The 56303-nt window shown below is 53.1% G+C and carries 59 protein-coding genes (1 of these 59 running past the window's edge); 28 read left to right on the top strand and 31 right to left on the bottom strand.

From position 1 onward, the window contains the following. Positions 1-189: the start of a hypothetical protein gene (locus WKJ04_RS08315; protein WP_337880000.1), read on the bottom strand. 309 nt of this gene lie to the left of the window's left edge; 189 of the gene's 498 nt are visible here — the first part of the coding sequence; it begins with the start codon at positions 187-189; its stop codon lies beyond the left edge, outside the window. After that, positions 190-906, bottom strand: a complete 717-nt coding sequence (locus tag WKJ04_RS08310) for an SURF1 family protein (RefSeq protein WP_337879999.1) — start codon at positions 904-906, stop codon at positions 190-192. It abuts the gene before it with no gap. 24 nt (positions 907-930) lie between these two features. On the opposite strand from WKJ04_RS08310, the gene WKJ04_RS08305 reads away from it, so the two are divergent. Next, positions 931-1140, top strand: a complete 210-nt coding sequence (locus WKJ04_RS08305; RefSeq protein ID WP_337879998.1) for a DUF2909 domain-containing protein — start codon at positions 931-933, stop codon at positions 1138-1140. Here the strand turns inward: WKJ04_RS08305 and WKJ04_RS08300 are convergent, their stop codons facing one another. The 5 genes from WKJ04_RS08300 to lexA all read right to left on the bottom strand — a co-directional run bounded on the left by WKJ04_RS08300 (position 1141) and on the right by lexA (position 6208). Further along, positions 1141-2022 carry a cytochrome c oxidase subunit 3 gene (locus tag WKJ04_RS08300; protein ID WP_337879997.1) on the bottom strand — a complete coding sequence of 294 codons (882 nt, stop codon included), beginning with the start codon at positions 2020-2022 and terminating at the stop codon, positions 1141-1143. It abuts the gene before it with no gap. Then, positions 2015-2581 (bottom strand): cytochrome c oxidase assembly protein, encoded by a 567-nt coding sequence (locus tag WKJ04_RS08295; RefSeq protein WP_337879996.1) that lies wholly within the window; start codon positions 2579-2581, stop codon positions 2015-2017. The genes WKJ04_RS08300 and WKJ04_RS08295 overlap by 8 nt, the downstream gene beginning before the upstream one ends. 10 nt (positions 2582-2591) lie before the next feature. Further along, a complete protein-coding gene (gene ctaD, locus WKJ04_RS08290) occupies positions 2592-4184 on the bottom strand; it encodes a cytochrome c oxidase subunit I (protein ID WP_337841725.1) in 1593 nt (530 codons plus the stop codon). A gap of 9 nt (positions 4185-4193) precedes the next feature. After that, positions 4194-5324: a cytochrome c oxidase subunit II gene (gene coxB / locus WKJ04_RS08285; protein WP_337879995.1), complete on the bottom strand. Its 1131-nt coding sequence runs from the start codon at positions 5322-5324 to the stop codon at positions 4194-4196. Positions 5325-5581: 257 nt separating this feature from the next. Continuing rightward, a complete protein-coding gene (gene lexA / locus WKJ04_RS08280) occupies positions 5582-6208 on the bottom strand; it encodes a transcriptional repressor LexA (protein WP_337879994.1) in 627 nt (208 codons plus the stop codon). 396 nt (positions 6209-6604) lie between these two features. Between lexA and plsB the strand changes: the two genes are divergently transcribed. Continuing rightward, the gene (gene plsB, locus WKJ04_RS08275) at positions 6605-9034 is read left to right on the top strand and encodes a glycerol-3-phosphate 1-O-acyltransferase PlsB (RefSeq protein ID WP_337879993.1); all 2430 of its coding nucleotides are present in this window, start codon (positions 6605-6607) and stop codon (positions 9032-9034) included. 19 nt (positions 9035-9053) lie between these two features. Here plsB and tesB read toward each other — a convergent pair whose 3' ends face one another. Then, positions 9054-9932: an acyl-CoA thioesterase II gene (tesB, locus tag WKJ04_RS08270; RefSeq protein WP_337879992.1), complete on the bottom strand. Its 879-nt coding sequence runs from the start codon at positions 9930-9932 to the stop codon at positions 9054-9056. An 88-nt stretch (positions 9933-10020) separates the two neighbouring features. Between tesB and WKJ04_RS08265 the strand changes: the two genes are divergently transcribed. Both WKJ04_RS08265 and WKJ04_RS08260 read left to right on the top strand, forming a co-directional pair. Further along, on the top strand, positions 10021-10482 hold the full coding sequence (locus WKJ04_RS08265) for an EVE domain-containing protein (protein ID WP_337879991.1): 462 nt from the start codon (positions 10021-10023) through the stop codon (positions 10480-10482). A 5-nt stretch (positions 10483-10487) separates the two neighbouring features. Further along, positions 10488-10718, top strand: coding sequence for a hypothetical protein (locus tag WKJ04_RS08260; protein WP_337841731.1), 231 nt, complete (start codon positions 10488-10490; stop codon positions 10716-10718). Here WKJ04_RS08260 and WKJ04_RS08255 read toward each other — a convergent pair. Both WKJ04_RS08255 and WKJ04_RS08250 read right to left on the bottom strand, forming a co-directional pair. Then, positions 10715-11218 (bottom strand): hypothetical protein, encoded by a 504-nt coding sequence (locus WKJ04_RS08255; protein WP_337879990.1) that lies wholly within the window; start codon positions 11216-11218, stop codon positions 10715-10717. The genes WKJ04_RS08260 and WKJ04_RS08255 overlap by 4 nt on opposite strands. Positions 11219-11348: 130 nt before the next feature. Further along, positions 11349-13076: a DUF885 domain-containing protein gene (locus WKJ04_RS08250; RefSeq protein WP_337879989.1), complete on the bottom strand. Its 1728-nt coding sequence runs from the start codon at positions 13074-13076 to the stop codon at positions 11349-11351. 322 nt (positions 13077-13398) lie between these two features. Between WKJ04_RS08250 and WKJ04_RS08245 the strand changes: the two genes are divergently transcribed. The 12 genes from WKJ04_RS08245 to hemB all read left to right on the top strand — a co-directional run bounded on the left by WKJ04_RS08245 (position 13399) and on the right by hemB (position 23043). Continuing rightward, complete coding sequence (locus WKJ04_RS08245; RefSeq protein ID WP_337879988.1) at positions 13399-14421, top strand: diguanylate cyclase; 1023 nt, start codon at positions 13399-13401, stop codon at positions 14419-14421. Next, positions 14422-15492 carry a DNA alkylation repair protein gene (locus WKJ04_RS08240; RefSeq protein WP_337879987.1) on the top strand — a complete coding sequence of 357 codons (1071 nt, stop codon included), beginning with the start codon at positions 14422-14424 and terminating at the stop codon, positions 15490-15492. Between the two features lie 102 nt (positions 15493-15594). Continuing rightward, positions 15595-16347 (top strand): bifunctional demethylmenaquinone methyltransferase/2-methoxy-6-polyprenyl-1,4-benzoquinol methylase UbiE, encoded by a 753-nt coding sequence (ubiE, locus tag WKJ04_RS08235; protein WP_337841736.1) that lies wholly within the window; start codon positions 15595-15597, stop codon positions 16345-16347. After that, complete coding sequence (locus WKJ04_RS08230; RefSeq protein ID WP_337879986.1) at positions 16347-16955, top strand: SCP2 sterol-binding domain-containing protein; 609 nt, start codon at positions 16347-16349, stop codon at positions 16953-16955. The genes ubiE and WKJ04_RS08230 overlap by 1 nt, the downstream gene beginning before the upstream one ends. After that, positions 16955-18577, top strand: a complete 1623-nt coding sequence (gene ubiB / locus WKJ04_RS08225; protein WP_337879985.1) for a ubiquinone biosynthesis regulatory protein kinase UbiB — start codon at positions 16955-16957, stop codon at positions 18575-18577. The genes WKJ04_RS08230 and ubiB overlap by 1 nt, the downstream gene beginning before the upstream one ends. Before the next feature lie 42 nt (positions 18578-18619). After that, the gene (tatA, locus tag WKJ04_RS08220) at positions 18620-18877 is read left to right on the top strand and encodes a twin-arginine translocase TatA/TatE family subunit (protein ID WP_337879984.1); all 258 of its coding nucleotides are present in this window, start codon (positions 18620-18622) and stop codon (positions 18875-18877) included. Then, on the top strand, positions 18878-19258 hold the full coding sequence (tatB, locus tag WKJ04_RS08215) for a Sec-independent protein translocase protein TatB (protein ID WP_337841740.1): 381 nt from the start codon (positions 18878-18880) through the stop codon (positions 19256-19258). Further along, positions 19236-19985, top strand: coding sequence for a twin-arginine translocase subunit TatC (gene tatC, locus WKJ04_RS08210; RefSeq protein WP_337841741.1), 750 nt, complete (start codon positions 19236-19238; stop codon positions 19983-19985). The genes tatB and tatC overlap by 23 nt, the downstream gene beginning before the upstream one ends. Continuing rightward, a complete protein-coding gene (locus tag WKJ04_RS08205; RefSeq protein WP_337879983.1) occupies positions 19982-20491 on the top strand; it encodes a hypothetical protein in 510 nt (169 codons plus the stop codon). Before tatC ends, WKJ04_RS08205 begins: the two co-directional genes overlap by 4 nt. After that, entirely contained in the window at positions 20492-21292 is an 801-nt protein-coding gene (locus WKJ04_RS08200; protein ID WP_337879982.1) for a TatD family hydrolase, read from the top strand. Further along, a complete protein-coding gene (locus tag WKJ04_RS08195; RefSeq protein ID WP_337879981.1) occupies positions 21282-22058 on the top strand; it encodes a GGDEF domain-containing protein in 777 nt (258 codons plus the stop codon). Before WKJ04_RS08200 ends, WKJ04_RS08195 begins: the two co-directional genes overlap by 11 nt. After that, positions 22042-23043: a porphobilinogen synthase gene (gene hemB, locus WKJ04_RS08190; protein ID WP_337879980.1), complete on the top strand. Its 1002-nt coding sequence runs from the start codon at positions 22042-22044 to the stop codon at positions 23041-23043. Before WKJ04_RS08195 ends, hemB begins: the two co-directional genes overlap by 17 nt. 38 nt (positions 23044-23081) lie before the next feature. On the opposite strand, the gene gppA is transcribed toward hemB, so the two are convergent. Continuing rightward, on the bottom strand, positions 23082-24626 hold the full coding sequence (gene gppA / locus WKJ04_RS08185; protein WP_337879979.1) for a guanosine-5'-triphosphate,3'-diphosphate diphosphatase: 1545 nt from the start codon (positions 24624-24626) through the stop codon (positions 23082-23084). Further along, positions 24592-25863: an ATP-dependent RNA helicase RhlB gene (gene rhlB / locus WKJ04_RS08180; RefSeq protein WP_337879978.1), complete on the bottom strand. Its 1272-nt coding sequence runs from the start codon at positions 25861-25863 to the stop codon at positions 24592-24594. Before rhlB ends, gppA begins: the two co-directional genes overlap by 35 nt. Positions 25864-25966: 103 nt before the next feature. On the opposite strand from rhlB, the gene trxA reads away from it, so the two are divergent. The 3 genes from trxA (at position 25967) to WKJ04_RS08165 (ending at position 29318) form a co-directional block, all read left to right on the top strand. After that, a complete protein-coding gene (gene trxA, locus WKJ04_RS08175; protein ID WP_337841748.1) occupies positions 25967-26293 on the top strand; it encodes a thioredoxin TrxA in 327 nt (108 codons plus the stop codon). Positions 26294-26554: 261 nt separating this feature from the next. Continuing rightward, a complete protein-coding gene (gene rho, locus WKJ04_RS08170; RefSeq protein WP_337841749.1) occupies positions 26555-27823 on the top strand; it encodes a transcription termination factor Rho in 1269 nt (422 codons plus the stop codon). A 199-nt stretch (positions 27824-28022) separates the two neighbouring features. Continuing rightward, on the top strand, positions 28023-29318 hold the full coding sequence (locus WKJ04_RS08165; RefSeq protein WP_337879977.1) for an NAD(P)/FAD-dependent oxidoreductase: 1296 nt from the start codon (positions 28023-28025) through the stop codon (positions 29316-29318). Here WKJ04_RS08165 and WKJ04_RS08160 read toward each other — a convergent pair whose 3' ends face one another. The 6 genes from WKJ04_RS08160 to WKJ04_RS08135 all read right to left on the bottom strand — a co-directional run bounded on the left by WKJ04_RS08160 (position 29319) and on the right by WKJ04_RS08135 (position 35401). Continuing rightward, on the bottom strand, positions 29319-30194 hold the full coding sequence (locus WKJ04_RS08160) for a hypothetical protein (protein WP_337879976.1): 876 nt from the start codon (positions 30192-30194) through the stop codon (positions 29319-29321). A gap of 253 nt (positions 30195-30447) precedes the next feature. Further along, positions 30448-31761 carry a thymidine phosphorylase gene (gene deoA, locus WKJ04_RS08155; RefSeq protein WP_337879975.1) on the bottom strand — a complete coding sequence of 438 codons (1314 nt, stop codon included), beginning with the start codon at positions 31759-31761 and terminating at the stop codon, positions 30448-30450. An 11-nt stretch (positions 31762-31772) separates the two neighbouring features. Beyond that, entirely contained in the window at positions 31773-32195 is a 423-nt protein-coding gene (locus WKJ04_RS08150; RefSeq protein WP_337879974.1) for a cytidine deaminase, read from the bottom strand. A 101-nt stretch (positions 32196-32296) separates the two neighbouring features. Beyond that, entirely contained in the window at positions 32297-33487 is a 1191-nt protein-coding gene (locus tag WKJ04_RS08145) for an MFS transporter (RefSeq protein WP_337879973.1), read from the bottom strand. Continuing rightward, positions 33480-34268: an amidohydrolase gene (locus WKJ04_RS08140; protein WP_337879972.1), complete on the bottom strand. Its 789-nt coding sequence runs from the start codon at positions 34266-34268 to the stop codon at positions 33480-33482. The genes WKJ04_RS08145 and WKJ04_RS08140 overlap by 8 nt, the downstream gene beginning before the upstream one ends. Further along, positions 34250-35401: a methionine aminotransferase gene (locus tag WKJ04_RS08135; protein WP_337879971.1), complete on the bottom strand. Its 1152-nt coding sequence runs from the start codon at positions 35399-35401 to the stop codon at positions 34250-34252. The genes WKJ04_RS08140 and WKJ04_RS08135 overlap by 19 nt, the downstream gene beginning before the upstream one ends. A gap of 154 nt (positions 35402-35555) precedes the next feature. Here WKJ04_RS08135 and WKJ04_RS08130 point away from each other — a divergent pair, with 154 nt between their 5' ends. The 7 genes from WKJ04_RS08130 to WKJ04_RS08100 all read left to right on the top strand — a co-directional run bounded on the left by WKJ04_RS08130 (position 35556) and on the right by WKJ04_RS08100 (position 39814). After that, positions 35556-36194, top strand: coding sequence for a methylthioribulose 1-phosphate dehydratase (locus WKJ04_RS08130; protein WP_337879970.1), 639 nt, complete (start codon positions 35556-35558; stop codon positions 36192-36194). A 10-nt stretch (positions 36195-36204) separates the two neighbouring features. After that, a complete protein-coding gene (gene mtnC / locus WKJ04_RS08125; RefSeq protein WP_337879969.1) occupies positions 36205-36894 on the top strand; it encodes an acireductone synthase in 690 nt (229 codons plus the stop codon). Beyond that, positions 36891-37430, top strand: a complete 540-nt coding sequence (locus WKJ04_RS08120; RefSeq protein ID WP_337879968.1) for an acireductone dioxygenase — start codon at positions 36891-36893, stop codon at positions 37428-37430. Before mtnC ends, WKJ04_RS08120 begins: the two co-directional genes overlap by 4 nt. A gap of 143 nt (positions 37431-37573) precedes the next feature. Beyond that, a complete protein-coding gene (locus WKJ04_RS08115) occupies positions 37574-38458 on the top strand; it encodes a LysR substrate-binding domain-containing protein (RefSeq protein WP_337841760.1) in 885 nt (294 codons plus the stop codon). A gap of 106 nt (positions 38459-38564) precedes the next feature. Beyond that, the gene (locus WKJ04_RS08110) at positions 38565-39074 is read left to right on the top strand and encodes a hypothetical protein (RefSeq protein ID WP_337879967.1); all 510 of its coding nucleotides are present in this window, start codon (positions 38565-38567) and stop codon (positions 39072-39074) included. A 74-nt stretch (positions 39075-39148) separates the two neighbouring features. Further along, entirely contained in the window at positions 39149-39274 is a 126-nt protein-coding gene (locus tag WKJ04_RS08105; RefSeq protein WP_337879966.1) for a hypothetical protein, read from the top strand. Between the two features lie 117 nt (positions 39275-39391). Next, complete coding sequence (locus WKJ04_RS08100; RefSeq protein WP_337841763.1) at positions 39392-39814, top strand: DUF3010 family protein; 423 nt, start codon at positions 39392-39394, stop codon at positions 39812-39814. Between the two features lie 51 nt (positions 39815-39865). On the opposite strand, the gene WKJ04_RS08095 is transcribed toward WKJ04_RS08100, so the two are convergent. Beyond that, positions 39866-41257 (bottom strand): alanine/glycine:cation symporter family protein, encoded by a 1392-nt coding sequence (locus WKJ04_RS08095; protein WP_337879965.1) that lies wholly within the window; start codon positions 41255-41257, stop codon positions 39866-39868. A 208-nt stretch (positions 41258-41465) separates the two neighbouring features. On the opposite strand from WKJ04_RS08095, the gene WKJ04_RS08090 reads away from it, so the two are divergent. Continuing rightward, on the top strand, positions 41466-42584 hold the full coding sequence (locus WKJ04_RS08090) for an alkaline phosphatase family protein (protein WP_337879964.1): 1119 nt from the start codon (positions 41466-41468) through the stop codon (positions 42582-42584). Here the strand turns inward: WKJ04_RS08090 and WKJ04_RS08085 are convergent. Genes WKJ04_RS08085 through rlmD form a run of 4 tightly spaced genes read right to left on the bottom strand, consistent with a single transcriptional unit; the run spans position 42523 to position 47253 of the window. Further along, positions 42523-42924: a VOC family protein gene (locus WKJ04_RS08085; RefSeq protein ID WP_337879963.1), complete on the bottom strand. Its 402-nt coding sequence runs from the start codon at positions 42922-42924 to the stop codon at positions 42523-42525. The genes WKJ04_RS08090 and WKJ04_RS08085 overlap by 62 nt on opposite strands. Further along, positions 42924-43712 (bottom strand): nucleoside triphosphate pyrophosphohydrolase, encoded by a 789-nt coding sequence (gene mazG, locus WKJ04_RS08080; protein WP_337879962.1) that lies wholly within the window; start codon positions 43710-43712, stop codon positions 42924-42926. Before mazG ends, WKJ04_RS08085 begins: the two co-directional genes overlap by 1 nt. A gap of 16 nt (positions 43713-43728) precedes the next feature. Beyond that, positions 43729-45915, bottom strand: coding sequence for a GTP diphosphokinase (relA, locus tag WKJ04_RS08075; RefSeq protein ID WP_337879961.1), 2187 nt, complete (start codon positions 45913-45915; stop codon positions 43729-43731). Positions 45916-45918: 3 nt separating this feature from the next. Then, on the bottom strand, positions 45919-47253 hold the full coding sequence (gene rlmD / locus WKJ04_RS08070) for a 23S rRNA (uracil(1939)-C(5))-methyltransferase RlmD (protein WP_337879960.1): 1335 nt from the start codon (positions 47251-47253) through the stop codon (positions 45919-45921). A 74-nt stretch (positions 47254-47327) separates the two neighbouring features. On the opposite strand from rlmD, the gene barA reads away from it, so the two are divergent. Beyond that, the gene (gene barA / locus WKJ04_RS08065; protein WP_337841770.1) at positions 47328-50063 is read left to right on the top strand and encodes a two-component sensor histidine kinase BarA; all 2736 of its coding nucleotides are present in this window, start codon (positions 47328-47330) and stop codon (positions 50061-50063) included. On the opposite strand, the gene WKJ04_RS08060 is transcribed toward barA, so the two are convergent. The 8 genes from WKJ04_RS08060 to WKJ04_RS08025 all read right to left on the bottom strand — a co-directional run. After that, entirely contained in the window at positions 50042-51781 is a 1740-nt protein-coding gene (locus tag WKJ04_RS08060) for a diguanylate cyclase (RefSeq protein ID WP_337879959.1), read from the bottom strand. The genes barA and WKJ04_RS08060 overlap by 22 nt on opposite strands. A gap of 91 nt (positions 51782-51872) precedes the next feature. Then, positions 51873-52250, bottom strand: a complete 378-nt coding sequence (gene acpS / locus WKJ04_RS08055; RefSeq protein WP_337879958.1) for a holo-ACP synthase — start codon at positions 52248-52250, stop codon at positions 51873-51875. Beyond that, the gene (gene pdxJ / locus WKJ04_RS08050) at positions 52250-52981 is read right to left on the bottom strand and encodes a pyridoxine 5'-phosphate synthase (protein WP_337879957.1); all 732 of its coding nucleotides are present in this window, start codon (positions 52979-52981) and stop codon (positions 52250-52252) included. The genes acpS and pdxJ overlap by 1 nt, the downstream gene beginning before the upstream one ends. Beyond that, positions 52978-53661, bottom strand: a complete 684-nt coding sequence (gene recO / locus WKJ04_RS08045) for a DNA repair protein RecO (protein WP_337879956.1) — start codon at positions 53659-53661, stop codon at positions 52978-52980. The genes pdxJ and recO overlap by 4 nt, the downstream gene beginning before the upstream one ends. Then, positions 53662-54558: a GTPase Era gene (era, locus tag WKJ04_RS08040; protein WP_337841775.1), complete on the bottom strand. Its 897-nt coding sequence runs from the start codon at positions 54556-54558 to the stop codon at positions 53662-53664. Continuing rightward, positions 54548-55222 carry a ribonuclease III gene (gene rnc / locus WKJ04_RS08035; protein ID WP_337880066.1) on the bottom strand — a complete coding sequence of 225 codons (675 nt, stop codon included), beginning with the start codon at positions 55220-55222 and terminating at the stop codon, positions 54548-54550. The genes era and rnc overlap by 11 nt, the downstream gene beginning before the upstream one ends. Further along, a complete protein-coding gene (lepB, locus tag WKJ04_RS08030; protein WP_337879955.1) occupies positions 55222-56145 on the bottom strand; it encodes a signal peptidase I in 924 nt (307 codons plus the stop codon). The genes rnc and lepB overlap by 1 nt, the downstream gene beginning before the upstream one ends. 14 nt (positions 56146-56159) lie before the next feature. After that, the coding region (locus tag WKJ04_RS08025; protein ID WP_337880065.1) for a hypothetical protein at positions 56160-56303 on the bottom strand (144 nt) is incomplete at its 5' end.

Raw genomic sequence — 56303 nt, 5'->3', positions numbered from 1 at the left:
ACTCAAATAGACCAACCGCCAGTGCTGTTTGCCAGCAACAGCTGGCAGTAACAGCAGTTCTTGAGTCAGCCACTGACCTTTGTTACTGGTACTGCCACCAAACCAGCCAAAACTCAGTACCGCCTGCGCAGCGGCCAGTGGTAACCCCAGGCATAAAATAAAAAGAATCAGAAAACGGGATTTTTGCATTCAGAACTCCCGGCGCCATAAAGCGCCTGCAACACACAGCACCACCAGCGCCAATAAGGCCCATTGCACGGCATAGGCCCGGTGTTTCTCCGGTGGCATGACCACGCTCTGGTAGTGATAACGAAAAGGGGAGTGCTGTTGATAGACCAAGCCGCTATACAGAGGCTGGCCCAACACCTTGCTGAGCTCAGCTGGCACCACCTGTTGCATCCGCTGTGGCCACAGGCCGGTGTCCTCCAGGTTTTGTCCCAGCAGCACACCGCCCAGCTGAGTACGTAACAGCCCCTGCAACTCAAACTGTACAGGGATTTGGACCTGCGGCAGCTCATCGCGGCCGGGCGGAGCTTCGACCCAACCTAAATTCACCAGCAGCAGCGGCGGACGCTGATCCACCAGCACAGGGATCACCACGTCGTAGCCGGCTCTGCCACTCAGCACCTGATTATCCAGCAGCCACAGCGCTGGCTTTTGCCAGACCGCCTTCCCCTGAATCAGAATACCGTCCAGTTGCTGCGCATCCGCCTGCGGCAGTTGCGTCCAGGCCATGGCCCCCTGCTGCTGCCAGCTGGCTTGTTGCTGCAGCAACTGTTGTTTTTCATCCGCCCGGTGCCACTGCCACAACGCCAGCTTGCACAGCAGCAAAAAAGCAGCCAGAGTGATGAACACCAGCAGCCACTGTGCCGGCCGCCACTGAGGTGTCAGGCTCGATGCTGCCATTCCTTTGCCCTGAACTGAGGTTGTATGCTGATTAAATTACTGCTCATAGCGCTGCTGCTCTTTATTATTTTTAACTTATTCCGCGCGTTGCTTCTGATGTTAAAAAACGATCCTAATCAACCACCTATGTCGGTTTTTTTAGGCCGTCGCCTGATTTGGTCTGTCGCCGTTGTCCTGCTGATTGTGCTGGCTCTGGGGCTGGGCCTGCTGAGCCCTCACCCCAGGCCTTACTGATCAAAGCACATAGACAAACACAAAGAGGCACAACCAGACCACATCGACAAAATGCCAGTACCAGGCGGCCGCCTGAAAGGCAAAATGCTTGTGGGCGGTAAAATGGTTTTTCAGCACAATACGCAGAAAAATCACCGTCAGAAACACGGCCCCCAGGGTCACATGCAAACCATGGAACCCGGTCAATAAAAAGAAAGTGTTGCCGTAAACCCCTGAATCCAGTTTCAGGCCTAAATCCCGGTACGCATGGATGTATTCATAGACCTGAAAACACAGGAACAGAAACCCCAGAGCAATGGTCAGAAACAGCATCAGTTTCAACTGGCCACGTTTGTCTTTTTCCATCGCAATATGGGCAAATTGCAAAGTCACTGACGAGGTCAGCAGGATCAAGGTGTTGTACAGCGGAATACCCTGCCAGGGCATGGCCTGGGTCTGGGTGCCATCCGGGGTGGTCAGCAAAGGCCAGACGGCTTCAAAGGCAGGCCAGAGCACAGCGGCCGTCATGGCATTGTTGCTGGCCCCGTCCAGCCAAGGCACTGCAATCAGGCGGGCGTAAAACAAGGCACCAAAAAAAGCACCAAAAAACATCACTTCAGAAAAAATAAACCAGCTCATGCCCTGCCGGAACGATCTGTCCATCTGCGGGCTGTACAGGTTATGCATGGATTCGTCGATCACATTACGAAACCAACCCACCAGCATAAACAGCAGCACAGCCACCCCAGCCAGTATCAGATAGCCACCGTAACCCGGCTGATCTTTGGTCACTTCATTGACAAAATGGCCCGCCCCAAAGGCAATTAAAAACAGTGCCACAGCGCCTACTATGGGCCAGGGCGACTGCTCGGGCACATAGTAATGTTGATGTTGTTCACTCATAGGTATCCCCTGTTACTGTTCCCGCAGAGGCAGTCGTTGCAGCCCCTTGCACCTCATACAAGGTGTAAGACAAGGTAATAGTGCTGAACTGGCTGGGAAGAGCGGGATCGACATAAAACTGCAGCGGCATCAGCAATTCCTGCCCTGCCGCCAAAGCCTGTTGGTTAAAACAAAAACACTCGATTTTATTAAAGTACAACGCCGCCTGACCCGGTGACACCGATGGCACTGCCTGAGCCACCATAGGTAACGCGGTAATATTTCTGGCCAGATAATTCACCTTGTGAATTTCCCCCGGATGCACCCGCAACCGGGTCACCACAGGTTCAAATACCCAGGGCATGTTTTTATTGGGCCGGGCAATAAACTCCACCAGCACTTCTCGTTTGGCATCCACCACGGCGGCCTCTGCGCTGGCAGCCACGGCAGAGGTTTTGCCATTTAAGCCAGTGATGTCGCAAAACACGTCGTACAAAGGCACCAGCGCATAACCAAAACCAAACATCGCCACAGCCGCTAAGCTCAGTTTGACTGTCAGGCGTTGATGAGCCAATGCCATAGGACCTCCGTTACTTCACGTCAGGTGGAGTGGTAAAGCTGTGATAAGGAGCGGGCGATGGCAGGGTCCATTCCAGACCTTCAGCCCCCTCCCACACCTGAGCTGTGGCCTTTTGCCCGCCTTTAATGCATTTAACCACCACAGCAACAAACAACAGCTGTGACAGGCCAAACGCAAAACCACCAATGCTGATAAAGGCATTAAAGTCGGCAAACTGCAGCGCATAATCCGGAATACGCCGCGGCATACCGGCCAGACCGACAAAATGCATCGGGAAAAACAACAGATTGACTGAGATCAGCGAGCACCAGAAATGCCATTGCCCCAAGGTTTCGTCATACATATGGCCCGTCCATTTTGGTAACCAGTAGTACGCGGCCGCCATAATGGAGAAGATGGCCCCTGTCACCAGCACATAGTGAAAATGCGCAACGACAAAGTAAGTGTCATGGTACTGGAAGTCAGCTGGTGTGATCGCCAGCATCAGTCCGGAAAAACCGCCAATGGTAAAAAGCACAATAAAGGCCAGGGCGAACATCATGGGGACTTCAAAGGTCATGGCCCCGCGCCACATGGTCGCCACCCAGTTAAACACTTTCACCCCGGTTGGCACGGCAATCAGCATGGTGCAGTACATAAAAAACAGTTCGGCAAACACCGGCATGCCTGTGGTGAACATATGGTGAGCCCAGACCAGGAACGATAACAAGGCAATACTGGCCGTGGCATACACCATGGACGCATACCCGAATAACGGCTTACGGGCAAAGGTGGGCACTATGGCCGAGACAATGCCAAAAGCCGGCAGAATCATGATGTAAACTTCAGGGTGGCCGAAAAACCAGAAAATATGCTGAAACAACACCGGGTCACCGCCACCGGCAGCTTCAAAGAAGCTGGTGCCAAAGTACTTGTCAGTCAACACCATGGTGACAGCGCCAGCCAGCACTGGCATCACAGCTATCAGCAAAAATGCGGTGATAAACCAGGTCCAGACAAAAAGCGGCATTTTCATATAGGTCATGCCAGGGGCCCGCAGGTTCATAATGGTGACGATCACATTGATGGCCCCCATAATGGATGAAATCCCCATAATGTGCACAGAAAACACAAAAAGCGCAGTGCTGTCACTGCTGTAGGTGGTGGACAGAGGTGCGTAAAAGGTCCAGCCAAAGGCCGGACCACCGCCTTCCATAAATAAAGACAGCAGCAAAATGCTGAAAGCAAAAGGTAAAATCCAGAAGCTCCAGTTATTCATCCGCGGCAAGGCCATATCCGGCGCCCCAATCATCATAGGCACCAGCCAGTTCGCCAGGCCGGTAAAGGCAGGCATTACGGCACCAAACACCATAATCAGGCCGTGCACTGTGGTCATCTGGTTAAAAAAATCTGGCTCTACAATTTGCAGACCGGGCTGAAACAACTCGGCCCGGATCACCATCGCCATAGCGCCACCTATAAAAAACATCAGCAATGCGAACAGCAGGTACAAAGTGCCAATGTCTTTATGGTTGGTGGTATATAACCAGCGTTTGATGCCTTTTGCTGGCCCGTGATGATGCTCAGCATGGGCATCATGATGGTCTGTTGTTACTGTACTCATCACAGCCCCCTACTGTTGTGCTTTGGCAATGTCAGCGGCTTGCACCACATCACCGGTATTGTTGTCCCAGGCATTGCGTTCATAGGTAATGACCGCAGCAATTTCCTGCAAACTCAGCTGTTTGGCGAACGCCTGCATCGCAGTACCGGTTTTACCATGCAACACAATGTCGATATGGGCCGGTAAATCTTCCAGCGCCATTTTGCTGCCTTTTAACGCCGGAAATACACCAGGAATGCCAAGCCCTGTCGGTTGATGGCAGGCGGCACAATAGCCGTTATAGGTTTTTTCACCCAAGGCCATCAGCTCGTCTTTGCTCATCGTCATCGCCAGTAACTTCTGTTCTTCTGCTTTGGCCTGAGCCTGAGCGGCCGCAGTGTCAGCCAGCCAGCTGTCAAACTCGGCCGGCTCTTTGACGATGACCACCACAGGCATAAAACCATGGTCCTTGCCACAGAGCTCCGCGCACTGACCACGATAAATGCCCTCTTGCTCAACTTTGGTCCAGGCCTCATTGATAAATCCGGGGTTCGCGTCTTTTTTCACGGCAAAGGCCGGCACCCACCAGGAGTGGATCACGTCGTCAGAGGTCATCAAAAAACGGACTTTTTTACCAGACGGGATCACCAATGGCCTGTCCACTTCCAGCAGGTAGTTCTGACCTTTGGCCAGCTTGTTGGCAATTTGCTGACGTGGTGTCGCTAACAGGGAGAAAAACTCGACATTTTTGTCCATGTATTTGTAATGCCACTTCCACTGTGAACCGGTCACCAGAATGGTTAAATCAGCTTCAGAGGTATCTTCCATGGCAATCAGGGTTTTGGTGGCAGGTATCGCCATCAACACCAGAATAATCACCGGAATAGCCGTCCAGGCCAACTCAACTTTGGTACTTTCATGAAATTGAGCCGGCACGGCTCCTCTGGCTTTGCGGTGACGCAGAATAGACCAAAACATCACCCCAAAAACTGCTACCCCTATGGCACAGCAAATGTAGAAAATCGTCATATGCAGGTCATAGACCTTCTGACTGATCTCCGTCACCCCCTGCGTCATATTCAGGGGCATTTCTGTGGACTGCGCACGAAACGCAAGCATCAAGGTTAGCAGCGAACCACTCCAACGACGTGTTTTCGCCACGTAACTTCTCCTCTGTCTTTGCCGTTGGCATGTTGCAGAAAAGAAGACACTTCACCCAACACTTCGTCTTCGTGATGCAACCGCCATTATTCTTATAATTCCGACATCAGTTGCTGAAGCCGGTGCACAGATTCCTGCACCTGTGTAGTTTAAGAATTAGACAAGGAAGTTCGGGATGTAAACCTGAGTGGCTGATAAAACCATCTGGTCGTACCAGCCAAAGATGAAAGGCAAGCTATTGAGAAAGGGCAACTTTTTTAAAAGCCATTAGCCCGGATCACACCAACGGCAAGGCCTTCAATGGCAAAATGCTGTTGAGTTAAGTCCACTTTAATCACGTTAAAATCGTCGTTTTCCGGATGTAAAAAAACCGTTTGACCTTCACGGCGAAAACGCTTCACAGTGACTTCATCTTCCACTCTGGCCACCACCACCTGCCCCTGCCGCGCTTCAGAGGTCTTATGCACCGCCAGTAAATCGCCATCCAGAATACCAATGTCTTTCATACTCATGCCCTGCACCCGCAACAGAAAATCGGCATGAGGTCTGAACAGGTTTGCGTCCAGCTGATAACGCTGCTGAATATGTTCAGCCGCCAGAATAGGCTGACCCGCGGCCACTTTACCAACCAAAGGTAAACCCGGCTCTTCGTCCACTTCATTGGCGGCTTCATCATCCACTAAGCGGATGCCACGGGAAGTACCAGGCATCATTTCAATAAAACCTTTTTTCGCCAGCGCTTTTAAATGCTCTTCTGCTGCATTGGCCGACTTGAAACCCAACTGAGCAGCAATCTCAGCCCGGGTCGGCGGCATACCGGTTTCGGCCTGGTAGTCTTTCACTAATTGTAAAATTTCGGCTTGTCGTGGCGTTAATGGGCGCATAATGCTGAATACCTATACAGTGGATACTGTGAGTATATACAGCATTATTGCCAGTGCCAAGCCCAAGCCGGAATTTTGCTGGTTTATACCCAAGTGACCTCAAGATGCGAGTTTCAGAGCCGTCTGGCGCTTGCAATGCAAGGCAGCCTGACGAAGCAATGTCGACTACCTTGTGAGGCAGGCTAACACGGCAGTGCAATCGCCCGACGACTCCCCTTGGGCGGGGCTAAAAGCGCTTTATGCCGCGTTAACTGTTGTCGCTTTAGAACCACTAAAGCGTCCAACAGCAGCCTTGCCTAAAGCGCTTTTATCTCCCGCTGAATTCTGCTTCTTGAAGTTACTTGGGTATCATCATTCATGCTATTCTTAGCGCCCTGTGATCCGAGTGGAAACCCTATGTTAAGACCCGTTCGCTGGCTGGCCAAACTGCTGTACTGGCCGCTGAAACCTCTGGTGCGTTGCAAAATAGTCCCTGACGCCGTGCAGGAGAACCTGGAGCTGAACCCCAACAAGCCGGTGTTTTACATTACCAGAACTGAATCGGCCAGCGACCTGGCCACCTTAGTCCGGATCTGTCGCAAGCTGGGATTGCCCGACCCGATGCAACCTGTACAGTTTGGCGCCAGCCGGTTGCCACGGGTACTGTTTCTCGAACAGCCTCAGGTGTTATGGGGAGCCCGCACCGCCACCACAGCTCTGGAACAAGGCCTGACCTTATTACAAACCCAGCAGCGTCATCCGGAGTTGCAGGCACAATTGGTGCCGGTTTCAGTGTTATGGGGCCGGGCACCCGGCAAAGAAAACAGCATCAAATCAGTGTTGGGTGAATCAGAATCGCCCAGCTGGCTGGCCAAACTCTTTATCGTATTGATTTCCGGCCGTCATACCCTGGTACGGTTCAGCCTTCCGGTGTCGGTCGCCCAAATGGTTGCCCAGACCGATGTCAATACCGACACGGCCCATAAGTTACTGCGTGTCGCCAGGGTGCATTTTTTCCGACAGCGCCTGGCGGCCACCGGGCCCAAATTGCCGGATCGCAGCGCGTTGTTTAATGCATTGCTGGCGTCCGACCGGCTGAAACAGGCCATTGAAGATGAGGCGCAAAGTAAACACATTTCTGTGACTGCTGCCCGCGCCGAAGCACTGAAACTGTTGCAGGAAATCGCGGCCGATTACCGGGAATCCACCTTAAGGCTGGGCGATCGGGTGCTCGGCTGGTTATGGCAACGGCTGTACAACGGCATAGTGGTCAATAACAGCAAAGTGCTGACCGATCTGGTGCAAAAGGGCCACGAAATAGTGTACGTGCCCTGCCACCGCAGCCATATGGACTACCTGCTGCTCAGTTATGTGATTTACCACCAGGGACTGGCCCCTCCCCATATAGCGGCCGGTATCAACCTGAATTTCTGGCCGGTCGGCACCTTGTTCCGTCGCGGCGGCGCCTTTTTTATCCGCCGCAGTTTCAGCGGCAATAAGCTGTATTCTGCGGTATTCCGTGAATACCTCAGCCAGTTATTCAGCAAAGGCTATCCGGTCAAGTATTACTCCGAAGGCGGCCGCAGCCGCACCGGTCGTTTATTACAACCCAAAACCGGTATGTTAGCGATGACGGTGCAGGCCATGCTCAAAGGCATCGACAGGCCGATCAGTCTGGTGCCTGTTTATCTGGGGTATGAGCATGTGATGGAAGTCAATACCTACCTGAAGGAACTCAAAGGTTCAGGCAAAGAGAAAGAATCCATTGGGGGGGTATTCAGCGCCATCCGCAAGTTGCGGGATTACGGCTATGGCTACGTCAATTTCGGTCAACCGATCGCGTTAACCCAGTTTATCAACCAGCAGCAGCCGGAATGGCGCGACAGCCTGAGCGCGGAGCAGGGCAAACCAGGATGGCTCAATCCGCTGGTTGCCACCCTGGCCGATCAGCTGATGCGGCGGGTGAACCAAAGCGCAGCACTGAACAGCATCAATATGATTGCCACAGTCTTGTTGGCCACCCGTCAGCATTCGCTGTCCCGTCAGGAATTGGAAAAACAGCTGGCGTTTTACCAGCAGTTGCAGCAGCAAGCCCCCTATGCGGCCTCAGTCACCTGCGCTGAAGGTTCCGCAGCGCAATGGATTGATCATGCTTTGAAACTGCGAAAAATTCAGCAACAGCATGACAGCTTTGGCCCGATCATTCAGTTAACGGCTGAGCAGACGATCACCATGAGCTATTACCGCAACAATGTCAGCCATTTGTTTGTGATACCGGCCCTGCTGGCTACTGCTTTGCTGCAGCATCACGAGCTCAGCGCAGTGCAGCTGAAAAATATCATCCAGTTGATCCAGCCATTGCTGGCTGATGAATTATTCCTGCAACTGGATGATTTGGATCTGTATCTGTCGCAGTTGCTGGGCTGCCTGCAACAGGCTGGCCTCATTCAGCAGCAACAGGGTCAGTTCAGCGCGGTTCCGGTGCAGCAGGCCGGGCATCGCATGCTGGAACTGCTGGCATTCAATGCGCAGGATATTTTGCAGCGTTACGCAGTAGTGCTGAACCTGCTGTCGGGCGACCCCGTCAGCCGGGAAGAACTGGAACAGAAAAGCCAGGACATGGCCAAACGGCTGAACACCTTGCATGGGGTCAGTTCACCTGAATACCTGGACAAAAACCTGTTTGCTACTTTGGTCAACGCACTGAAAGGCGCAGGTTATTGCCAGTTGACGGACAACAATGCCCTGATCGCCGGCAGCAGTGCCCAGCCGGTGCAACAAACCGTCAATGCGTTATTGCATGCGGACGTGCTGCAGACGGTTCTCAGTATTGTGAAAGGGCATTGATCGAACAGGGCAAAGCGGACTAACCGTTTTGCCCTTTGTTTTCGTAACTGCGGATCACCCCTTCCTGCATGGTGGACGCCACCAGCTTACCATCGCGGTTAAAGAACTGACCTCGCACCAATCCACGGGCGCCTGAAGCGCTTGGACTGTCCACCGCATACAGCAGCCAGTCGTCAAAGCGGAAATCGTGATGAAACCACATCGCATGATCGATGGTGGCCACCTGCATATTAGGCGCCATAAAAGACTTGCCGTGTGGCTGCAAGGCCGTTGGCAGGAAGTTAAAATCGGACGCATAGGCCAGCAGGTACTTATGTACCCGTAGATCATCCGGCATCTGACCATTGGCTTTAAACCAGACATAACGTTTAGCCTGGCTGATTTGCGGTTTAAATGGGTTCTGAAAATCCACAGGGCGCATCTCAATCGGCTTTTCACAAATAAACTTGCTGCGCAGCGCTTCGGGGATCAGGTGGGCATGCTGCTGGTAAAACACCAAATCCGACTGTAAATCCTCAGGTGGCGGAACCTGGGGCATCGGGTCCTGGTGCTCAAACCCTAACTCTTCGGTCTGAAAAGACGCCGTCATATAAAAAATGGCTTTGCCAAACTGGATGGCACTGACCCGGCGGGTACTGAAGCTTTTGCCGTCGCGGATATTTTCCACTTCATAGACTATGGGTTTACTGGCATCCCCCGGGCGTAAAAAATAGGAGTGAAAGGAGTGTACCTTGCGGTCCGGGTCGACCGTTTCCTTGGCAGCGGATAAGGCCTGCCCCATCACCTGACCACCAAAGACGGCTTTAAAACCCAGGTCCTGGCTTTGGCCCCGGTACAACCCCTGTTCTATGGTTTCAAGTTTTAACAAGGACAATAAATCGGCTAACACCTGGCTCATGCGGCACTTCCTCTGTTGGCTAACTGTAGTATTCTGCCGACTGAGCTGCGACGATTCAACCTGTTCTGCAGACACAACGGAGGATGCTATGTACTGGTTGTACAAAACCGAACCAGAAGAATGCAGTATTGATGACTTCGCCAACAATCCCACCAGGCCCATTGTATGGGAAGGAGTACGCAATTATCAGGCACGTAACTTTTTACGCGCCGCCGCACTGGATGATTTGGTGCTGATTTATCATTCCAGCTGCAAGCTCATTGGGCTGGCCGGTATTGCCAGGGTGGTCAAAACCGCCTACCCGGACCCTTCGCAGTTTCAGCCAGACAGTATTTATTTCGATGCCAGGTCCAGTGCAACGCAACCACGCTGGTCCGCTGTTGAGCTGATCTTTGTGCAAAAATTTCCCGCTGTGGTGCCGCTAGACAAACTAAAGCGCTCATCTAAGCTAGAACAACTGGCGCTGGTGCAAAAGGGCAGCAGATTGTCAGTCATGCCGGTCCAACCGGACGAGTGGCAAGTGATGTTGGCCATGGCCACAAAGGAGTAATGCAGATGAAACAAGAGCGTCGGCGCAGTGCCAGAAGTTTTCACCAGTTCTGGCAGCAGTTAAATCCGGCTCAGCAGTTTTCCGTGTTTGAACTGCAACGTTTTGGTTATGAATTGTCTTTTGTTCGTGAGCAGGAACAGCAGCGGGTTGCCGTGTTAAAAGCAGGCGACAGGCTCGCCAGCGTTGATGCAGAAGGGCAAATCAATATAGCCCCGACCGTCGTGCTGCGGGACTAACTGGCACGTCGGTCAGCCGCATTGGAACTTTGTTCCTGCAGTATCTCCAGCCCCTTATGGCACAATTTGAAATACGCTGTCAGCGTGTTGCTTTGCCACAACTCGGTCAGCACAGGGTAGTGACGCAGAAAGTTTTCGATGTCGTTCATCGTCAGTTCTGAATGTTTTTTCAGGTAGAAGCCAAAACTCTGCTTGGGCGCCAGACCTTTATTGGACTGATCCCGGCATAAGGTAGGGATTGCCTTAAACAACTGCTCCAGGTGAGGGGCATGCAACGGCAGTTTGGCTTGCTGACGCACCCAATGTTGCAGCCTGGATTGCAATTGCTGGCTTTGTTCTTCCGCCAGCCAGAATGCCAGGTGCTCCACCTGCACGGACTGCTGCTCTGCAAAATGCAGCTGCACTTTGAGCCGGTTCAGTGCTTTGGTCTGTTGATCCAGTTTCAGAACCAACACCACTATAGGTGCCACTGCCAGTACCAGAAACACTAACCACCACATCCGGCATCTCTCCTGAGGATAATTCAGCCTGCTGGCGTGTCCTGCCAAAAGGTCACATCGCAGCAGGCTGAGGGCGCGCACTCTAACAAAGAGCATCCTGACTGGCTATGCCAGTGAGGATGAATTTTTTTCAGGCTTTGCCTGCCTGCTCAATATACTGAGTGACCTGCAATTCGAGTTGCGACAATGGCACACTGCCGTTACGTAACACAGCTTCATGGAAGTCACGCAGATTAAACTTGTCGCCCAGTTGCTGTTCGGCCTGCCGGCGCAGCTTTTTGATGGTGATTTCACCCAATTTGTAAGACAGAGCCTGAGCAGGCCAACTGATATAGCGATCAATCTCCGTCGTCACGTTATGCATTGACAGTGCGGTATGGCTACCGAGGTAATCCAAAGCCTGCTGCCGGCTCCAGCCCAAGGCATGCATACCGGTATCCACGACTAAGCGACAAGCACGCCACATTTCATAAGTCAGCCGGCCAAAGTTGCTGTAGGGGTCCTGATAGAAACCCATTTCCAGCCCCAGGTATTCAGAATACAAACCCCAGCCTTCACCAAAGGCAGAGGTATAAAAGTTACGTCTGTAATCGGGTTGGTCAGCCATCTCAGCAGCCAGCGCAATTTGCAGATGGTGACCAGGCACCGCTTCGTGCAGGGTCAGAGCTTCCAGCTCATACAAAGGTCGACGATTCAGTGCGTAGGTATTGACCCAATAAAAGCCGGCTCTGTCTGCTCTGCCACTGCCCGCATAACGGCCCGATGTGTATTTGGGGGCGATTTCCGCCGGAACCGGCGCTACGCCATAAGGCTGTCTGGGCAGGGTTTTAAACAACTTCGGTAACTCAGCATCGGCTTTTTTCGCGATAAAAGACGCTTCTTTCAGCAATTCTGTCGCTGTTTTGGCATAAAACTGCGGGTCGGTGCGCAGAAACTCAATAAAGTCGGCAAAACTGCCGTGAAAACCTACCTGCTCAATCACTTGCTGCATTTCAGTTTTAATACGGGCCACTTCCTCCAACCCCAACTGATGCACCTGCTGTGGTGTCATTTTCAGCGTGGTGTAATGCTCCAGTCGATTCTGGTAAAACTCGCGCCCCTGCGGCAAAGAACTGGCACCTATCTGCTCCCGGGCCGCTGGCAGGTAACTTTGCAGGAAAAAGTCATAAAACTGCTGATAAGCCGGGTTGATCTGCTCGCTGATCAGGGTTTTGGCTTGCAGTTGCAATGAAAGCCAATCGGCATCTGACACAAAGTGGGGCTGTTGCCGGAACGGCCGGAAGAAAATACTTTGCTCCGGGTTTTGGCTGATATAGGCCTGAATGCCCTGTTCATAGCCCGTCAACACAGCCTTTGGCTGAGTCAGGCCCTTTTCGATACCACGGCGCATCCAGTCCGTTTGCTGCTGCATATAACGCGGCACAGTACTGAGTTTTTTCAGGTAATCCTGATAAGAGCGGGCTGAGCTGAAATCAGTACCTGACACCATAAAACCCAGACTGGAATGAAAACCTGATTCCGAGGTCAGCGGCATATAGTGGGCACCAAAACGGTATTCATCCACCGCATCCTGCAAACCATACAGCAGGATCTGATGGTTAATTTTCTGCTGCTCCGTCAGGCCCTTCAGTTCCGTCTGTTGCAGTTTTTGTAGCAACTCCAGCCGTTTCTGCTGCTTTTTTTCCAATGCTTCAGGCGACATATCTGGCAGGCTGGTGCTGCTGCGATCCGACAGTTGTTGCTGCTGTTGCCAGATTTGTGCAGACAACTGTTCAAAATCAACCGCAGGTGATGAAACTTTGGCCGCACAGGCCGCCAAAGACAAAGTCAGACCCAAAGCGATTAAAGTGCGTTGCATTCTTGTTCTCCTTGTTTTCTTTCGATTCTACCCTGCCGGTTCCAGAGCTCCAGCGGAACTATCTGTGCTTTCTGGAGATTGGACGTATTCAGTGGGTAAAACGAGGTAATTCGGCAGATTTTTTTGCATTAATGACAAAAACCACAATTGAAAACACAAAAAAGTAAAAAAATTAATTGTTAAGTTCCAAGCAAATGCAGACTTTTTTAAACAGATATGTCAGCTTAGTTGAAAGCAGCGGCTTGCCTTAGTGTTAGATTCGCGTAACATGGCAAAAACAACGCTAAATGAGCAGTAGTATTTAGTTGGAGTCAGGCTTGGCATGAAATATCAGGACTCAATCGATCAAGCGGGTGAAAAGGCGGCGCTGACGGCCGCTTTTTTACAGCGGCATCGTTTGGCAGCCCACCCGGTCAATTACACAGTGATCTATGAGTACATCAGTGGTCACAACGCCGGTTTATGCCACGCTATCGAACAGAAGCTGGCCGCCCAGGCCAGTTTTGATGATTTTGTGATGGCCGAGCTGTACAGTCAGTGGCTGGTGCCGCAACAGGCAAGGCAAGAAGCCTTAGCCCATCAGGTCACCACTATGCTGGCCAAGCTGTCCGGCACCACCGACATTGCCAACGAAGCAGTGCAACACTACATTGATATGCTGGATCAGGTGTTGCTGGGGCTGGATCCAAACAACAGCAACCGCAGCAAAGACAGCATCAATAAAGCCATCAGCGCCACTTACGCCATCAAAGCCTCACAGCAAAAGCTGCAGGACCAACTCGAGTTCTCCAACGAGCAATGTCACCACCTGCGTGATGAGCTGGACCGGCTGAAACAGGAACGCCAGCTTGATCCCTTAACCGGCCTCTACAACCGACTGGCCATGCAGGAGCATCTGGACTTATGGCTCAGTGAAAACCCGCATCGCCGTATTGCGGCAATAGCGGTCGATCTGGATCATTTTGCCCAGTTTAATCAGGATTATGGCGCTGGTATCGGGGATGTGATTTTAAGTAAAGTGGCGCGCAAAATTGCCAGTTATGTGCAGGAAAGTGGTTTGCCTGTGCGTTGTGGTGGCGAAGAATTCCTTATTTTGCTGCCAGATGTCGATTTACGTACAGCCGGCGAAATTGCAGAACAAGTGCGGCGCGGCGTCGAGAAACTGCGGTTTGTTTCATCAAAAAGCAAAAAGACCTTACCGAAAATCACCATTTCTCTGGGGGTCTCCATCTACAACGCGGCGGAAAACTGGCATCAGTTTTTATCGCGCTCAGCCCGGGTGCTGCAGGAAGCCAAGCAACGCGGTCGTAACCAGGTTGCGAACGAGCTGATGCTGGCTCTGTAAATGGCAGCAGCACTGAAAGACTGCTATTCCCCCTCTTTTGTACGACAGCTGGGAGTGTTGTGCCAACAACAGCACCCGGCTTTTGATCTGAGCGCTTTCAGTACCTATGTGCAGGCAGAGGACTGGTCTGAGCTGGAACTGAAACAACGTATGCGTCGGATCAGTACGGCGCTCGCGCTGCATTTACCTGAATCCTTTGCAACTGCACTCCCCATTGTGCAACAGGTGGCCGTGCAGTTTTCCGGCTTACAGGGTCTGGTGTTTCCTGACTTTGTTGAAGTCTGTGGGCTGGAGCACCCGGAGTTGTCCATTCAGGCACTGGGTGAACTGACCCGCTATTCCAGCAGTGAATTTGCTATCCGACCCTTTTTGTTGCGGTACCCTGAACTGGTGTTACCACAGTTATTGCAATGGGCTGAATCGGACGATTTGCATCAGCGCCGGCTGGCCAGTGAAGGCGCCCGGCCCCGCTTGCCTTGGGGGCTGGCGTTGAAACCCTATCAACAGGACCCAACCCCTCTCATGCCCGTGCTGGAGCGGCTGAAAGCGGATCCGCAACCCTATGTGCAGCGCAGTGTGGCGAATCATCTGAATGACATCAGTAAAGATCATCCACAGCTGGTGTTGCAACTGGCAGAACGCTGGCTGAATCACAGCCATGCCACCAACTGGATTTTACGCCATGCACTGCGTGGTTTATTGAAGCAGGCCAATCCTCAGGCGTTACAGCTGTTTGGTATTATGCCTGTGGATTTGCAGGCGCAGTTAAGTCTGACCTCCACCACCGCATCGGCCACCCAGCCGCTGCAGTTTCAGCTGACCTTAACAGGCGAGGCGCCCGCTGGTCCCTTGCGGCTGGAGTATCGCATTGGTTATCTGAAAAAAAACGGCCAGCTCAGCTACAAAGTGTTTCAATGGGCCAGACCCCAGTGGCAAGGTCAGCCATTGCAACTAAATAAACAACAGGCTTTCGTCGACCTGACCACCCGTAAGCACTACCCGGGACAACACCAACTGGAAGTCTGGCTGAATGGCCGTTGTATTGCGAGCCAGGCCTTTGCCTTGAACTGACAGGACAGCCTGGTTCAGACGGCACAGAAAGTCTGCGCAATGATTGGCGTGGCCGCCTGAATCTTTTACACTAACGCCAATTTTTCTGCCCGAGGCTTATTTATGTCAGACCCATCCAATCAAACCCACTTTGGTTTTAAAACAGTGCGGCAGGAAGACAAAGTCTCGCTGGTGGCCAATGTATTTCACTCGGTGGCCGGCAAATATGACCTGATGAACGACCTGATGTCGATGGGTATTCACCGGCTGTGGAAACGCTTTACCATTGACAGCAGTGGGGTGCGTGCTGGTCATCAGGTCCTGGATCTGGCCGGTGGCACCGGCGATATCACGGCACTGTTTTCAAAACGGGTTGGCCCAACAGGCAAAGTGGTACTGGCCGATATCAATGAGTCCATGCTGAATGTCGGTCGCGACAAACTGCGTGACCTGGGTTTAGTGAACAACATTCAGTATGTGCAGGCCAATGCCGAAGCCTTACCTTTTGCGGATAACAGTTTTGACATCATCAGCATTGGTTTTGGCCTTCGCAACGTCACCGACAAAGATGCCGCGCTGCGCTCCATGTACCGAGTGTTGAAGCCAGGTGGTCGCCTGCTGGTGCTGGAGTTTTCCAAACCTGAATACGACTGGCTGAGCAAAGTCTACGATCTCTATTCCTTTAAACTGCTGCCAGCCATTGGTCAGCTGGTCGCCAATGACAAAGACAGCTACCAGTACCTGGCCGAGTCCATCCGGATGCATCCGGATCAGGACACCCTGAAACAGATGATGCAAAGCGCCGGTTTTGAGCATGTCAGTTACCACAACCTGACCGGTGGCATTGTCGCCCTGCACAAAGGATACAAGTTCTGATGTTGAACCTGCTGCCACAGTTGCTCTGTGCTGCCTTTGAAAAGGTGCTGCAGAAGCTGCTGGCAATGGACCCTACTTCTGTTCAGTTACTGGCCCCAGTGCAAGGCAAACAGCTGGCATTGCAGTTAAAGGAGCTGCCCTGGCGTTTTGTGTTGTCTGCCTCGGAACGGCAACTGTTGTTAAACCAGCATCTGGAGCAGGCGGACTGCGAAATCAGCACCGATCTGACCACAGCCCGTCAACTGGCCGATCCCAGCCAACTGACCCGGCTGATTAAACAAGACAAACTGAGCATTCAGGGTGATTTGCAGGTGGCACAACAATTCAGTCAGGTCCTGCAGCAGTTAGACCCCGACTGGCAACAAGAGCTGTCCGTCTGGCTGGGCGACGCACTGGCCCACAAGCTGGCGACTGCGCTACGGCAGGTGCAGCAACTGCTGCAGCATAAGCTGGCCGAGTTGCAGCAACAAAGTGTCGAATTGCTGCAGGACGAATTGCAAAGCACGCCAAGCCGTGCCGAGTTTCAGCAATTCCAGCTCAGCCTGACGTCAGTGCAAACCCGGCTTGAGCAGCTCAGCCGTCAATTAAAAACCCTGCAGGAGTCTTAGTGGGTATCAAGCGCTTTTATCAGATTTTCAGCACCTTACTGCGCTTTGGCCTGGACAATCTGGTGCCTGAAAAATGGCGCCCCTGGTACTGGCAACTGGTGCGAAGCTGCGCCTTCTGGCTCAGTAACCGCCATCCGGAAAAATCGCAGGGAGAGAGACTGCGGCTGGCCTTGCAGCAGTTAGGGCCGGTTTGGGTTAAATTTGGTCAAATGTTGTCCACCCGCCGCGATTTGTTCCCTGATGAATGGGTCGACGAACTGGCCAAACTGCAGGATAAAGTCAGCCCCTTTCCTGGTGAACAGGCCGAAGCTGTAGTGAAAAAGCAGCTGGGCCTGCACAGTCTGGACGAGTTATTCAGTTATTTTGAGCTGACACCGCTGGCGTCGGCTTCTATTGCTCAGGTGCACACCGCAGGTTTGAAACAGGCTGATGGTGCTGTGGTTGATGTGGTGGTTAAAGTGATCCGGCCTGCTATCCGGCCACAAATTCTGGCCGATCTGGAGCTGATGGACGCATTGGCCGGACTGGTGGCCCGTTACCTGCCAGACGGCAAGCGACTGCGGCCACAAGAAGTAGTGGCCGAGTACCGAAAAACCATTCTGGACGAACTGGATCTGCAGCGGGAAGCCGCCAATGCCATTCAGCTGCGGCGTAATTTCGAAGGCTCAGACTCCCTGTATGTGCCTTATGTGTATGCCGATTACAGCCGCCCTGCCGTGATGGTGATGGAGCGCATTTACGGCATCCCGGTCTCCGACATTCCGGCGTTAAAGGCACAAGGCACCAATATGGAACTGCTGGCCAAGCGGGGGGTGGAGGTGTTTTTCACCCAGGTGTTCCGCGACAGCTTTTTTCATGCCGATATGCACCCAGGCAACATTTTTGTCTCACGCGAAACTCCGGAAAACCCCAAATACATCGGCATTGATTGCGGTATAGTGGGTACCCTGAATAAAGAAGACAAACGTTATCTGGCCGAAAACTTTGTCGCCTTTTTTAACCGCGATTATCTGAAAGTTGCACAGCTGCACGTTGATTCCGGCTGGGTGCCTGCGGATACCAGCGTGGAAGAGTTTGAAAGCGCTATCCGCACTGTCTGTGAGCCAATTTTCCAGAAACCTCTGCAGGATATTTCCTTTGGCCAGGTGCTGTTTAACCTGTTCAACACAGCACGGCGTTTTAATATGCAGGTGCAGCCTCAGCTGGTGTTATTGCAAAAAACCCTGCTTTATATCGAAGGTCTGGGCCGTCAGCTGTACCCGCAACTGGATTTATGGCAGACCGCGAAACCCTTTCTGGAAAACTGGGTCCAACAGCAAATGGGGCCGGCCGCCTTGTGGCGCGAATTAAAAGCCAATTTGCCGTTTTGGGCAGAAAAACTGCCCGACATGCCGGGTTTGTTGCACAACTACCTGCAGCAAGGGCCAAAGAACCAACAGGCGCTGTTGCAACAACTGCAGCAGTTGCAGCTGCAGCAGCAGGAACAGACAAAAAAACTGGCCTGTGCGGTGTTTGGTGGTATGAGTTTTGTAGCCACTGTCTTATTATTGACATCTGGCTGGACTATAACAGCAGCCTGCGGTGGCTTAGTCACGGCGGCTATGCTCTGGAAAATACGCTGACCTGAAGCAGGTGCAGCAGGCAGTAACAAGGGGATATTCAACATGGGTTTTGGTGGCATCAGTATCTGGCAACTTCTGATTGTTCTGGTCATTATAGTTCTGCTATTTGGCACAAAACGCTTACGCAGTCTGGGTTCAGATTTAGGCTCTGCTATTAAAGGCTTCCGCAGTTCAGTGAAAGAGCAGGCAGAGGATACCGAAGTGCCAGCTCCATCTGCTCAGCCTGCAGTCGAACAGAAACCTGCAGCCCAGCAAACCACTGCTGCGCAGGAGCAGCAAAAATCAACTGATCAGCGCTAAATGAGTTTTTGGGAGCTGGTGGTTATCGCCGTTGTCGCGTTGTTGGTGTTAGGGCCAGAGCGACTTCCTGGCGCCATCCGGAGTGTCAGCGACTTTATCCGCGGAGTGAAACAGTTTGGCCAGCAAATGCAGGCCGAGCTGAATGACGAACTGCGGGTACAGGAACTGCACGAAAAGCTGAAGCAGGCCGAAGAAAAAGGTTTGCTGAATCTCAACAACGAAGAAATGCAGGCCATTGCTGAACTGCGTCAGGCGGCGGCGGATGTGACCAACCCGTATCCTGCGGCTGCCGCTCCCGCGGCCTCAGCAGCAGTGACTTCAGAGCAGCCCGCCTCTTCTTCTCCAACCACAGACAGTTATGAGCAGCACAAATCCCAATAGCCTGTTAGGTCACCTGATCGAGTTACGTCGTCGGCTGTTGCATGTGGTGGCTGCTGTGCTGCTGGTGTTTATTGGCCTTGCCTATTGGGCAGCCGACATTTACCACCTGCTGGCCTCGCCATTGATGACGGTGTTACCACAAGGTGCATCCATGATTGCCACCGACGTGGCGGCCCCTTTTTTCGCGCCTTTTAAACTGACCTTTATTGTCGCTTGTTGCCTGGCGGTGCCTTATATTTTGTGGCAGATCTGGTTGTTTGTGGCGCCCGCTTTGTATCAGAAAGAAAAACATCTGGTGGCACCACTGATCGTCTCCAGCACCCTGCTGTTTTACCTCGGCATCTGCTTTGCCTATTTTGTCGTCTTCCCTATTGTCTTTGGCTTCTTTACCAGTGTGGCTCCTGAAGGGGTGACCATTGCCACCGATATCAGCAGCTATCTCGACTTTGTACTGAAATTGTTTTTTGCCTTTGGTCTGGCTTTCGAAATTCCGGTCGCCGTGTTATTACTGGTCTGGACAGGCGCCGTAGAGCGGAAAAGTCTGGTTGAAAAGCGGCCTTATTTTGTGGTGTTCGCTTTTATTATCGGCATGTTGCTGACACCACCTGATGTGCTGTCACAGACACTGCTCGCTGTGCCTATGTGCCTGTTGTATGAACTGGGGATCTGGCTGAGCCGGTTTTATCAGCCCGGCACAGACGACACTACAAACGAGGAAATTCAATGAAAGCTGTAGTTGTGACAATGAGTTTGCTTCTGGCGTCGGTTCAGGCGGCAACAGTCGATGACGAATTACAGAAATGCCGCCAAATCAGTCAGGATCTGCCCCGGCTGCTGTGTTATGACCAGATAGGACAACCAGCCAAGACCGTTGCCGAAACTGTGACAACAAAAGCGGTCCCCCAAGTGGTCGCACAACAGCCTGTTCAGGCAGCAGCCGCAAGCCCTGCACCGGAAAAAACAGCTGAACAGGACTTTGGCATTGAACACAGAGCAGCGCCGCCGGAAGATTTACCAGAAGCAGTCACTGTCGTATTAACAAAAATTGCGACTGCTCCTCATGGTCAGAAGATCTTTACCTTCGACAATGGTCAGGTCTGGCGCCAGATCACCAAAGAATCCTTCGTCGCCAAAACAGGCGAAACCTATCAGTTAACCCGTGGTGTGCTGAACTCATTTTTCCTCGGACAACAAGATTCACCACGTAAAACCCGGGTTCGTCGGGATCAGTAAGTGGCCAGTTTTTGTGATGCCGGAGTGAATTTATTCAGCAATCAGTTTGATGCTGACCGGGCTGAGGTGATTGAGCGCGCAAAGCAGCATGCCGTGCAACAGTTGCTGCTGATCAGTTCAGATCTGCCTGAAAGTGCCCTGAATCTGGCATTCTGCCAAAACCATTCTGGCGTATTCTGTACTGCCGGAGTGCATCCACATCAGGCGGCAGGTGTACCCTCAGACTGGGTTCAGCAACTGCGTCCGCTGCTGAATGAGCCTGCGGTGGTGGCTGTCGGCGAATGCGGACTGGACTTTAACCGGGATTTCAGTCCCAGAAACACCCAGCTTCAGGTGTTTGAACAGCAGTTGCAACTGGCGTCTGAATTACAGAAACCTGTGTATTTACATGAACGTGATGCCTTTGCCGACCAACTGGCATTGCTGCGCGCTTACCCAGGCATCACCGGAGTCGCCCATTGTTTTACCGGCAACAAAGCCCAACTGACAGCTTATCTGGATCTAGGTTTACTGATTGGTATTACCGGCTGGCTCTGTGACGAACGCCGGAATCAGGAGTTGACAGAGGCCATCCAGTACCTGCCTTTGGACCGGATCCTGCTGGAAACCGATGCGCCTTATTTGTTACCAAGGACTCTCGCTGCCAAACCGAAAAACCGTCGGAATGAACCGGCTTTTATCAGTGAGATAGCCAGCTATCTTGCAGCGCTGAAGCAGCTCAGCCTGGCTCAGGTGGCCGAACAAACCAGCCTGAATTTTAGCCGTGTATTTCGTCTGATGGAGCACAGGGATGGGTTATGAATGGTTATCTCAGCAATGGCAGGGCCTGGTGGCCGGTCTCGCCATTGCCACTGTCCTGATCTCGTTGCTGGCCTGGCTCTTGTTTGTCTGGCAACAACGACGCTGGCAACAGGAAGTGGCGGATGAGCTGGAAGAAAAAATTCAGCAACGGACGCTGGAGTTGCAAATTACCCTGAATGAGCTGGCCGATAAAAACCGTCAGCTGGAACAGCAGAACACACTGGACGCGCTGACGGGTGTGCGTAACAGGGCGTTTTTTGATCAGAAACTGGTGGCCGAGCTGAAACGCTGTCGACGTGAACGCAGCTTTTTATCACTGCTGATGATTGATATCGATCATTTTAAAGCCATTAACGACCAACACGGTCATCTGGCCGGAGACGCAGTCATTCAGCAAGTGGCGCAGTGTATTCAAAGCCACCTGAAACGCAGCAGCGATCATTTATGCCGCTATGGTGGCGAAGAATTTGCGCTGATCCTGCCCAATACCAATTCAGAAGGCGCCATGCAGCTGGCCGAACAGGTGCGGCATGACCTGGCTCATTCTCAGGTCAGTTATCAGCAACTGGTGTTACTGATCAACGCCAGTATCGGCTGTTATACGGCTATTCCCGAACCCCTGCAGACCAGCAGTGACTTTATTCAGGCCGCAGATGCAGCCTTGTACCAGGCCAAACAAACCGGACGCAACAAAGTGGTGTGTTCGGAACTTTCGCAGCATGAAGTGGCTGCACAGGAGTCAGAATCCCATGAGCAAAACCAGTGAATATTTCCCCGCCAGCCGGTTGCGCCGGCTGCGCGCCCATGACTTCAGCCGCCGGCTGATGGCCGAAAACCAGTTGTCCGTCAACGACCTGATTTATCCGATATTTATTGTCGAAGGTGAAAACCAGCGTCAGGCCGTGGCCTCCATGCCAGGTGTAGAACGGCTGTCGCTGGATTTATTACTTGAGGAAGCACGGGAGCTGGCCGATTTGGGTATTCCGGCCATAGCACTGTTTCCGGTCACGCCCGCTGAAAAAAAATCACTGATGGCCGAAGAAGCCTATCACCCGGATGCATTAGCGCAACGCGCAGTACGGTTATTAAAACAACAGGTGCCAGAACTGGGCATTATTACCGATGTCGCCCTGGACCCTTTTACTACCCATGGTCAGGACGGCATTATTGATGAGAACGGCTATGTACTGAACGACATCACTACCGACATTCTGGTCAAGCAGGCCTTGTCGCACGCAGCAGCCGGTGCAGACGTAGTAGCCCCGTCCGATATGATGGATGGCCGTATTGGCGCTATCCGGGAAGCACTGGAAGACGCGGGTTTTGTGAACACCCAAATTCTGGCCTATTCAGCCAAATATGCTTCAGCCTACTACGGTCCGTTCAGGGATGCGGTAGGCTCCGCAGGCAACCTGAAAGGTGGCAATAAAAAGTCCTATCAGATGGACCCGGCCAACAGCAACGAAGCACTGCGTGAAGTGGCATTGGATCTGGAAGAAGGAGCCGACATGGTGATGGTGAAGCCTGGAATGCCCTATCTGGACATAGTCCGTCGTGTCAAAGACGAGTTCGGGGTACCGACTTTTGCTTATCAGGTCAGCGGTGAGTACGCCATGCATATGGCCGCCATTCAAAATGGCTGGCTGAATGAAGAAGCGGTAGTGATGGAGTCTTTACTGGCATTTAAGCGCGCCGGTGCCGACGCCATTCTGACGTACTTTGCCAAACGCGCTGCGCAGTGGCTGAAATAACAAAGGGGGTCAGAGTCTGGCTCTGACCCCCAAATCTTTTATTGCACTATCAGCTGCCACCCAGCCTGTTGTTGGTACAAAGCTTCCTGTTCCAGTTCAGCCCGCATCAGTGGATGATGTTCCAGCCAGCCTGTGGGTAAGGTTAAATGCAATGCCTCCGCATGGGCCTGCACCTGCACAGCAGGTAAAGCTTCATGGCGGCGGCGCATCGACAGAATGACTGCCAGCCGCAATATGCGGGTCAGCCTTACCGCCAGCAGCACAGATGTCATGGTCTGGCGTGCCAGAATATCTTTATTCAGATCGGCTCTGTGGTTGTGAACCAGGGCCATCAGCAACTGCTGCTGCGCCCGGGTGAATCCCGGCAACTCTGCATGGTTGATAATATAAGCGCCATGATGGTGATGGTTTTTGTATTCAATCAGCAACCCCAGCTCATGCAACAAAGCGCCGCAACGCAAAATACTTAAACCTTCAAAGCTTTGCAGTTTCCACTGGGAGTCCAGCTGCTGGGCCAGCATGGCCGCCATATCCGCCACCCGGTTGGCATGTTGCTGGTCAATAAAATACCGCACCATCATGCTTTGCACTGTGCTGGCACGCACATCCTGATGCTGTAACTGCGGTAACATGCCGTACAACACACCTTCACGCAGTGCACCACCGGACAAAGTCATACCTTTAATCTGCAACACCCGGAATAACGCGATGAGAATAGCCAGACCGGACGGGAAGACCTGTTTGCGTTCTTGCGCCAGACCAGGAATCATCAATTGGTCCATATGACCACAAGCCAGCGCTTGTTGCAGCACAGTCTCCAGACGGGACAAGGTAATGACTTCGTCCTTGCCTTGTGCAACCAGAATTTCCTGCAATGCCTGCACAGTGCCGGAGGCGCCTACGGCGTTCTGCCAGCCTTGGGCCAGATACTGCTCCGCTACGCTCTGAATTTCCCGCTCCGCCGCCGCAATAGCGGCATTAAAGTTCTGTTCACTGAGTTCGTTGTTCTGGAAATACCGTTCCAGGTAAGTGACACAGCCCATATTCAGGCTGGACAGTAGCAATGGCTGAAACCCCTGTCCGACCACCACTTCAGTGGAGGCGCCACCAATATCAATCACCAGCCGGTTTGCTTCACAATTGGACGTATGGGCCACACCAAGGTAAATAATACGGGCTTCTTCTTCGCCGGAAATGACTTCAATTTTATGGCCAAGGATCTGTTCGGCTTCCGTCAGAAAGGTTTTGACGTTGCGGGCCAATCGCAAGGTGGCCGTGCCGACAATACGGATATTGCTGGCCGGAATATCCTGCAGCCGTTCAGCAAATAACGCCAGACATTCCCAGCCACGGGTCATGGCTTCTTTACTGAGCACCAGGCTGTCATTTAAACCAGCCGCCAGACGCACTTTACGTTTCACCCGGCCTATCACCTGCACACTGCCAGCCACCACTTTAACCATCAGCATGTGGAAGCTGTTCGAGCCGAGGTCAATCACAGCATAAATATCATTATGCTGTGATTGGGTCTGACCAAATTGCATCGCCTTAACGCGGACGGCTGCGTGGGTTCCGCGAGCCATTCGACTGACTTCGCTGGCCGGTACGGGCCTGTCCAGGCCGACGACGGACACGGGGTTTGGGCGGGGTAACATCATCCAGCAACACAGTCGCATCGTACTGAGTCACCGGAATGGCATGACGGATATACTCTTCGATAGCCGTCAGGTTCAGCGCATAACGCTCACAGGCGAAACTGATGGCTTTGCCGCTTTCACCAGCGCGGCCTGTGCGGCCAATACGGTGCACATAGTCTTCACAATCATCCGGCAGGTCATAGTTAAACACATGACTGACTTTCGGAATATGCAGACCGCGGGCCGCCACGTCTGTAGCGACCAGAATGTCGAGCTGTCCTTTGGTAAACTCTTCCAGAATACGCAGACGTTTTTTCTGAATCACGTCACCTGTCAGTAAACCAACGCGATGCCCATCGGCTTCCAGCCAGGCGTGAATGTCTTCGCAGCAGTGTTTGGTATTGGCAAACACTATAGCCTTATCCGGCCACTCTTCTTCCATCAGCGTCAGCAAGAGTTTCATCTTGTGCTCATCAGACGGGTAGAACAGCTCTTCGCTAATCCGGCTGCCGGTCATTTGCTCTGGCGCCACATGCACATGCACAGGCTGGTTCATTTGTTCAAAAGCCAGTTCCTGCACTTTGTACGACAAGGTTGCAGAGAACAACAGACTCAAGCGCTCTGTGGCCGGAGGCATCCGGCGGAACAAAAAGCGGATGTCTTTGATAAAGCCCAGATCAAACATCCGATCCGCTTCATCCAGCACCACCACCTGAATTTGTGACAGGTCGTACAGGCCTTGTTTCAGGTAGTCAATCAGACGGCCTGTGGTCCCGATCAAAATATCTGCACCTTTTTCCAGCGCCTGACGTTGAGTATCGTACCCTTCGCCCCCATAGATCAGAGCAAGCTTCAAACCTGAGTGTTTGGCCAGCGCCTGAGCGTCATGATGGATCTGCACTGCCAGTTCCCGGGTCGGCGCCATAATAATGGCCCGCGGTTGACCTGACCCACGAGGTTCGTGTGTCAGTAAATAGTGGAAAGTGGCGGTTAAAAACGCGAGGGTTTTACCCGTTCCGGTCTGGGCCTGTCCTGCTATATCTTTGCCGGTCAGAGCTATGGGAAGACACTGCGCCTGTATTGGTGTGCAATGCTCGAAACCTTGCGCAGAAAGTGCGGCAAGAACCTGAGGTGCCAATGCAAAATCGGCGAATTTGTGTGGTGTTAAGTGTGTTTTATTCATACGCGCTAAGCATAACCGTTACGCTTGCAATAAGGAACAGTCCGGATAAAATTGGCTTTAAATTTTTGCAGTACCCAACTGCCCAGTACTAACGGAGAATACAATGAGTGAACATATTCTGCAGGTGTCAGACGATAGCTTTGAAGCCGATGTGTTAAAAGCTAACGCACCTGTCCTGGTTGATTTTTGGGCTGAGTGGTGTGGTCCGTGCAAAATGATTGCACCTATTCTGGACGACGTAGCCAAAGAGTACGCCGGCAAAGTGACAGTCGCCAAAGTCAATATCGACCACAACCCAGGCACACCACCAAAGTTTGGTATTCGTGGTATCCCAACCCTGCTGTTGTTTAAAAATGGCCAGGTGGCTGCCACTAAAGTCGGTGCTTTATCAAAAACTCAGTTAAAAGAGTTTTTAGACAGCCATATCTGATTGAATTCAGGCGACAATCTGTTGAGGGTTTTCGCCTGTTCCCTGCTGTTTCCGGTAATTTCATCCCGAACAGACCACTCGCCGTATAAAAATGCAGCTTTTCTCGTTTTCATCTGGACGCCAGAAATTTATCCTGCTAAGGTGTATCGCAGCAACAAATCCCTAAAACCACGCTGTCCCGTTGACTAAACCTAAGCCTACTTCCTTTTAATCAGCGCGATGAGCTTGTAATTCTGTTTGACCAACAAGAATCCACACACTATGCATTTAACCGAACTGAAACTAAAGCCAATTAACGAGCTGGTTGATTTATCTGAATCTATGGGCCTGGAAAATATGGCCCGCCTGCGCAAGCAGGACATTATCTTCGCCATCCTGAAAGCCCATGCCAAAAACGGTGAAGAAATTTACGGCGATGGCGTTCTGGAAATTCTGACCGACGGCTTTGGCTTCCTGCGTTCTGCAGACAGTTCTTACCTGGCAGGTCCGGACGATATTTATGTCTCCCCCAGCCAAATCCGCCGCTTTAACCTGCGTACCGGTGACAGTATTTCTGGCCTGATCCGCCCGCCGAAAGAAGGCGAACGGTATTTTGCGCTGCTCAAAGTGAACGAAGTGAACTTTGGTCGCCCTGAGCAAGCCCGTAATAAAATTTTGTTTGAAAACTTAACCCCTTTGCATGCCAATTCACGGCTGCGGATGGAACGCGGTAACGGTTCCAAAGAAGACTTAACAGCCCGGGTGCTGGATTTAGCCTCCCCGATAGGCCGCGGTCAACGGGCGCTGATTGTGGCACCGCCAAAAGCCGGTAAAACCATTCTGTTGCAGAACATCGCCCAGTCGATTGCCGCCAATCACCCTGAATGTGTGCTGATGGTACTGTTGATTGACGAACGTCCGGAAGAAGTCACTGAAATGCAGCGACTGGTGAAAGGTGAAGTGGTGGCTTCGACCTTCGATGAACCTGCCAGCCGCCACGTTCAGGTGGCTGAAATGGTGATCGAAAAGGCCAAACGCCTGGTTGAACATAAAAAAGACGTGATTATTCTGCTCGACTCCATCACCCGTCTGGCCCGCGCTTACAACACAGTGATCCCAAGTTCAGGCAAAGTACTGACAGGTGGTGTGGACGCCAACGCGCTGCATAAACCTAAACGGTTCTTTGGTGCCGCCCGGAACGTGGAAGAAGGTGGCAGCCTGACCATTATTGCCACAGCGCTGGTCGATACAGGGTCAAAGATGGACGAAGTCATTTACGAAGAATTCAAAGGCACAGGCAACATGGAATTGCACCTGTCGCGTAAAATCGCCGAACGCCGTGTATTCCCGGCCATCGATTTCAACCGCTCCGGTACCCGCCGTGAAGAATTGCTGGCGTCGCCGGAAGAGCTGCAAAAAATGTGGATCCTGCGCAAAATCCTGAATCCAATGGACGAAACGGATTGCATGGAATTCCTGATCGATAAGCTGTCGATGACCAAAACCAACGACGAGTTTTTCGAAGCCATGAAACGGCAGAAAAACAGTTAAGACAAAAACCGGCCCTGTGGCCGGTTTTTTTTATGCACAGAGTTATGCCGGTGCAATTGCCGGCGAAAAATCACTATAACGTGCGACCCATGCAGCCGCGCGAGGGAATGACAAAGGCGCAACTCAGGGATGATTGTGCGGATGGTAAAGCAGGCAGTGCTGCCAACAGGACTGGCGGCAGCAGCGGATGAGAGAAACAATGACTACTCCACATATTCTGGTGGTCGGCGGTGGCGCCGGTGGGCTGGAACTGGCAACCCGGCTGGGCAATAAGCTGGGCCGCCACCACAAAGCCCGGGTGACTCTGATAGACCGTAACCCAACCCATATCTGGAAACCTTTATTGCACGAAGTGGCCACAGGCACCCTGGATGTTGATATTGACCAGGTGACCTACAGAGCCCATGCCAAAGCCCATGGCTTTGAGTTTCAGCTTGGCACCATGACAGGGCTGGACCGCGCCGGACGCGAAGTCATTCTGGCCCCTATTCAAGATGAAAATGGCGACCTGGTGCTGGAATCCCGCCGGCTGAAATACGATTACCTGGTATTGGCGATTGGCAGTATCTCCAATCATTTCAACACCCCTGGCGTGCAGGAGCACTGCATTTTCCTGGACAGCCCAACCCAGGCCAACCGTTTCCATCGTCGCTTGTTGGAAGCCTATCTGAAACTGAATTCGCCGTTACACCCAAAGGAAAACCTGAACATCGCGATAGTAGGTGCCGGTGCCACAGGGGTGGAGCTGGCCGCCGAACTGCACCATGCAGCGGCTGAACTGAACTCTTATGGTTTTGATGACGTAAAACGCGACCGGCTGAAAATTTCGGTGATTGAAGCAGGCCCCCGAATTCTGCCCGCCTTACCGGAACGCATTGCGGCCGCCGCCCATAAAGAATTGCTGAAACTGGGGGTGGAAGTACGGGTCAATACCAAAGTGACGGCGGCTACTGAAGATGGCCTGACTCTGGGTGACGAACAACTGCATGCTGAGTTGATGGTCTGGGCTGCCGGCATCAAAGCACCGGACTTCCTGAAAGAGCTGGATGGTCTGGAAACCAACCGCATTAATCAGCTGATGGTGCTGCCAACCTTACAAAGCACCATCGACAGCCAGATTTATGTGATTGGGGATTGTGCCGGCTGCCCGCTGCCGGACAATAAATGGGTACCGCCACGGGCTCAGTCCGCCCACCAGATGGCCAGCCACGTCGCCCGTAATCTGCTGGCGGTGCTGGCGGGCAAAGCACAGACGCCTTATATCTACAAGGATCATGGCTCACTGATTTCGCTGAGCCGTTTTGGCACTGTCGGCAGCCTGATGGGCAATCTGGTCGGCGGGGCCATGATGATTGAAGGCCGAATTGCCCGCATGGCCTACATCTCGTTGTACCGTATGCACCAGATGGCGTTGCATGGCTGGTGGCGCACCCTGATGATCTCAGTGATTGGTAAAATCAATAAAATCATCAGGCCGCGGCTGAAACTTCATTAGTTATTCACGGGTTTCAGCCTGCTCCGGCCGGATTTGCCGCTGCAGGCTGAACTCGGAATAATGCTGCAATAACAGTTGTTTTTCCGGCTCTGTCGCCCACAGCAGCATGGCTTGCCGGTAGCCCGGTTGCAATTTTAATCCGGACAATGCTTTATTGATGTCGGCAATCCACTGCTGCCCCTCCACACTTTTGGTGCAGCTGACATAGCCATAAGACAGCGGTTCCAGCCCTTCGATAGCACGGGACACCAGAGGCAACTCCAACCCCGCTTCTTTGGCAAAAAAAGCCAGCCGGTTGGGATAATCCACCACATAGTCGACCCGTCCAACCTCCAGCAATTGCGCCGGATTCAATGTCGACATTGAACTGCTGCCCAGATTGCTGCCTTCCTGGTTCAGATGGTTTGAAATGAGCTTAGGGTAAGCCCTGTCCGCTTCCAATAAACCCAATAACTCTGGCTGATGACTCAACTGCGCCATATCCACTGCCTGAACAGCCGACAAGAATCGCTGAGCCTTGGAGTTAGCTTCAGTAAAATTGATTTCCAGATTGGTGATCAGTGCGGCGGGTTCAGAGAACAAGCTACGGCTGGCACGTTCTGCGGTGTAACGCAGACCAAAAGTGCAGTGACTTTCTTTGGTAGAGGCTGACACCCTGGTAATCCGGGCCAGGTGAATTTGCCGGACCTGATGCTGATACTGAGGTAAAGCCTGCATCAGCTGCTGCATCAGCACATCGTAACGCCCCTGCCCGGCTTTGGGCCCTTCCGCGATCCGAAATGGCGGCCAATGGCTGTTGTACCAAACCATCACAGGTTGCGCATAAGCTGGCACAGAGCCTGCCAACATCAACCACAACAACCCGAATTTCTTCATCCATGCCTCCTTTTATACCCAAGTGACTTGTAGATGCAGAATTCAGCGGGAGATAAAAGTTCTTCTGGCAAGGCAGCTGTGTCACTTTAATGCTTCTCAAGCGACAACAGTTACTGCAACACAAAGCGCTTTTAACCCCGCCCGAAGGGGAGTCTCTGGGCGCTTGGGTATATACCGCAGCTACAGTAACAAAAGGCTTTTTGAGCAACAAGGCAGTTGGTCGCATCCAAATTTGCGACCAACAGACGACTTTTTAATCAATCACCCGGTGCACCAATGGATCGATAGCCGGTGACGTATCGGACCAGTTCAAAGCCGCCAGATACTCAGCTTTGGCTTTGTCAGCTTGCTCCTGGCTGTCGGCATGCACCCGAGCCAGCAACTGACCAGGGCTGAATTTGCCACCGAGAGGTTGTACATCACTGAACCCAACGGCAGGATTAATCACCTGAGCCGGATGTGCGCGACCTCCGCCCAAACGCACCACGGCCATGCCGATGGCTGTGGTGTCTGCACCCGCCAGATACCCAGATGCAGGTGCGGTAATGTCCAGCACCACTTTGGCTGGGGCCAGGTACTGTGCTGGTTTTTCCACTAAATCCGCCGGTCCACCCTGAGCAGCCACCATCTTACTGAACAGCTCCGCCGCTTTGCCTGACGTTAAGCTGTGTTCCAGTGCCGCCACGGCGCTGGTTTTATCCGGGTACAAACCAGCCAGTTGCAACATGCTGGCGCCCAGCGCCAGCGTCACCTGATGCAACCTTGGCTCCCGGTAGTTGCCGGTCAGGTAGTCCAGCGTTTCCATCACTTCCAGTGCATTGCCGGCACTGGTGCCCAGCGTCTGGTTCATATCAGTCAGCAGGGCCTGGGTCGGCACCCCAGCGCCTTTGGCAGTGTTCACAATGCTGCGGGCCAAAGCAGACGCATCAGCGACATTTTTCATAATGGCGCCCGAGCCAATTTTCACATCCATCGTCAGGTACTGCAGGCCGGCCGCCAGTTTTTTCGACAAAATGGATGCCGTGATCAGTGGGATGGATTCTACGGTCGCCGTCACATCGCGGATTAAATACAGACGCCGGTCCGCTGGTGCCAGCTCGGCACTTTGCGACACAATCACAGCGCCATTTTGGCGCACCAATTGCTGAATGGATTCCAGACTTTGTTGCGTCTGGTAACCCGGAATGGCTTCCAGCTTGTCGATGGTGCCACCGGTATGGCCCAGCCCCCGGCCTGCAATCATTGGCACATAAGCACCGCAGGCGGCCACCATAGGTGCCAGCATCAGACTGACTTTGTCACCGACACCACCCGTGCTGTGCTTGTCCACCACAGGGCCATTTAAGCCAGACCAGTTCAGCACTGCGCCCGAGTCACGCATCGCCCGGGTTAACGCCACCGTTTCTTCGGTCTGCATGCCATTTAAATAGATGGCCATAGCCAGTGCGGCAATTTGCCCTTCGCTGAAACTCTGATCCGTCAGGCCGCCGACAAACTGTTCAATAGCGTCGGCCGTCAGCGCACCACCGTTACGTTTTTGTTTAATGATTTCCTGAGGTAAGTACACAAGCGCTCCGGTTAAATTTTATTGCTGTTAGCCAGGTAAGTGGGTGTAAATGCAGAAGGCAGTAACTCATCCAGTCGCCATTCCTGTTGCTGCCCCAAATGATTGCAGCTGCGCACCGGACTGTCCGGCGCATAAAATTCGGCAATCACCTGGCGGCAGATCCCACAAGGCGGAGTCAGCTGAGTTTGTGGTGTGTACACCATTAAGGCCAGAAAACGGCGTTCTCCGGCCACCACGGCCGCGGCTATCGCATTGCGTTCAGCACAAGTGGTGCCACCATAAGAAGCATTTTCAACATTGCATCCGCTATAAAGTTTGCCGGAGGCGGCTAACACAGCCACGCCAACCGGAAACTTGCTGTAGGGTGCATAGGCGTGCTCTGAAGCCTGTTGGGCCAGGCGGGCCAGTTCTGCCCAAGGAATGTCATGACTCATTGTCCAAAGTCTCAGTCAGTAGACGGACTGAGTTTATCGCGCTAAATCCGCTTCAAATCAAGAGCAAAACGGCCATCCGGCCAGTAAATGCAGCAAAAAAGTTAATGCAAAGCACGTTCTGCCTGCTTTTTATGCAACAAGTAGCTGAAATAAGCCAGAGTGCAGAACAGCCAGAGTGCCAGTGTCGGGATTAACCAATACGCCAGCGCAATGCCGACCTGTTCCGCCACTAAACCTGTGCCCAAAGCGGCGGCCTGATAACCGATAGAGCCCCCCATATTGGCCAGGCCGGACAACACGGGGCCATTGTCGCTGTCCAAATCCATTGCAGCCGTCAGCATCAGCGGGAAGATAGCCCCTAAGCCCAACCCTAAGGCAAAGTTGCCCAGCTTCAATAACACAGGCAGATCGGCCAGTTTCACCAGCAAAGCGCCGCACAAAGCACAGGTGCCCAGTATCACCAACAACTGTGCGCTGCTGAACCAACGCAAAAACAGGTAAAACCCTAACCGGCTTAACACCATGCCACCGGTAAAAAAGGCGATGGTCAGCCGGGCGTCTTCGGTGCTGTAACCCAGCCCCTGGCTGGCATAAGTGACAAACCAGTTGCCATGGCCCCACTCCACAGCGCCATAACCAAACATCATCAGCGCCAGCGCAAAAAACACCGGCTGTTTCAGCACCTGACGGTACGACAAACTGCCTTTACTGTGCGCCATATGGGGTGGGCTTTCGTGCGTGCGCCCCAGATACCAGGCAAAGCAGGCAGTGAAAAACAGGCAAAGTGCCAGAATGCGCAACGGCCAGCGCCAGTCCTCCTGCAGCCAGTACAACGCTACAACATAGAGCGGTGCCAGCAAGGTGCCCAGGCTGAACATAAAGTCCATCAGGCCCATCATTTTGGCGCGTTTAGTCACATAGAGCCGGGCGATCAGGGTATGGCCTATGGTAAAGAGGCCGGAACAGGCCAAAGCCAGGAAATAGACAAAACCCAACAAGACTGGCCAGTAAGTCTGCAGCGAGGCCAGGCCAAGCAACAGCACCAACACCAGCATCAGCACTGCAAACAAAGGCACAAAGTCAAATTTCTGAATGTACTTGCCGCCTAAAAAGGCGCCACTGATGGAACCCAGTGACAACACAGCAAAAAATAAACCGCTGGCCGCTGCAGACATATTCAGCTGCTGCATCATGTCAGGCAGCAGTATGCCCCATAAAATACCCATCAACCCCAGCAGCATAAAGCTCAGGTAGACCAGCACTGTCACCTGGTTCCGGTATTGGTTATCCATCAAAGACCCCACTCAGACTAAAAGCATCGGCGTCCAGATAAGCCGGAAACTTCTGCTGAAACTGCTGTTGTATACTCAGATCAAGCTCGGCCTGCAGTACAGCATCCCGACCGTCAGCCCCATCCGCCAGAAGGACACCCAGATGATCCACCACCAGGGAATCACCGCTGTACTCCAGACCATTGTCGTCACTGCCAATACGGTTGCAACCAATAACCGCCACCTGATTCTCCAGCGCCCTGGCCTGCAGTAAAGTGCGCCAGACCTGACGTCTTGACGCTGGCCAGTTCGCGACATAAATCAGGGCATCATAATCCTGACGGTTGCGGGCGAACACCGGAAAGCGCAGGTCGTAACAGACCTGCAGACAGAAGCGCCAGCCCAGGTACTCCACCACCACCCGCTGCGTACCAGCCTGATAATGCTGATGTTCATTGCCCATGCGGAACAAATGCCGCTTGTCGTAATACTGCAGCTGGCCGTCTGGCGTGGCGAACAACAGCCGGTTTACCACGCCACCTGCGGCCCGGATGGCCACAGAACCGCAGACAGCGGCATTACGCAAAGCACTTTGTTGTAACAACCAACGGGTCGTCGGCCCGTGCATCGGTTCAGCAATCTGCTCTGCGTTCATACTGAAGCCAGTAGTAAACATTTCCGGCAATACATAAAGATCGGCCCCGGCAGCACTGTCCATGTGTTCGGCCAATTGCTGGCAGTTGGCTTCAGGCTGCTGCCAGACCAACGGGCTTTGCACTATGGCTAATTTGATACGCGACATAATTGCTCCGCAGCCTGCTGCAGCGTCTGCTGCTCTTTGGCAAAACAAAACCGGATCACCTGTTGCTGGGGTGGCAACCGGTAAAACACCGACAACGGAATAGCGGCCACTTTGTAGTCCGCCGTCAGTTGCCGGCAGAAACTGACATCATCCAAAGCACTCAGTGCACTGTAATCGGCCAGCTGAAAATAGGTGCCCTGACAAGGCAAGAGCCTGAATCCGGAAGACTGCAACAATGTGCGGAAATAATCGCGTTTTTGCTGATAAAAATCTGCCAGCTGAGTCACCAGCTCCGGCTTTTTCTGCATCAGCTCGGCAATAGCCTGCTGCGCCGGTGTAAAGCTGGAAAAAGTCACGTACTGGTGGATCTTACGAAACTCCACACTCAGCTCGACAGGAGCCACCGCATAACCCAGCTTCCAGCCAGTGACATGGAAAGTTTTACCGAATGAGGATACCACCACAGTGCGTTCGGCCAGTTGAGCAAACTGGTTGGCACTGTGGCGAGCCTGCCCGTCAAACACCATGTGTTCGTACACTTCGTCACTGATACAAAACAGCCGGTGTTTTACCACCAGCGCCTCCAACGCCAGCCAGTCTTCCCGGCTGAACACCATACCTGTGGGGTTATGCGGGCTGTTCACCATAATGAGCCGGGTTTTGTTGCTGATTTGGCGTTCCACGGCCTGCCAGTCCACCCGGTACATAGGCGGTTGCAACGGAATATGCACGGTGCGCCCCCCCGCCAGCTCTACTGCGGGCTGATAGCTGTCGTACGCCGGGTCAAACAGGATCACTTCATCGCCACTGCGAACCAGCGCCTGAACAGCCACAAACAAAGCTTCAGTGGCGCCACTGGTCACAGTGATCTGCCGCTCCGGACAGACAACCCGGCTATAACAACGCTGTGTCAGCGCCGCAATTTGCTCGCGCAGTGCCAGCACTCCAGGCATAGGGGCGTACTGGTTCAGCCCTCGCTGACTGGCCTGAAACACCAATTCAGGCAACAAAGGGTCACAAGGAAAATCCGGAAAACCCTGCGACAGGTTAATGGCCTGATGCTCAGTCGCCAGTTGCGACATCTGGCTGAAAATGGTGGTTCCGACCGAAGGGAGTTTGCTCTGTAACTTCATTTCAATTCAGTGGTGGCAGCGAATAACAGTATTGTGCGCTGCCTGTCGGGCCAAAGGCAAAGTTTTTGCGGCTGTCAGCGCTGGCCTGGGCTCATCACCGGTGCTATCATTTGGGCATTCTCACGTTTAGACGTCTACACATCAAGAGGCAAAGATGAATAGCCTGGCTCAGGTCCATCAGTTAAACCCTTATGCCATTCAGCTGTGTGCCACTGGCCGCTGGGTAGCACAGCGGCAATGGGTGCCTGCCACAGGGGGCAATTTTTCCATCCGCAGCTCAGCCCAAAGCTGCCTGGTCACAGCCTCTGGCAAAGACAAAGGTGAACTCAGCCCGGCCGATTTGCTGCAGGTGAATTTTGATGAGGCTGGTTTCAGTTGCCAGGGCAACCCCTCGGCAGAAACCGCTTTGCACTGTGCTTTGTATCAACTGTACCCGGATGCCAAAGCGGTGTTGCATACCCACTCAGTGCAGGCGACCGTTTTTTCGCGTGTTGTCCTGCAGCCACACTATTGCTTTGATGGCTACGAAATGCAAAAAGCCATTCAGGGGACCATGAGTCACCAACAGGCTTTGCTGTTACCCGTGCTGGAAAACAGCCAGGACATTCCGGCGCTGGCGGCTGAAGTCACCCGGCTGGCAACCTCGCAGTCTTTGCCCTATGCCTTTTTGGTGCGGGGCCATGGCCTCTATGTCTGGGGTGACAGCCTGGACCAAAGCAAACGCCATCTGGAAGCCTGGGAGTTTCTGATTGCCTGCGAGCTGGAACGCATTAAAATCGGCGGTTTGGTCTGACGGAGTTTTTATGTCCATTCGCGCTATAGTGACCGATATCGAAGGCACGACCACAGAGATTCAGTTTGTCAGCCAGGTGCTGTTTCCTTATGCTGCAGCTGCGTTACCCGACTTTATCCACCAACATCAGTACAGGCCGGATGTTGCAGCCCAGTTGCAGCACATCCGCCAGCTGATCAATCAACCTGAGGCGGACACTGCACAGCTGATTGCCATTTTGCTGCAGTGGATCCAGACCGATCAGAAAATGACGCCGTTAAAAGAGTTACAAGGCTTAGTCTGGGCCAGCGGTTATCAGAACGGAACACTCAAAGGCCACTTATACCCTGATGTGCTGCCTGCATTAACAGGCTGGTATCGCCAGGGCATAGGGCTTTATGTATACAGCTCCGGTTCTGTGGCAGCACAGCGTCTGTTGTTCAGTCACAGCGTCGAAGGTGATATCAGCGGCTTGTTTCTGGGCCATTTTGATACGCATATAGGAGCAAAAAAGGACAGCAGCTCCTACCGGGCCATTGCCGCGCAATTGGCACTCCCAGCAACCGAGATCCTGTTTTTATCTGACCATCCGGATGAAATTCTGGCCGCTCAGGCCGCTGGCTGGCACTGCATTCAATTGCTGCGCGACGGCCAGTACAGTGAGCTGCAGCCACAAGCAACAGATTTCATTCAGGTCAATCAGCTATTGGAAGCACTATGAGCCAACTGACCTTGTATTCAGCGCAGAATGCGACTCAGTCACTCTGGCAATCAGACAACCCCGTTGCCATTGCTGACAAGCTCGCCGGTTTTGGACTGAGCTTCCGGCAGTGGCCGGTTTCCGCGTTGCCGGATGAGGCAACAGCAGAACAAATCCTCGCCTGCTATCAGAGCCAAATTACCCAGTTGAAACTTGAAGCCGGTTATCAAACCGCCGACGTCGTCAGTCTGCATGCCGATCATCCGGACAAAGCAACGCTGCGGCAAAAATTTCTGGCCGAACATAGCCACCAAGAAGATGAAGTGCGGTTTTTTGTGCGTGGTCAGGGCCTGTTTTGTTTCCATATCCAGGGGCAAGTGCTGCAACTGCTGTGCACCCAAGGGGATTTAATCAGCGTGCCGGCTGGCACCCTGCACTGGTTTGATATGGGTTCAGCCCCTTGTTTTACCGCCATTCGCCTCTTTACCGACCCCACAGGCTGGGTGGCTCAGTTCAGCGGCAGCCCCATTGCGGAGCAGTTTCCGCTGCTGGACTAAGGCTTGCACCGTTGCGGTGCAAGCCTGCAACACAGCGACTCACTGGCATGAAAATTCATAAATATTTCGCAATTAAATCATAATCTTAAATTATGGTTTCTTTTTTGCTACCCTTGTAAGCAGATTAGTTTCAGGTTCCTGTCATGGCCATTCATAGTTCATTACGTGGTTTACGCTGTTTTTGTGTTGCCGCCGACTGTTTAAGTTTTAAAGAAACAGCGCGTCAGCTGTATCTGACCCCTTCAGCGGTCAGTCATCAGATCAAACAACTGGAGACCGAACTGGGTTTTGAGTTATTTATCCGTCAGACCCGCGCCATCGAATTGTCGAATCAGGGCAAAGCTTTTTATCAGGCGTTGTTACCCATCATGCGCGACCTGGAACAAACCCTGCGGCATTTTGCGTCACAGAAACCGCCGACAGAACTCAGTATTTCCATGCCAGAGTTTTTTGCCAGTGAGTTTTTTGTACCCAAGCTGGTCGGTTGGTCAGAGCAGCACCCGGACATCAACCTGACGGTGGAAACCATTAAATCACGGCAGGATTCACCCAAGTACACCGATCTGCAAATACTGTTGGCCAGTGCCAAACCGGTTGATCATGTCAGCTACGAGCTGTTTCCCATCAGTTATATTCCGGCCTGTAACCCCAGCCTGTACCAGCAATTGTTGCCACTGGGTTTTGATGCGTTGCAAAAAGCCCCGCTGCTGGTGCATCAGGCCCGGCCCTGGGCCTGGCATCATTGGGCCGATCAGGTCGGTATTGAACAGTTTTCACCTAAACAGGTGATCCAGCTGGACAGTATGTTCAGCGTGGCCCGCGCCAGCCAGCAAGGTCTGGGTATTGCACTGATCCCCTGGCCTATCAGCCACAGCTGGTTTGCCAGCGGCAGCCTGAAACGGCTGTTCAGCGAGGAACTGCAAAGCCGGGATAAGTACTATCTGGTGCAGCATGAATCTGAAACCAACAAACCCGAGATCCAGCAGCTGGTGGAATGGATCTTGAGCAGTTTCCGTTTGCACAGCTGAATTTTGTTAATCCATCAGCGTGATTTATATCCTTTGTCAGATCTGAGCCAAAACTCTAAAGTACAAATGCAGCGGGTGCTGCAGAAACTTACAGTGGAGAACTCAGATGAAAGCGACAACCTTCAACTTTGGCAAATTGGTAGCCTTGGGGCTGTTGGCCGGAAGTACCTTCGTCGCCACCGCCGCCACTGGTCCATTTAAAATGGCATTACCTGAAAACGGACCGGCTGCGGATGCGATCAAAGCAGGCCAGTATCAGCAGGCCGTTATCGAACTGAACAACAGCGCGACTGACCTGTTCAGCAAACAAATCAGCTTGTGTGTAGCCCACACTCAACTGTCTCAGTTCGCACTGGCGGAAAAAGCCTGTAGCCAGGCCATTGTCACCGCCCGTCGTCTGGAAGGTGAAACCTCCAGTAACAAACGCGAAATGCGCGCTCTGGCATTCAGTAACCGTGGCGTCACCCGTTTACTGATGCAAGACCCTGTGGCGGCGCTGGAAGACTTTGAGCAGGCGCAATCCTTAAGCTCAACAGAGTATGGCCAGTACAATCTGTCACTGTTACAGCAAAAGCTGAAAGCTGCAGTGGCACCAGTGCTGACAGCCGCAAACTGACAAAAACCTGTCACACTGACGTGACAGGATAAAGCCGGCTGCGGGGGCAGCCGGCCTTTTAAAGGAGCAGAGCTATGCATGTTGAACAGAAATCTCAAACTGGCAGTGCCTGGCTGAGCTGGTTACTGCAACACTGGTCCTTTTACCAGCAAATCAATGTCAGCCAATGGGATTTGGATGACGAAGAGTTTTTGGGCTAACAGTCCATCAATGCGGGTGTGCCTGTCCCTGTTGGGGTGCACCCGCTTTTTTCTTTCGGAACCACCGCCATTTCCTGTCATAATAAGCCCCATTGTCAGCTGAACGAGATCAATCGAATGCGCGTATGCGGTGTGGAAATTAAAAGCAACGAAGCGATTTTATGCCTGATGGCCAGCAACCAGGGTTTGTTTGAGCTGCCGGATTGCCGCAGCAACAGACTGCAGCTGGTCAATGATCAGGACCCGGAGCAAATCCGCAAGTTTCAGTTTGCACTGGCCAAACTGGCCGAAGATTACCGTATCAGTCATTTTGTAATTAGAGAACGGCCGCAAAAAGGCAAATTTGCCGGCAGTGCTATTGGCTTTAAAATTGAAGCGGCATTGCAGCTGATCCCAAGTGTGGAAACCGTGATCCTGTCTTCTGGTGCCATTAAAGAAAGCCTGAGCCGTCACCCGGTGCCGATCGACTTTAAAGAAACCGGCCTGAAAGGTTTTCAGGAACCGGCTTTTATCAGCGCGTACGCCTTTCTGGCGAAATAAACCGCTGTACAGGCGCTTTAGAGTCCGAGGGCTGCACCTGCAGCCCATTTGTCAGTGTTGCAGTTTTTTCCAGTAGTCCGCCAGATCCGCTTTGACTTCCGGTAATAACAAATACAGCGCCAGAATATTGGGCACCGCCATCAGAAAAATCATTGAGTCGATAAAATCAAACACCGCCAGCATATTGGGCACGGCCCCCATCGCCACCACACAGCAGAACAGCAATTTAAAACTGCGTTGTGTCACAGGGCTGTGGCCAAATAAGTAGGTCCAGGATTTCAGGCCGTAATAACCCCAGCTAATCACGGTGGAATAACCGAACAGTAACAGGGCGATCATCAGCACCAGCGGGAACCAGTCAAACACCTGAGCAAAAGCGGCGGATGTCATTTGCACCCCGTCCAGACCAGGTTGGGTATAGACACCGCTGACAATAATCACCAAAGCCGAAATAGTGCAAATCAGCACAGTGTCGATAAAAGGCTCCAGCAAACCGACAAAACCTTCAGACACCGGCTGATTGGTGCGGGCCGCCGAATGCGCTATAGGTGAGGAACCAATGCCTGCTTCATTGGAATAGGCCGCCCGGCGAAAGCCCTGAATAATCACGCCAATGGCGCCACCATAAGCCGCCTCAGGTGCAAAAGCCCCCTGCACTATAGTCCAGAGCGCTGCCGGAACAGCCCCGGCATTCAGTCCCAGAATCACCAGCGCTGCACCCAGATAAATGGCGCACATGGCAGGCACCAGCTTACTGGTGACCCGCGCTATGCTCTGAATACCCCCTACCACCACCAGGCCGACCAGGGTCGCGTAAATCAGCCCAAACAACCAGGCATTGTCGAACCCCGTTACCAGTTTGACCTGAGAAAAGCCCTGATTCACATGAACAAAACCGGCGGAACCAAATACACAGGCAATGGCAAAAAAGGCCGCCAGCCCAGTGCCCAGCCGTGGCAAGCCGTATTTGTCCAGTGCCGCTTTGATGTAATACATAGGGCCGCCACTGGTGCTGCCATCGGCATGGTAAACCCGGTATTTTACCGCCAGGGTGCATTCTACAAACTTGGTGGTCATGCCCAAAAAACCAGCGACTATCATCCAGAAGGTGGCACCAGGCCCGCCCAGCGCAATAGCGACGGCCACACCGGCAATATTGCCGGTGCCGACAGTGCCTGACAGCGCCGCAGATAAAGCCTGAAAAGGACTGATGTCGCCTTTGTCATCCGGCTTGCTGTGTTTGCCCCGAACCACCTGCACCGCATGGCGAAAGCCACGGATGTTAATGAAACCCAGATAGCAGGTAAACACCACGGCGCCTGTGACCAGCCACAGCACAGTGACCGGGATTTGCACCCCGGCCAGCTCAAAACTGTAAAACACCACAGCAGCCAGGCTGGAACTCAGCCATTCAAAGGCCTGCTGAAAACTAAAATCTGTCATGGACCACTCTTCTTTTTTTGTTTGAGCGCCGGAAAACAAACATCCAGACGGCTAATGTTATAGATGGCTATATTCCGGGGTTCTGCCTGGCAGCGCAAGTGGTTTTGTCCCAGGCCTGCCCGCTGTCACCGAATTGCCACTGGCCACACATTTTTATGTCACATAAAACCACCATGCTGGGCACCTCTGTTGAACCCGGAGTGCCCCTATGTGGTATTGGTCTTTGTTTGCGCTGCTGCTTTTAAGTACCACAGCGCTGGCTGGCAACAAAGTGGTGCTGGTCAGTCTGGATGGTGTGCGCTGGCAGGAAGTCTTTGGCGGCGCCGATCCTCAGCTGATCGTCTCTCCTGCCTATGTGAAGCAGCCTCAACTTATACACACCTACACACCTGGTCAGCCTGAACAGCTGATGCCTTTTTTACACCAAACTGTTGCCAGGCAGGGAGTGCTGGCAGGCGACAGGACTCAGTCTTCCAGCGTCACAGTGACCAACCCTGCACAAGTGTCTTATCCTGGCTATCAGGAGCTGTTGGCAGGCTTTGCCGACCCTAAACTCCTGTCCAATGCCGATATTCCCAACCCTAACCACACAGTGCTGGAGTGGCTGGCCACACAGCATTCCAGGCAGGTCGCCGTGTTTGGCTCCTGGCAGTTGTTGCCGCAAATTCTGAACACAGCACGCAGCGGTTTATTGGTGAATGCCGGTTTTATGCCACTGCAGCAGCTGCACTCCGAGCGGGTGCACTATTTAAACGAATTGCAGCTGAAAACCCCGGCCAGCTTTGCCGCAGTGCGGCCCGATATTTTCACCCAGGAGTTTGCGCTGGAGTATTTACGCCAGAAGCAACCGGACGTGCTCTATATTGCGCTTGGTGAGGCTGATGATTTTGCTCACCAGCAACAATACGACAGATACCTGCAGGCGATTCACCATCACGATGCCTTTCTGGCCGAACTATGGCGCACCTTGCAAAGCTTACCAGCGTACCGCGATCAGACCACCTTACTGATTTCCACTGATCATGGCCGGGGCCAGGCGGAGCAATGGCATCGCCATGGCCAGACCGCAGCACTGCCCGGTTACCCTGCACCCGAAGGCGTGGCAGGTTCAGAACAAATTTGGTATGCCGCTTTAGGACCGGACATCCCGGCGGCCGGCTTAGTGCAGGGTGAGTTCCTGCAGGGGCAGCTGGCAGCCACGCTGGCCGCCTGCCTGGGGCTGGATTACCGCGCAGCTCAACCTCGGGCCGCCGCCGCTCTGGAGTTCAGTCAACCACCACAACTGGCGTCTGGTACAGCTCCAGTGGCTGACCATCAGGGTCCGTAAAAAAGGTGTACAAGCGCTGGGTGTAGGGGTCGGTGCGGACAGGCTCCACTTCGACACCGCAGGCGGTCAGGTGAGCCACAGCACAGGCCATGTCCGCCACTTTAAAGGCCAGATGCCGTAAACCACAGGCTTCAGGCCGGGAGGGCCGTTCCGGCGGCGACGGAAAAGAAAACAGTTCCAGCTGGCTACCATCCGGCAAGGCCAGATCCAGTTTCCAGGATTGGCGCTCCGCACGGAAATGTTCGGCCAGCACGTTCAGCCCCAACACTTGGGTATAAAAGGCTTTGGACCGCGGATAATCGCGGCAAATCAGCGCCACATGATGAATACCTTGCAGCATCAGAACCCCTGCTGTTTTTCCTGAAGTTTCACCTGATCCCACAGTGCGTCCATTTGCTGCAGGTTGCTCTGTTCCGGCGTCAGCTGCTGTTCCGCCAGGTGTTGCTCCACCGCACGAAAACGCCGTTCAAATTTCAGGTTGGCGTTGCGCAGCACGGTTTCTGGGTTAAAGCCCTGTTTGCGCACCACATTCACCAAAGCAAACATCAGATCACCCAGCTCTTCTTCCAGCCGGGCATCCCCACTGTCCAGTTCAGCCACTTCCTGCACTTCTTCCTGCACTTTGTCCCAGGCTCCCTGCACATCAGGCCAGTCAAATCCCACCTGAGCACAACGCTTTTGCAGCTTGTAAGCCCGGCTCAGCGCTGGCAGCGCCTGAGGTACATTGTCCAGTACACTGGTTTTACCCTGCTGCTGGCGTTCACCGGCTTTAATGGCTTCCCAGTTCTGCAATACAGCCTCGCTGCTGTCGGCCTGTTCAGAGCCAAACACATGGGGGTGGCGACGAATCAGCTTCTGGCAAATGGCTTCCACACAGTCGTCAAAGGCAAAACGCTGCTGCTCTTTGGCTATCTGGGCGTAAAACACCACCTGAAACAGCAAATCACCGAGCTCATCTTTCAGCTCAGCATAATCTTCACGGGCTATCGCGTCGGCCACTTCATAGGCTTCTTCCAGCGTGTAAGGCACTATGCTCTGGTAACTTTGTTCTTTGTCCCAGGGGCACCCCGAGACCGGGTCGCGCAGTTGGGCCATAATGGCCAGCAAACGGTCAATAGCGGCAGACAATGCAGTGTCCTTTCGGTTAGTGGAAGCGTTTCGCTTCGATCACATCCTCAATCAGGCTGACTTTGGTCAGCAGCTTGTTCAGTGAATCCAGGTTGTACAGTTCCAGCGTCATAATAATGGTGGCGGTTTGTTGGGCGATGTCAGAATTACTGCTCATCCGCAGCACGTTGGCTTTTTCATTGGCCAGAATGCTGGTGATATCCCGCAACAAACCATTACGGTCATGCGCCACAATACGAATGGTCACTTCGTAACCCGAGGCGTATTTATCGCCCCAGGTGGCTTCCACCACCCGCTCCGGGTGGCCTTCCTGCAGCAGTTTGAACTGGTCACAGTCGTCACGGTGCACCGCTATGCCCCGGCCCTGGGTAATATACCCGACGATGGCATCCCCCGGCAGCGGCTGACAACAACCGGCCATATGGGTCAGCAGGTTACCCACCCCCAACACAACCACATGGCTTTTCGGCTGCGTATTCAGTGGCTTACTAATCAGACGAGGGTCGATTTCCGGTTGCTGCAGCTTGCCGGACTGGCTTTGAATGTAGTGCACTACCTGGGTGACTTTAATTTCGCCACCGCCAATACCGGCCAGCAGCTCGTCCATGCTGTTCACATTAAAGCGTTGCAGCACTTTGCTGGGGTTCTCCAGCGACAGATTCAGCCTGGCCAGTTCAGTGTCCAGCAGCTCTTTGCCCGCCAACACATTTTTGTCCCTGTCCTGCAGCCGGAACCAGTACTGCACCTTGGAGCGGGCGCGGCCGGATTTTAAGTAACCCAGGTTTGGGTTCAGCCAGTCGCGGCTTGGATTGGGCTCCCGCCCGGTCAGAATTTCCACCTGGTCGCCAGTTTTCAACTGATAGGTAAAAGGCACAATACGGCCGGAAATTTTGGCGCCAATACAACGATGCCCGACATTGGAGTGCACGTAATAAGCGAAGTCCAGTGGTGTGGAGCCCTGGGGTAAATCGACAATATCACCTTTGGGGGTAAACACATAAACCCGGTCTTCGGTGACCTGGTTTTTCAGCTCTTCGGCTAAATCCGAGCCATCGGCCAGTTCTTCCTGCCAGGCCAGCAGCTTGCGCAACCAGCCGATTTTTTCATCCAGCTGGCCTTCTCTGGCACTGGCACCTTCTTTGTAACGCCAGTGCGCCGCCACACCCAGCTCGGCATCGTCGTGCATCTGGCGGGTGCGGATTTGAATTTCCACCGGCCGGCCAGCGGGGCCCAGTACCACAGTGTGAATAGACTGGTAACCATTTTGTTTGGGCGTGGCGATGTAATCGTCAAACTCTTTCGGCAAATGCCGCCACGACGTATGCACTATACCCAAAGCGGCATAACAGTCCTGCACCCGTTCTGTCACCAGCCGTACTGCACGGATATCGTACAGCTGGTCAAAGGCCAGGTGTTTTTTCTGCATCTTTTTCCAGATACTGTAAATATGTTTAGGCCGGCCATAGACTTCCGCCTGAATACCAGCCTGCGTCATTTTGTCCTGCACGGCGGCGACAAAATCCTGCATGTAATGTTCGCGGTCCAGCCGTTTTTCTTCCAGCAGGCTGGCAATCTGTTTGTAGGTTTGCGGGTGCAGGTAACGAAAGGCTAAGTCTTCCAGTTCCCACTTGATTTGGCCTATACCCAGCCGGTTGGCCAATGGGCCAAAAATGGCGTTGGTTTCTTTGGCGGCCAGTACCCGGGTTTCTTCATCGGCGTTTTTTACCTGGCGCAGATAACAGATTTGCGCCGCCAGCTTGATCACCACAGCCCGCACATCTTCCACCATGGCCAGCAGCATTTTGCGCAGGTTATCGGCCTGTTGCGGGTTGGCACTTTGATTCGGACCTACCGGAATAGAACGGATCGCTTCCATTTGACGCACGGCCGCCAGCATAGCCGCCACCGCCGGGCAAAATTGCTGCTGTATCTGCTCCAGACTAATCAGTTGTGCTTCCAGCAACGGAAACACCAAAGAGGCCAGCAGAGCGTCCTTGTCCATCCGTAAGTCGGCCAGAATTTCCACCATTTCCCAGCCAGTCTGCACTTGCTGTAATTGATCGGTACAGGCCTGCTGCTGCAACCAGAGTTCGGCCTCCAGCAAATACTCAATTTTGGCTTCTGGCAACCCCAAAGAGGCCAGCCATGCGGCTGTACCCCCCGGATGATAGTCAGAGCTGTGAGACTGCCGGACAGTGACCATAACTTACTTTCTCCTTCGAAACAGCGCCATCAGTTCCAGATGGCTGGTCTGCGGAAACATATCCATGGCGGCCAGTTTCACCAATTGATACCCCGCCGCCAACAACACCCTGGCATCGGCGGCAAAACTGACAGGATTGCAGGACACGTACAATATCCGTGCCGGACCTAAAGCGGCAATTTGTTCAGCCGCGCCCACAGCGCCTGCACGTGCCGGGTCCAGCAAAACGGCGTCATAGACTGGCTGGTTCCAGTCCGCCTTGGGCCAGGGTAAATGCAGATCCGCCTGGGCCGCCTTTAAATTGCTGATGTGATTCAGGCGCGCATTCTGCTCAATGCGCCGCACCATAGTGGCCACACCTTCCAGCGCTTGCACAGCTTTGGTGCGCTGCGCCAGTGCCAGACTAAAGTTTCCGATGCCAGAATACAATTCCAGAATGTTCTGAGTTAGATCCAGCTCCAGCCAATCCAGCGCCTGTTGCACCATCAGTTCGTTAACCTGAGGGTTGACCTGAATAAAGTCATCAGGTTCAAACTGTAAACGCAGTTTTTGTTCAGCTAACTGATACTGTGGTGCCTGATAATTCGTCTGCCAGGCGGTAAACTGCCCGGGTTCAGCTTCGCCCAGCCAAAAAGCGTCGGGCCAGGCGGCAATCAACTGCTGCTGATCGGCCTCTGGCAGCGGCCGGACATGCCGTACGATCAGATACGCCTGGCCGTCGGCATCCAGCACTTCGACATGGGTAATGGCTTTGCCTTGTTTCAGCCTCGGCAACACATGGTTTAATACCGAAAACACCGGTGCCAGCACCGGGCTTAGCACCAGACAATGCTCCACAGCGCTGATGGTTTTGTCACTGACCTGACGAAAACCTACAGTAAAACGCTGCTGTTGGGCATCAAACCAGACACCTATTCGGGCCCTGCGTCTGTACCCCGAGCCCTGACTTTGAATAGCGGCCTGCCAGGGCAACTGCTGCAAGCCTGTCTGGTGGCAAATCATCTGGTCCACGGCCTGCTGTTTCAGCTCCAACTGCACGGCAGTCGACAGATACTGCAACTGACAGCCACCGCAACTGGAGAAATGCGGACAGGCCGGCGTCTGACGATGGGCCGATGGCTGCAGCACCCGCCGGACTTTGCCTTTGGCCACTTTGCTTTTGTTGTCGGTCAGGCTTATTTCTACGGTTTCTCCAGGCAAAGCGCCGCTGACAAACACGATTTTGCCTTGCCAGAAACCTATGCCCTGCCCCTGATGATCCAGACGTTCGATCGCCAGTTGAATAGTTGGGCTGGCTGGCTTTTTTTTGGCTTTGGCGGCCTGATAAATTCTGACCATCTGGTCCTCGAGGTAGGCTTTCACTGTGCCTTATGTCATGATACTGACGACTATTCTATCAAGCCCTGCAACAGATGACGAAACTTGCTTTGCGACATTGGGTGCTGCTGACGACCCTGATGCCGACTCTGGTAGTCAGCCTGGGTCTGGCCAGTTATTTCAGTTGGGTCCGGCATCAGGATTTAGCCGCTGATTTAACCCAGCAGGCAGAAAATATTGCAGCACCGCTGGCCATAGCCAGCGAACATGCGTTGTTGCAAAACAGCCGTCAGGATTTAAAACGGTTACTGGACGCCAGCCACCGCAAAAACCCGGCCTTGGTAAAAAGTATCGCCATTTTTAATGCCGACCACGAACTACTGGTCACCACCAATTACCACAAAGATTTTAACTTACTGAAGTTTCCTCTCTTTAGTGCCATTCCGGCTCAGCCCCAATTGGACCTGACGGATGACTATCTGGTCATGCGCTACCCTATTATTCCTGAATCAGTGGCTGCAGTGGCCGAACCTTTGCCTCTTGGTTATGTAGCGGTGCAACTGTCGAGGGACAAAAACCGGCTGCGTCAGCAAAGTGCGTTGCTTGGCACCTTGCTGCTGGTGGTACTGGCATTGGGCTTTGCCGTGTACGCCAGCCTGAAACTGGTAAAACGGATCAGCAACCCGGTGCGACAAATGAATGAGGTGATCCGGCAGTTGTGTCAGGGCCACTACCGCCAGCAACTGCTGCCAGGGTATTTGGGCGAGCTGGAGCTTCTGCGCCACAATATTAATAATCTGGCATCTGCACTGAAACAACATGATGACGAAGTGCAGCAAAGCATTGAACAGGCCACCTCGGATCTGCAACAAAGCCTGGAACAGCTGGAGATGCAGAACATTGAGCTGGATCTGGCCCGTAAACGGGCTCTGGAAGACAACCGCAGTAAGTCAGACTTCCTCGCCAAAATGAGCCATGAACTGCGCACCCCTCTCAATGCGGTTATTGGTTTTACCCGCCAGCTGCTGAAAACCAATCTGACCGCGAACCAGCAAGACTATCTGACCACTATTCAAAAATCCGCCAACAGTCTGCTGTCGCTGGTCAATGATGTGCTGGACTACGCCAAGCTGGAAGAAGGCCGGATGCCGATTAACCCCGAACCGTTTTCACTGCGGGATTTGCTGAATGACGCCACCGAACTGCTGGCCGCCAATGCCTTTGATAAGCAGCTGGAACTGGTGTTGTTTGTTGAAAATAACTGCCCGGATGACCTGGTGGCTGATCCGGTCAGGATTAATCAGATCCTGACCAATCTGGCCGGTAACGCCATCAAATTTACTGAGCAGGGCAGTGTGCTGATCCGGGTCAGTGGCCGGGCCCTGGCCGATGACCAGTGGCAACTGAAGTTCGCTATTCACGACACCGGCATTGGCATCAGTGAAGAGCAACAAAAGCAGCTGTTCGATGGTTTCAGTCAGGGTGACCAACATATAGGCAAAAGGTACGGCGGTACTGGTCTTGGCCTGGTGATCTCACAACGGCTGGTGCATGCGATGGGGGGCCGTATTGGCTTTGACAGCCGGCCAGGCGAAGGCTCTGTGTTCTGGTTTACCCTGCAATGCAAACGCCATCCCTTGTCCATTGCCGAACCCTTGCCTCTGACCGAGCTGAAACAAAAAAACCTGCTGTACTTTGAACCACAGCAAAATTCGCGGGAGGCCATGCTGGCACAACTGGAACATTGGGGGCTGCAGGTGACCAGTTGCAGTAATATGACCCAACTGAGCCAGACGCTGTCGCTGCAGCCGCATTTTGATCTGATCCTGCTGGGCCGCGCTATCTCGCTGACGCAGGTCAATCAGGTGATTGAACTGCTGCAGCAGCTGCGCCAGCACAGCGACCATATCTATATGTTGGTCAACACCCTGTCTCCCAACCTGCGTGAGGTGCTGCAGGCATCCGGTGCCAGCGCTGTGCTGGCCAAACCTTCGCATTACCGCAAGCTGGCAACAACCCTGGCCCAACCTTACCTGCAACACAATGAACACAGCCCGGCCTCGGAAAAACCCAAAGCCCGGCTGCGGGTGTTGTCCGTCGACGACAACGAAGCCAACCTGAAATTGATCAATGCATTACTCAGTGAAATGGTGGAACAGGTCGATTCTGCCACTAACGGGGCAGAAGCCTGGCAAAAGGCTTCGCAAATGCACTATGACGTGATTTTTATGGACATCAATATGCCGGTCATGGACGGTATCCAGGCCTGCCAGCGTATTCAGCAAAGTTCGCTCAATGAGGCCACCCCCATTATTGCAGTCACAGCCCATGCGCTGGATGGTGAACGCGAACGCCTGCTGGATTTGGGGTTTTGTGAGTTTCTGACCAAACCACTGGATGAAAAACTGCTGTTGTATACGCTGCGTGAATGTTGTCCGGAATTCCAAGGCAGCCAGAGTCTGGAGCCTGAACATCAGTTGCCACACAGTAAACAACTGGACTGGACTCTGGCGTTGCAACGGGCTGGTGGCAAACTGGATTTAGCCAAAGAAATGCTGTGGATGCTGGTGCAATCCTTGCCTGATGCGCAACAGGCTATCGGTCAGGCTATGGATCAGAACGACAGCCAGGCGCTGTTGCAGCATATTCACAAATTGCATGGGGCCAGTTGTTACACCGGATTGCCTGTACTGAAGCAGCTGACTGAGCTGCTGGAAACCCAGCTGAAAAAAGGCAAAAGTATTCTGGAGCTGGAACCCGAGTTATTTGAGCTGCAGGACAGGCTGAGTGCTCTATTGCAGGATGCAACTCACTGGCCTGAACTGGTCTGAAGATCAGGGCTGTACAAGGCCAGCTGCTGCCCGGATTTGCGGGCATGCAGCATGGCCTGTTCGGCATCATCCACCAGGCAAGTCAGATGGTAACCCGACCAGCGCGACAGACTGACCCCACCGCTCACCAGCGCCTGCTGTTCCGGCAACAGCGGGCTGAGGATAGGCAAAACCGCATCCCGGCAAATCTCAGCCAGCATCATGGCTTTGTCCGGATCGGTTCCCGGCAGCAGCAACGCAAATTCAAAAGGCCCCACCCGCCCGAGCAGGTCCTGATTGCGCAAAAAATTGCGGCATGCCTGTACGGCCTGCGCCAGTAACTGGTCTGCAGCCTGCGTCCCCTGTTGCTGCTGGATCTGTTGCAAGGCAGTCAGCTCCAAGCGGATCAGCGCCAGCTCCTGCTGCTTCTGCTCGGCTTTTTCCAGTAAGGCTCTGGCTTGCTGCGAAAAGTGGCTTTTATTGCTGATCCCTGTGGCTGGATCTATTTCGGTCTGCTGTTTCAGGGCAGAGCGGCTCCGGTACAACCGGTATAACCACAGGCTCAGCCCCAGCACAAAGAGGGACAGCAACAGAATCAGCACCTGGGTATAAGCCGCCTGATGTTGCATAGAGGACTGCTCGGCTTTCAGCAGCCGGTTGTCTTTGTCCAGCGACTCGATCTGGCGTTGTTTGGCTTCCACATTCAGCTGAGCATTGTAATAGGCCTGCTGTTGTTGCCGTTGATGCTGCATCAGGCTGGTAAAGGCCCGCAGATAGGCTTCATGGTATTCCAGCGCCTGCTGATACTGGCCTTGTTGCCGGGCCAGTCGGTACAACACCAGCCAGGCCGAGGCTTTACTCTGATCCTTATCGGCAAGCCGGCTGATCTGCAGCACGCGTTGTGCAGCCTGTCGGGCAAGTTCTGGTTGTTCGAGTCCGAAATAGACCTCGGCCAATGCCAGATCAAAATCTGCCAGTAGTCTCGGAAACGCCAGATCTGTCACTTTTTGCTGGTAGTTCAGTAACAAACTCAGCGCCTGCTGGTACTGCCCCTGCTGCACCAGAGAATTGGCCTGACTGATTTTCAGCATACCGGCGAACAGCCATTCCTTATGTTTCAGGCAAAACTGGACTGCAGAGTCCAGATACTGACGCTGGGCGGCAAACTGCCCGGTTTGCAGATAGGCTTGCGCTTTTTGCTGTTTGGCTTTGCACAGACTGGTCGCCGACACGGGCTCTGCTTCCAGTTGGCTGGCGTATTCAATCGCCAGTTCAGGTTGCCCCGCATGCAAATAGGCCAGAGCTATCACCAGTAACCCCTGTTCCCGGGCTGCAGTCTGCGTAACCATAGGCAACTGCTGCAACAACAGTTCCAGCTGGGTAAAAGCTTCCAGATACTGCTGAGAGATCAGATAACTGTTGAGCATCAGCGCCCTGGCCCGGAATGCTAAAGCGGACTCAGGTTGTTGCCGGCTCAGTGGCACCAGACGCTGCAAGGCCGCATCCGGATCGCCGAGGTAAAGTTCGGCATAAGCGAGTAAGAAGTTCAGATAAGCCAGATCAGCCGGCGACATACTGGATTTACGCTGCTCAAAGCTATGCAGACGCAGCTGAAACTCGGCAAAATCCACTGTTTTGATCCGATCCGTGTTTTGCAATTGCTCATGCCAGCTCCCTGTTGCAGACCAGACCAGCCAGGGGAAAAACAACCACAGACAGCACCACAGACGACCTGACACAGCACAACTCCTTTTGCGTTTTATCTAGGGTAAAGGGCGGATAAAAAAACAACAAGCCTCTCGTTGGTTGTTAACCTTCCGCTATAAAAATTTACGTTTCTAAAATGACGGTGGCACAGGCATAAGCCTGCTCGTCACTGATAGATAACCAGACAGAACTCACTTGCAGACGGTCAGCCAGTTCGCGGGCCGGTCCGGTCAGCTCCAGCACAGGCCGGCCCAACGCATCATTACTGACGATAAAATGCTGAAAGGAAATGCCCCGGCCTATGCCGGTGCCCAAGGCTTTGGCTGCCGCTTCTTTGGCCGCAAAACGTTTGGCAAAATAACGGGCGGGCTGGCCGTGCGCCGCCATAATCTGTTGCTCAGCGTCGGTCAATACCCGCTGCACCAGGCGGGGTGAGCGGGCCAGGCTTTGTTCGATACGACTGATTTCGACTATATCTGTACCCAAGCCGACAATGGCCATTAACGGCGCGCCTCCAGCATCAGGCGTTTCATCTCAGCCACAGCAGCACCCAAACCGGAGAAAATAGCGCGGGCCACTATGGCGTGGCCAATATTCAGCTCATGCATCTGTGGAATAGCCGCTATCGGCTGCACATTGTGGTAATGCAAGCCATGGCCAGCGTTCACAATCAGGCCCTGGCTTTGGGCAAAAGCCGCCGCCTGACGAATGCGTTCCAGCTCGGCCTGTTGCACCTTGGGATCTTCAGCTTCCGCATACTGACCGGTGTGAATTTCAATATAAGGCGCACCAGTGCGGGCCGCCGCTTCAATCTGGCGTTCGTCTGCATCAATAAACAACGACACCAGAATGTCTTTTTGTTGCAGGCGCTGCACGGCTTCCTGAATTTTGCTGAACTGACCGGCCACTTCCAGGCCACCTTCGGTCGTCAGCTCCTGACGTTTTTCCGGCACCAGGCAACAAAAGTGTGGGTCCAGCTGTTCAGCAATGCCCAACATTTCTTCAGTCACCGCCATCTCAAAATTCAGCCGGGTGCTCATGGTCTGACGCAGCACAAATAAATCGCGGTCCTGAATATGACGGCGGTCTTCCCGTAAATGCACAGTGATGCCGTCGGCACCAAACTGCTCAGCCATTAACGCCGCGTGCACAGGTTCTGGGTAATGGGTACCACGGGCCTGACGTAAAGTGGCGACATGGTCAATATTGACACCAAGATAGATAGGGTTCATCCGTTGTCCTTCAGCTGTTGAAATAAAGTGCGGCTGGTTAAAGGTTTGGAACCCAACAAAGGTGCCAATAAAGCCCGGCTTAAACTTTTGGCCGCTTTTAAACTCTGCGCTTGCCAGTCGGCCTGGCCTATCGCCAGCAGATCGGCCCCCAACCAGCCGGAGTGGGCCTGTTGCCAGCCAAGTTCAGGCCACCACTGGTAATACTGGCCTGGTTTCAGTTCAGCACCACTGGCGTCCTGCTGCCAATCCAGCGGTGAGCCCAGTTCTGCCAATAACGCAAATTCAAACTGCCGCAGGCAAGGTTCCAACGCCTGCACAGGCAGCAACTGCAACGTATGGTGATAAAGCCCAAACAACTGCTCAGAATTCGTCTGACCGGGCCAAAGCCGGCAAATCAGTTCATTCAGATACAAGCCGGCAAACAGCAGTTCCCCTTGCAGTGGCAGTGCGGGCTCTGCCTCTTCGGCAAAGCTCACTGTTTTGAGTTCACTGCGGCCTGTCAGTTGCAGCTGCAACAGCTGAAAGGGTTGCCAGCTTAAGCGGCTTTTGGTTTTGCCGCTGCTTTTGCGCACCACAGCGCTGACCCGGCCCAGTTCAGGCAATAGCAACTGCAACAGCAGCTGCTGCTCTTTGTACGCATGGCTGTGTAACACATACCCAGGCCAGACGTTGCCCTGCATTTAGTCTTCGCCGTAACCCAGGCTGCGCAGCGCCCGTTCGTCGTCGGCCCAGCCTGATTTCACCTTGACCCAGATTTGCAGAAACACCGGCTGTTCAAACAGGGCTTCCATATCTTTGCGGGCTTCAGTGCCAATGGTTTTCAGCCGCTCACCTTTATTGCCAATTACCATACGTTTTTGGCTGTCGCGCTCCACCAGCACCAAGGCCGCAATATGGTAATGTTTTTCTTCCCACTTAAAGCGTTCAATTTCCACAGTGACGGAATAAGGCAGCTCGTCGCCTAAAAAGCGCATCAGCTTTTCGCGCACTATTTCAGACGCCATAAAACGGCTGGAGCGGTCTGTAATGTAATCTTCCGGAAAGAAAAACTCACAAGGCGGCAGGCTGCTTTGCACCAAAGTACGCAGACGGTCCACGTTAGTGCCTTTTTGTGCCGACACCGGAATAATTTCTTTAAAAGACAACTGGGTACCCAACCACTGCAAGTGCGGCAGCAACTCTTCTTTGTCTTTAAACTGGTCGACCTTATTCACCACCAGAATCACAGGTTTTTGCGCCGCAATTAAGCGGTTCAGCACCATCTGGTCGTCATCCGTCCATTTGCTGCCATCGACGACAAAAATCACCAGCTCCACATCCAATATAGAGCTGGCGGCCGCTTTGTTCATCAGCCGGTTGATGGCGCGTTTTTCGTCGCTGTGCAAACCAGGGGTGTCGACATAAACCGTCTGGTAGTTGTCTTTGGTATCAATACCAATAATGCGATGCCTGGTGGTCTGGGGTTTTTTCGAGGTAATACTGACTTTTTGCCCGACCAGCTGATTCAGCAAAGTGGACTTGCCAACATTAGGTCGGCCAACAATGGCCACCAGACCGGCGTAAGTTTCAGCGCTCATGGTTAATTTGTTCCAATAAAATATGGGCGCAGTCCTGTTCGGCTTTACGCCGCGAACTGCCGGTCGCAATCACAGGGTCCCGACCTGCCACTGTGCAGCGTACTGTAAAGGTTTGGTCGTGGGCGTCGCCTTTCGTTTCAATCACTTCGTACAGCGGCAATGCCAGACGGCGGCCCTGCAGGTATTCCTGCAGCTGGGTCTTGCTGTCTTTTTGCACCCCAGGTTGAATCACTGTCAGCCGGCTGCCGTACCAGGTCAGGATCCGCTCTCTGCACACCTCAAGACCAGCATCCAGATAGATAGCGCCTAAAATGGCTTCGACGGCATCCGCCTGAATGGACTCCCGCCGCAGGCCACCGCTTTTCATTTCGCCGGGCCCAAGCCGCAAATACTCTGCAATACCCAGTTCTTTGGCAATTTCCGCCAACGTCACCCCTTTGACCAACGATGAACGCATCCGGGTCAGGTCACCTTCACGGGCTTTCGGAAAATGCTGAAACAGCGCTTCGGCAATCACCAGACTTAAGATGGCGTCACCTAAAAATTCAAGGCGCTCATTATGGGCGCCTTTGCAACTGCGGTGGGTCAGGGCTTGTTCCAGCAGGCTGGCCTGCTGAAACTGATACCCCAGTTTTTTCATCAGGCCAGTGACAGGTTGAATCATCACTGAATTTTACCTAGGCGTTCAAAACGCACACCCACCGGTACCCAGGAAGGCAGGCTGCTGTCCGGATCGTTGCTGAATTCAAAACTCATCCAGATAAACACCGCTTTACCGACCAGATTGTCTTCCGGCACAAAACCCCAGAAGCGGCTGTCGCGGCTGTTGTCGCGGTTATCACCCATCACAAAATAATGGCCATCCGGCACCACAAATTCTTCAATACCGGTGCCAGGCTGTTTGTAATAATGCATCAGTTGTTCAGGTTTAAACGGATGCTGCAGAATATCGTGTTTATGTTCGCCCAGCTGTTCAGTAAAACGTTTGGTGGGCAACTCACCGTCCATAAACTCGCCTTCCGCCTGCAGAGTCAGTGGCACCGGCTCTAAAGCAGGGCACTGGGTTTTATCCGCCTTGTCACAGGCTTTCTGGATAAATAACTGCTTGTTTTTATAAACAATGCGATCGCCAGGCAAGCCAATAGCCCGTTTAATGAAATCGACAGTCGGCTGCTCAGGGTACTTAAACACCACCACGTCGCCACGTTCCGGTTTGCCGTTGCTGTACAGGGTTTTGCGCCAGACCGGGTCTTTGATATCGTAGGAATATTTTTCCACCAGAATAAAATCACCCACCAGCAGAGTAGGCATCATCGAACCGGACGGAATTTGAAACGGCTCATATAAAAAGGAGCGGATCAGGGTAATAGCCAGAATCAGCGGGAAAATTTCTGCTGCAGTTTCAGCAATGTAAGAGCGGGATTGAATCAGCCCCGCAGCTTCAGGTGGCAGTGCCCCTCCGGCAGCAGCTTCAGCCTGCACCAGTTTCAGCTTGCGTTTGGGTGCCAGCACCATAGCGTCATATAACCAGATCAAACCACTGGCAACTGTCAGTACCACTAAAAAGATTGCGAAATAACCCGCCATACAGATCCTTTGGTTTATTTACCGACTTTCAGAATAGCAAGGAAGGCTTCTTGTGGAACTTCCACGTTCCCTACTTGCTTCATACGTTTTTTACCTTCTTTCTGTTTCTGCAACAGCTTTTTCTTCCGGCTGACGTCACCGCCATAACACTTGGCCAG

The sequence above is a fragment of the Rheinheimera sp. genome (assembly GCF_037442345.1).
In the GTDB taxonomy this organism is placed as follows: domain Bacteria; phylum Pseudomonadota; class Gammaproteobacteria; order Enterobacterales; family Alteromonadaceae; genus Pararheinheimera.
Note: the sequence above shows the minus strand (reverse complement) of the source record. Positions and strands in the feature narration are given on the sequence as shown.

Coding starts and splice junctions, on each gene's coding strand:
- WKJ04_RS08230 (WP_337879986.1), top strand. CDS start 16,347: ATGTTGAACCTGCTGCCACAGTTGCTCTGTGCTGCCTTTGAAAAGGTG.
- WKJ04_RS08160 (WP_337879976.1), bottom strand. CDS start 30,194: ATGAAGAAATTCGGGTTGTTGTGGTTGATGTTGGCAGGCTCTGTGCCA.
- WKJ04_RS08095 (WP_337879965.1), bottom strand. CDS start 41,257: ATGACAGATTTTAGTTTTCAGCAGGCCTTTGAATGGCTGAGTTCCAGC.
- WKJ04_RS08245 (WP_337879988.1), top strand. CDS start 13,399: ATGAAATATCAGGACTCAATCGATCAAGCGGGTGAAAAGGCGGCGCTG.
- tesB (WP_337879992.1), bottom strand. CDS start 9,932: ATGAGCCAGGTGTTAGCCGATTTATTGTCCTTGTTAAAACTTGAAACC.
- WKJ04_RS08205 (WP_337879983.1), top strand. CDS start 19,982: ATGAAAGCTGTAGTTGTGACAATGAGTTTGCTTCTGGCGTCGGTTCAG.
- WKJ04_RS08165 (WP_337879977.1), top strand. CDS start 28,023: ATGACTACTCCACATATTCTGGTGGTCGGCGGTGGCGCCGGTGGGCTG.
- WKJ04_RS08120 (WP_337879968.1), top strand. CDS start 36,891: ATGAGCCAACTGACCTTGTATTCAGCGCAGAATGCGACTCAGTCACTC.
- WKJ04_RS08250 (WP_337879989.1), bottom strand. CDS start 13,076: ATGCAACGCACTTTAATCGCTTTGGGTCTGACTTTGTCTTTGGCGGCC.
- WKJ04_RS08305 (WP_337879998.1), top strand. CDS start 931: ATGCTGATTAAATTACTGCTCATAGCGCTGCTGCTCTTTATTATTTTT.
- WKJ04_RS08240 (WP_337879987.1), top strand. CDS start 14,422: ATGGCAGCAGCACTGAAAGACTGCTATTCCCCCTCTTTTGTACGACAG.
- rlmD (WP_337879960.1), bottom strand. CDS start 47,253: ATGGTCAGAATTTATCAGGCCGCCAAAGCCAAAAAAAAGCCAGCCAGC.
- gppA (WP_337879979.1), bottom strand. CDS start 24,626: ATGGCTCGCGGAACCCACGCAGCCGTCCGCGTTAAGGCGATGCAATTT.
- ctaD (WP_337841725.1), bottom strand. CDS start 4,184: ATGAGTACAGTAACAACAGACCATCATGATGCCCATGCTGAGCATCAT.
- rnc (WP_337880066.1), bottom strand. CDS start 55,222: ATGATTCAACCTGTCACTGGCCTGATGAAAAAACTGGGGTATCAGTTT.
- WKJ04_RS08090 (WP_337879964.1), top strand. CDS start 41,466: ATGTGGTATTGGTCTTTGTTTGCGCTGCTGCTTTTAAGTACCACAGCG.
- relA (WP_337879961.1), bottom strand. CDS start 45,915: ATGGTCACTGTCCGGCAGTCTCACAGCTCTGACTATCATCCGGGGGGT.
- barA (WP_337841770.1), top strand. CDS start 47,328: ATGACGAAACTTGCTTTGCGACATTGGGTGCTGCTGACGACCCTGATG.
- WKJ04_RS08260 (WP_337841731.1), top strand. CDS start 10,488: ATGAAACAAGAGCGTCGGCGCAGTGCCAGAAGTTTTCACCAGTTCTGG.
- WKJ04_RS08105 (WP_337879966.1), top strand. CDS start 39,149: ATGCATGTTGAACAGAAATCTCAAACTGGCAGTGCCTGGCTGAGCTGG.
- WKJ04_RS08265 (WP_337879991.1), top strand. CDS start 10,021: ATGTACTGGTTGTACAAAACCGAACCAGAAGAATGCAGTATTGATGAC.
- ubiE (WP_337841736.1), top strand. CDS start 15,595: ATGTCAGACCCATCCAATCAAACCCACTTTGGTTTTAAAACAGTGCGG.
- WKJ04_RS08255 (WP_337879990.1), bottom strand. CDS start 11,218: ATGTGGTGGTTAGTGTTTCTGGTACTGGCAGTGGCACCTATAGTGGTG.
- WKJ04_RS08085 (WP_337879963.1), bottom strand. CDS start 42,924: ATGCTGCAAGGTATTCATCATGTGGCGCTGATTTGCCGCGATTATCCG.
- WKJ04_RS08110 (WP_337879967.1), top strand. CDS start 38,565: ATGAAAGCGACAACCTTCAACTTTGGCAAATTGGTAGCCTTGGGGCTG.
- lexA (WP_337879994.1), bottom strand. CDS start 6,208: ATGCGCCCATTAACGCCACGACAAGCCGAAATTTTACAATTAGTGAAA.
- WKJ04_RS08150 (WP_337879974.1), bottom strand. CDS start 32,195: ATGAGTCATGACATTCCTTGGGCAGAACTGGCCCGCCTGGCCCAACAG.
- rho (WP_337841749.1), top strand. CDS start 26,555: ATGCATTTAACCGAACTGAAACTAAAGCCAATTAACGAGCTGGTTGAT.
- plsB (WP_337879993.1), top strand. CDS start 6,605: ATGTTAAGACCCGTTCGCTGGCTGGCCAAACTGCTGTACTGGCCGCTG.
- WKJ04_RS08310 (WP_337879999.1), bottom strand. CDS start 906: ATGGCAGCATCGAGCCTGACACCTCAGTGGCGGCCGGCACAGTGGCTG.
- trxA (WP_337841748.1), top strand. CDS start 25,967: ATGAGTGAACATATTCTGCAGGTGTCAGACGATAGCTTTGAAGCCGAT.
- lepB (WP_337879955.1), bottom strand. CDS start 56,145: ATGGCGGGTTATTTCGCAATCTTTTTAGTGGTACTGACAGTTGCCAGT.
- tatC (WP_337841741.1), top strand. CDS start 19,236: ATGAGCAGCACAAATCCCAATAGCCTGTTAGGTCACCTGATCGAGTTA.
- era (WP_337841775.1), bottom strand. CDS start 54,558: ATGAGCGCTGAAACTTACGCCGGTCTGGTGGCCATTGTTGGCCGACCT.
- acpS (WP_337879958.1), bottom strand. CDS start 52,250: ATGGCCATTGTCGGCTTGGGTACAGATATAGTCGAAATCAGTCGTATC.
- WKJ04_RS08195 (WP_337879981.1), top strand. CDS start 21,282: ATGGGTTATGAATGGTTATCTCAGCAATGGCAGGGCCTGGTGGCCGGT.
- mtnC (WP_337879969.1), top strand. CDS start 36,205: ATGTCCATTCGCGCTATAGTGACCGATATCGAAGGCACGACCACAGAG.
- WKJ04_RS08145 (WP_337879973.1), bottom strand. CDS start 33,487: ATGGATAACCAATACCGGAACCAGGTGACAGTGCTGGTCTACCTGAGC.
- WKJ04_RS08295 (WP_337879996.1), bottom strand. CDS start 2,581: ATGGCATTGGCTCATCAACGCCTGACAGTCAAACTGAGCTTAGCGGCT.
- recO (WP_337879956.1), bottom strand. CDS start 53,661: ATGCAGGGCAACGTCTGGCCTGGGTATGTGTTACACAGCCATGCGTAC.
- hemB (WP_337879980.1), top strand. CDS start 22,042: ATGAGCAAAACCAGTGAATATTTCCCCGCCAGCCGGTTGCGCCGGCTG.
- WKJ04_RS08300 (WP_337879997.1), bottom strand. CDS start 2,022: ATGAGTGAACAACATCAACATTACTATGTGCCCGAGCAGTCGCCCTGG.
- tatA (WP_337879984.1), top strand. CDS start 18,620: ATGGGTTTTGGTGGCATCAGTATCTGGCAACTTCTGATTGTTCTGGTC.
- tatB (WP_337841740.1), top strand. CDS start 18,878: ATGAGTTTTTGGGAGCTGGTGGTTATCGCCGTTGTCGCGTTGTTGGTG.
- pdxJ (WP_337879957.1), bottom strand. CDS start 52,981: ATGAACCCTATCTATCTTGGTGTCAATATTGACCATGTCGCCACTTTA.
- WKJ04_RS08100 (WP_337841763.1), top strand. CDS start 39,392: ATGCGCGTATGCGGTGTGGAAATTAAAAGCAACGAAGCGATTTTATGC.
- WKJ04_RS08135 (WP_337879971.1), bottom strand. CDS start 35,401: ATGAAGTTACAGAGCAAACTCCCTTCGGTCGGAACCACCATTTTCAGC.
- WKJ04_RS08115 (WP_337841760.1), top strand. CDS start 37,574: ATGGCCATTCATAGTTCATTACGTGGTTTACGCTGTTTTTGTGTTGCC.
- WKJ04_RS08130 (WP_337879970.1), top strand. CDS start 35,556: ATGAATAGCCTGGCTCAGGTCCATCAGTTAAACCCTTATGCCATTCAG.
- rhlB (WP_337879978.1), bottom strand. CDS start 25,863: ATGAATAAAACACACTTAACACCACACAAATTCGCCGATTTTGCATTG.
- WKJ04_RS08140 (WP_337879972.1), bottom strand. CDS start 34,268: ATGTCGCGTATCAAATTAGCCATAGTGCAAAGCCCGTTGGTCTGGCAG.